The sequence below is a fragment of the Jeotgalibacillus sp. S-D1 genome, from assembly GCF_004358665.1.
Taxonomy (GTDB): Bacteria; Bacillota; Bacilli; order Bacillales; family Jeotgalibacillaceae; genus Jeotgalibacillus.
The window spans coordinates 1,095,761-1,153,431 of record NZ_SMZR01000001.1 but is presented as its reverse complement, the minus strand read 5'-3'; the positions used below and the strand labels follow the sequence as shown (position 1 = coordinate 1,153,431).

The 57,671-nt window shown below is 38.8% G+C and carries 53 protein-coding genes (1 of these 53 cut by a window edge); 38 read left to right on the top strand and 15 right to left on the bottom strand.

Annotation, left to right across the window (positions count from 1 at the left end):
* Positions 1-19 precede the first annotated feature (19 nt).
* The 5 genes from E2R51_RS05845 to E2R51_RS05825 all read left to right on the top strand — a co-directional run bounded on the left by E2R51_RS05845 (position 20) and on the right by E2R51_RS05825 (position 5,821).
* Entirely contained in the window at positions 20-1,111 is a 1,092-nt protein-coding gene (locus E2R51_RS05845) for an SDR family oxidoreductase (RefSeq protein ID WP_133376074.1), read from the top strand.
* Positions 1,112-1,396: 285 nt separating this feature from the next.
* Positions 1,397-2,188: a TerC family protein gene (locus E2R51_RS05840; RefSeq protein ID WP_133376073.1), complete on the top strand. Its 792-nt coding sequence runs from the start codon at positions 1,397-1,399 to the stop codon at positions 2,186-2,188.
* 181 nt (positions 2,189-2,369) lie between these two features.
* Positions 2,370-3,125 carry an RNA polymerase sigma-I factor gene (gene sigI / locus E2R51_RS05835; RefSeq protein ID WP_133376072.1) on the top strand — a complete coding sequence of 252 codons (756 nt, stop codon included), beginning with the start codon at positions 2,370-2,372 and terminating at the stop codon, positions 3,123-3,125.
* On the top strand, positions 3,122-4,330 hold the full coding sequence (locus E2R51_RS05830; RefSeq protein ID WP_133376071.1) for an anti-sigma factor domain-containing protein: 1,209 nt from the start codon (positions 3,122-3,124) through the stop codon (positions 4,328-4,330). Before sigI ends, E2R51_RS05830 begins: the two co-directional genes overlap by 4 nt.
* Before the next feature lie 141 nt (positions 4,331-4,471).
* Positions 4,472-5,821 (top strand): TrkH family potassium uptake protein, encoded by a 1,350-nt coding sequence (locus E2R51_RS05825; protein ID WP_133376070.1) that lies wholly within the window; start codon positions 4,472-4,474, stop codon positions 5,819-5,821.
* A 67-nt stretch (positions 5,822-5,888) separates the two neighbouring features.
* On the opposite strand, the gene E2R51_RS05820 is transcribed toward E2R51_RS05825, so the two are convergent.
* Both E2R51_RS05820 and E2R51_RS05815 read right to left on the bottom strand, forming a co-directional pair.
* On the bottom strand, positions 5,889-7,613 hold the full coding sequence (locus tag E2R51_RS05820; protein ID WP_133376069.1) for a B12-binding domain-containing radical SAM protein: 1,725 nt from the start codon (positions 7,611-7,613) through the stop codon (positions 5,889-5,891).
* Positions 7,614-7,866: 253 nt separating this feature from the next.
* Positions 7,867-8,985 carry an acyltransferase family protein gene (locus E2R51_RS05815; RefSeq protein ID WP_240732964.1) on the bottom strand — a complete coding sequence of 373 codons (1,119 nt, stop codon included), beginning with the start codon at positions 8,983-8,985 and terminating at the stop codon, positions 7,867-7,869.
* Positions 8,986-9,020: 35 nt separating this feature from the next.
* Between E2R51_RS05815 and E2R51_RS05810 the strand changes: the two genes are divergently transcribed.
* The 3 genes from E2R51_RS05810 to E2R51_RS05800 all read left to right on the top strand — a co-directional run bounded on the left by E2R51_RS05810 (position 9,021) and on the right by E2R51_RS05800 (position 11,600).
* Positions 9,021-10,481 (top strand): ATP-binding protein, encoded by a 1,461-nt coding sequence (locus E2R51_RS05810; RefSeq protein ID WP_133376067.1) that lies wholly within the window; start codon positions 9,021-9,023, stop codon positions 10,479-10,481.
* Positions 10,453-10,935, top strand: coding sequence for a methylated-DNA--[protein]-cysteine S-methyltransferase (locus E2R51_RS05805; RefSeq protein ID WP_133376343.1), 483 nt, complete (start codon positions 10,453-10,455; stop codon positions 10,933-10,935). The genes E2R51_RS05810 and E2R51_RS05805 overlap by 29 nt, the downstream gene beginning before the upstream one ends.
* Positions 10,936-11,036: 101 nt before the next feature.
* On the top strand, positions 11,037-11,600 hold the full coding sequence (locus E2R51_RS05800; protein ID WP_133376066.1) for a DUF2087 domain-containing protein: 564 nt from the start codon (positions 11,037-11,039) through the stop codon (positions 11,598-11,600).
* A gap of 356 nt (positions 11,601-11,956) precedes the next feature.
* Here the strand turns inward: E2R51_RS05800 and E2R51_RS05795 are convergent, their stop codons facing one another.
* Complete coding sequence (locus E2R51_RS05795) at positions 11,957-12,736, bottom strand: carbon-nitrogen family hydrolase (RefSeq protein ID WP_133376065.1); 780 nt, start codon at positions 12,734-12,736, stop codon at positions 11,957-11,959.
* A 97-nt stretch (positions 12,737-12,833) separates the two neighbouring features.
* On the opposite strand from E2R51_RS05795, the gene E2R51_RS05790 reads away from it, so the two are divergent.
* Complete coding sequence (locus tag E2R51_RS05790; protein WP_133376064.1) at positions 12,834-14,006, top strand: pyridoxal phosphate-dependent aminotransferase; 1,173 nt, start codon at positions 12,834-12,836, stop codon at positions 14,004-14,006.
* 79 nt (positions 14,007-14,085) lie between these two features.
* On the opposite strand, the gene E2R51_RS05785 is transcribed toward E2R51_RS05790, so the two are convergent.
* Positions 14,086-14,817: a ZIP family metal transporter gene (locus E2R51_RS05785; RefSeq protein WP_133376063.1), complete on the bottom strand. Its 732-nt coding sequence runs from the start codon at positions 14,815-14,817 to the stop codon at positions 14,086-14,088.
* A gap of 263 nt (positions 14,818-15,080) precedes the next feature.
* Here E2R51_RS05785 and E2R51_RS05780 point away from each other — a divergent pair, with 263 nt between their 5' ends.
* The 3 genes from E2R51_RS05780 (at position 15,081) to E2R51_RS05770 (ending at position 18,987) form a co-directional block, all read left to right on the top strand.
* Complete coding sequence (locus E2R51_RS05780; protein ID WP_133376062.1) at positions 15,081-16,661, top strand: bifunctional metallophosphatase/5'-nucleotidase; 1,581 nt, start codon at positions 15,081-15,083, stop codon at positions 16,659-16,661.
* A 66-nt stretch (positions 16,662-16,727) separates the two neighbouring features.
* Positions 16,728-17,177 (top strand): MarR family winged helix-turn-helix transcriptional regulator, encoded by a 450-nt coding sequence (locus tag E2R51_RS05775; protein ID WP_133376061.1) that lies wholly within the window; start codon positions 16,728-16,730, stop codon positions 17,175-17,177.
* A gap of 112 nt (positions 17,178-17,289) precedes the next feature.
* Complete coding sequence (locus E2R51_RS05770; protein WP_133376060.1) at positions 17,290-18,987, top strand: M3 family oligoendopeptidase; 1,698 nt, start codon at positions 17,290-17,292, stop codon at positions 18,985-18,987.
* Positions 18,988-19,032: 45 nt separating this feature from the next.
* Here E2R51_RS05770 and E2R51_RS05765 read toward each other — a convergent pair whose 3' ends face one another.
* Entirely contained in the window at positions 19,033-21,159 is a 2,127-nt protein-coding gene (locus E2R51_RS05765) for an ATP-dependent Clp protease ATP-binding subunit (RefSeq protein ID WP_133376059.1), read from the bottom strand.
* A 397-nt stretch (positions 21,160-21,556) separates the two neighbouring features.
* Complete coding sequence (locus E2R51_RS05760; RefSeq protein WP_133376058.1) at positions 21,557-22,159, bottom strand: CPBP family intramembrane glutamic endopeptidase; 603 nt, start codon at positions 22,157-22,159, stop codon at positions 21,557-21,559.
* Between the two features lie 191 nt (positions 22,160-22,350).
* Here E2R51_RS05760 and E2R51_RS05755 point away from each other — a divergent pair, with 191 nt between their 5' ends.
* The 4 genes from E2R51_RS05755 (at position 22,351) to ptsP (ending at position 25,590) form a co-directional block, all read left to right on the top strand.
* Complete coding sequence (locus E2R51_RS05755; RefSeq protein WP_483299901.1) at positions 22,351-22,554, top strand: hypothetical protein; 204 nt, start codon at positions 22,351-22,353, stop codon at positions 22,552-22,554.
* A gap of 13 nt (positions 22,555-22,567) precedes the next feature.
* Complete coding sequence (locus E2R51_RS05750) at positions 22,568-23,302, top strand: SDR family NAD(P)-dependent oxidoreductase (protein WP_133376056.1); 735 nt, start codon at positions 22,568-22,570, stop codon at positions 23,300-23,302.
* A gap of 302 nt (positions 23,303-23,604) precedes the next feature.
* A complete protein-coding gene (locus E2R51_RS05745; RefSeq protein ID WP_133376055.1) occupies positions 23,605-23,868 on the top strand; it encodes a phosphocarrier protein HPr in 264 nt (87 codons plus the stop codon).
* A 3-nt stretch (positions 23,869-23,871) separates the two neighbouring features.
* Positions 23,872-25,590 (top strand): phosphoenolpyruvate--protein phosphotransferase, encoded by a 1,719-nt coding sequence (ptsP, locus tag E2R51_RS05740; protein ID WP_133376054.1) that lies wholly within the window; start codon positions 23,872-23,874, stop codon positions 25,588-25,590.
* Between the two features lie 146 nt (positions 25,591-25,736).
* Here the strand turns inward: ptsP and E2R51_RS05735 are convergent, their stop codons facing one another.
* Positions 25,737-26,399: a GNAT family N-acetyltransferase gene (locus tag E2R51_RS05735; RefSeq protein WP_133376053.1), complete on the bottom strand. Its 663-nt coding sequence runs from the start codon at positions 26,397-26,399 to the stop codon at positions 25,737-25,739.
* 109 nt (positions 26,400-26,508) lie between these two features.
* Here E2R51_RS05735 and E2R51_RS05730 point away from each other — a divergent pair, with 109 nt between their 5' ends.
* On the top strand, positions 26,509-27,378 hold the full coding sequence (locus tag E2R51_RS05730) for an NAD(P)-dependent oxidoreductase (RefSeq protein ID WP_133376052.1): 870 nt from the start codon (positions 26,509-26,511) through the stop codon (positions 27,376-27,378).
* A gap of 247 nt (positions 27,379-27,625) precedes the next feature.
* Here the strand turns inward: E2R51_RS05730 and E2R51_RS05725 are convergent, their stop codons facing one another.
* On the bottom strand, positions 27,626-28,762 hold the full coding sequence (locus E2R51_RS05725) for an aminotransferase class I/II-fold pyridoxal phosphate-dependent enzyme (protein WP_240732963.1): 1,137 nt from the start codon (positions 28,760-28,762) through the stop codon (positions 27,626-27,628).
* Positions 28,763-28,915: 153 nt separating this feature from the next.
* Between E2R51_RS05725 and corA the strand changes: the two genes are divergently transcribed.
* The 3 genes from corA (at position 28,916) to E2R51_RS05710 (ending at position 32,166) form a co-directional block, all read left to right on the top strand.
* Positions 28,916-29,917: a magnesium/cobalt transporter CorA gene (gene corA, locus E2R51_RS05720; protein ID WP_133376050.1), complete on the top strand. Its 1,002-nt coding sequence runs from the start codon at positions 28,916-28,918 to the stop codon at positions 29,915-29,917.
* A 312-nt stretch (positions 29,918-30,229) separates the two neighbouring features.
* Positions 30,230-31,543 carry an MFS transporter gene (locus E2R51_RS05715; protein ID WP_133376049.1) on the top strand — a complete coding sequence of 438 codons (1,314 nt, stop codon included), beginning with the start codon at positions 30,230-30,232 and terminating at the stop codon, positions 31,541-31,543.
* A 170-nt stretch (positions 31,544-31,713) separates the two neighbouring features.
* Positions 31,714-32,166, top strand: a complete 453-nt coding sequence (locus E2R51_RS05710; RefSeq protein ID WP_133376048.1) for a TlpA family protein disulfide reductase — start codon at positions 31,714-31,716, stop codon at positions 32,164-32,166.
* A 183-nt stretch (positions 32,167-32,349) separates the two neighbouring features.
* Here E2R51_RS05710 and E2R51_RS05705 read toward each other — a convergent pair whose 3' ends face one another.
* Complete coding sequence (locus tag E2R51_RS05705) at positions 32,350-32,793, bottom strand: YkyB family protein (RefSeq protein WP_133376047.1); 444 nt, start codon at positions 32,791-32,793, stop codon at positions 32,350-32,352.
* A gap of 157 nt (positions 32,794-32,950) precedes the next feature.
* Here E2R51_RS05705 and E2R51_RS05700 point away from each other — a divergent pair, with 157 nt between their 5' ends.
* A complete protein-coding gene (locus E2R51_RS05700; RefSeq protein ID WP_133376046.1) occupies positions 32,951-34,513 on the top strand; it encodes a Ppx/GppA family phosphatase in 1,563 nt (520 codons plus the stop codon).
* 43 nt (positions 34,514-34,556) lie between these two features.
* On the top strand, positions 34,557-36,650 hold the full coding sequence (locus tag E2R51_RS05695) for an RNA degradosome polyphosphate kinase (RefSeq protein WP_133376045.1): 2,094 nt from the start codon (positions 34,557-34,559) through the stop codon (positions 36,648-36,650).
* A gap of 32 nt (positions 36,651-36,682) precedes the next feature.
* On the opposite strand, the gene E2R51_RS05690 is transcribed toward E2R51_RS05695, so the two are convergent.
* Complete coding sequence (locus tag E2R51_RS05690; protein WP_133376044.1) at positions 36,683-37,561, bottom strand: metallophosphoesterase; 879 nt, start codon at positions 37,559-37,561, stop codon at positions 36,683-36,685.
* Between the two features lie 226 nt (positions 37,562-37,787).
* Between E2R51_RS05690 and E2R51_RS05685 the strand changes: the two genes are divergently transcribed.
* The 3 genes from E2R51_RS05685 (at position 37,788) to E2R51_RS05675 (ending at position 39,177) form a co-directional block, all read left to right on the top strand.
* A complete protein-coding gene (locus E2R51_RS05685; protein WP_133376043.1) occupies positions 37,788-38,012 on the top strand; it encodes a hypothetical protein in 225 nt (74 codons plus the stop codon).
* Positions 38,013-38,120: 108 nt separating this feature from the next.
* Complete coding sequence (fadH, locus tag E2R51_RS05680; protein ID WP_133376042.1) at positions 38,121-38,885, top strand: 2,4-dienoyl-CoA reductase; 765 nt, start codon at positions 38,121-38,123, stop codon at positions 38,883-38,885.
* Positions 38,886-38,943: 58 nt separating this feature from the next.
* Positions 38,944-39,177: a hypothetical protein gene (locus E2R51_RS05675; RefSeq protein WP_133376041.1), complete on the top strand. Its 234-nt coding sequence runs from the start codon at positions 38,944-38,946 to the stop codon at positions 39,175-39,177.
* A 38-nt stretch (positions 39,178-39,215) separates the two neighbouring features.
* On the opposite strand, the gene E2R51_RS05670 is transcribed toward E2R51_RS05675, so the two are convergent.
* Positions 39,216-39,461, bottom strand: a complete 246-nt coding sequence (locus E2R51_RS05670) for a glutaredoxin family protein (RefSeq protein WP_133376040.1) — start codon at positions 39,459-39,461, stop codon at positions 39,216-39,218.
* A 422-nt stretch (positions 39,462-39,883) separates the two neighbouring features.
* Here E2R51_RS05670 and E2R51_RS05665 point away from each other — a divergent pair, with 422 nt between their 5' ends.
* From E2R51_RS05665 to E2R51_RS05640, 6 genes are all read left to right on the top strand, one after another.
* The gene (locus E2R51_RS05665) at positions 39,884-40,141 is read left to right on the top strand and encodes a YkuJ family protein (protein WP_133376039.1); all 258 of its coding nucleotides are present in this window, start codon (positions 39,884-39,886) and stop codon (positions 40,139-40,141) included.
* A gap of 210 nt (positions 40,142-40,351) precedes the next feature.
* Positions 40,352-40,801, top strand: coding sequence for a cyclic-di-AMP-binding protein CbpB (cbpB, locus tag E2R51_RS05660; protein WP_133376038.1), 450 nt, complete (start codon positions 40,352-40,354; stop codon positions 40,799-40,801).
* A gap of 18 nt (positions 40,802-40,819) precedes the next feature.
* Entirely contained in the window at positions 40,820-42,322 is a 1,503-nt protein-coding gene (locus tag E2R51_RS05655; protein WP_133376037.1) for an MDR family MFS transporter, read from the top strand.
* 16 nt (positions 42,323-42,338) lie between these two features.
* Positions 42,339-43,220 carry a transcriptional regulator CcpC gene (locus E2R51_RS05650; protein ID WP_133376036.1) on the top strand — a complete coding sequence of 294 codons (882 nt, stop codon included), beginning with the start codon at positions 42,339-42,341 and terminating at the stop codon, positions 43,218-43,220.
* A gap of 92 nt (positions 43,221-43,312) precedes the next feature.
* Complete coding sequence (gene dapD, locus E2R51_RS05645; protein WP_133376035.1) at positions 43,313-44,026, top strand: 2,3,4,5-tetrahydropyridine-2,6-dicarboxylate N-acetyltransferase; 714 nt, start codon at positions 43,313-43,315, stop codon at positions 44,024-44,026.
* 55 nt (positions 44,027-44,081) lie between these two features.
* The gene (locus tag E2R51_RS05640; protein WP_133376034.1) at positions 44,082-45,191 is read left to right on the top strand and encodes an N-acetyldiaminopimelate deacetylase; all 1,110 of its coding nucleotides are present in this window, start codon (positions 44,082-44,084) and stop codon (positions 45,189-45,191) included.
* A 33-nt stretch (positions 45,192-45,224) separates the two neighbouring features.
* Here E2R51_RS05640 and E2R51_RS05635 read toward each other — a convergent pair whose 3' ends face one another.
* Positions 45,225-46,082 (bottom strand): mechanosensitive ion channel family protein, encoded by an 858-nt coding sequence (locus E2R51_RS05635; protein ID WP_133376033.1) that lies wholly within the window; start codon positions 46,080-46,082, stop codon positions 45,225-45,227.
* Between the two features lie 257 nt (positions 46,083-46,339).
* Between E2R51_RS05635 and E2R51_RS05630 the strand changes: the two genes are divergently transcribed.
* The 6 genes from E2R51_RS05630 to E2R51_RS05605 all read left to right on the top strand — a co-directional run bounded on the left by E2R51_RS05630 (position 46,340) and on the right by E2R51_RS05605 (position 54,089).
* The gene (locus E2R51_RS05630) at positions 46,340-46,882 is read left to right on the top strand and encodes a peroxiredoxin (protein WP_133376032.1); all 543 of its coding nucleotides are present in this window, start codon (positions 46,340-46,342) and stop codon (positions 46,880-46,882) included.
* A 183-nt stretch (positions 46,883-47,065) separates the two neighbouring features.
* Positions 47,066-48,826: an ABC transporter ATP-binding protein gene (locus E2R51_RS05625; RefSeq protein WP_133376031.1), complete on the top strand. Its 1,761-nt coding sequence runs from the start codon at positions 47,066-47,068 to the stop codon at positions 48,824-48,826.
* 4 nt (positions 48,827-48,830) lie between these two features.
* Positions 48,831-50,651: an ABC transporter ATP-binding protein gene (locus tag E2R51_RS05620; RefSeq protein ID WP_133376030.1), complete on the top strand. Its 1,821-nt coding sequence runs from the start codon at positions 48,831-48,833 to the stop codon at positions 50,649-50,651.
* A gap of 289 nt (positions 50,652-50,940) precedes the next feature.
* A complete protein-coding gene (locus E2R51_RS05615) occupies positions 50,941-52,278 on the top strand; it encodes a cytochrome ubiquinol oxidase subunit I (protein ID WP_133376029.1) in 1,338 nt (445 codons plus the stop codon).
* A gap of 63 nt (positions 52,279-52,341) precedes the next feature.
* Positions 52,342-53,355 carry a cytochrome d ubiquinol oxidase subunit II gene (locus E2R51_RS05610; protein WP_133376028.1) on the top strand — a complete coding sequence of 338 codons (1,014 nt, stop codon included), beginning with the start codon at positions 52,342-52,344 and terminating at the stop codon, positions 53,353-53,355.
* A gap of 68 nt (positions 53,356-53,423) precedes the next feature.
* The gene (locus E2R51_RS05605; protein WP_133376027.1) at positions 53,424-54,089 is read left to right on the top strand and encodes a potassium channel family protein; all 666 of its coding nucleotides are present in this window, start codon (positions 53,424-53,426) and stop codon (positions 54,087-54,089) included.
* Positions 54,090-54,136: 47 nt separating this feature from the next.
* On the opposite strand, the gene rnjA is transcribed toward E2R51_RS05605, so the two are convergent.
* From rnjA to def, 3 genes are all read right to left on the bottom strand, one after another.
* The gene (rnjA, locus tag E2R51_RS05600) at positions 54,137-55,804 is read right to left on the bottom strand and encodes a ribonuclease J1 (protein WP_133376026.1); all 1,668 of its coding nucleotides are present in this window, start codon (positions 55,802-55,804) and stop codon (positions 54,137-54,139) included.
* 3 nt (positions 55,805-55,807) lie between these two features.
* On the bottom strand, positions 55,808-56,017 hold the full coding sequence (locus tag E2R51_RS05595; protein WP_133376025.1) for a DNA-dependent RNA polymerase subunit epsilon: 210 nt from the start codon (positions 56,015-56,017) through the stop codon (positions 55,808-55,810).
* Between the two features lie 415 nt (positions 56,018-56,432).
* Positions 56,433-56,987 (bottom strand): peptide deformylase, encoded by a 555-nt coding sequence (def, locus tag E2R51_RS05590; RefSeq protein WP_133376024.1) that lies wholly within the window; start codon positions 56,985-56,987, stop codon positions 56,433-56,435.
* A 223-nt stretch (positions 56,988-57,210) separates the two neighbouring features.
* On the opposite strand from def, the gene E2R51_RS05585 reads away from it, so the two are divergent.
* Positions 57,211-57,671, top strand: the 5' portion of a protein-coding gene (locus tag E2R51_RS05585) for a YkyA family protein (protein ID WP_165967146.1). Its footprint extends 190 nt past the window's final position; the window shows 461 of its 651 coding nt (coding positions 1-461); its start codon is at positions 57,211-57,213; the stop codon falls past the right edge of the window.

Here is a 57,671-nt window from a genome sequence, read left to right as displayed (position 1 = left end):
AAGAAAGGGGTGAGGGGAAATGAGACCAGGTTATTTTGTGACTGGATTTCCCGGATTTATCAGCGAGCACTTTATTAAGTTATGGCTTTCTGATAAAGAAGCAAAAAATATATATTTACTCGTTCAGCCTTCTATGAGCACCAAAGCAAATGAAAAAGTTGAGCACTTATTAAGAGGAGCATCCAACAGGTCAACAATTCAAATAATTGAGGGTGACATTACGAAAAACCATTTGGGGCTGCCTGACCCCACAAAAGATTATTTGAAGGAGAAAATACAGTATGTTTGGCATTTAGCGGCCATATATGATTTAGCGGTGCCTAAATCTCTCGCTTTTAAAGTAAACGTGACGGGAACTTATCATGTGAATGAGTGGGTACAATCATTGCCTCATATTAAACGATACGTCTACTTTAGTACCGCGTACATTGCAGGAAAACGGGAAGGGTCAATTAAAGCAGGCGAACTGATTCGGCCCGAAGCCTTTCGAAATCATTATGAAGAAACCAAATATGAAGCAGAAGTCCTTGTGGATCGGTTGAAAAATCATATTCCAACAACCATTATCAGACCAGGTATTGTTAAAGGATCAGTGAAAAGCGGTGAGACGACTAAGTTTGACGGTCCTTATTATATGATGAATATTATTGACAGACTGAAAGGCTCTTCTTTTATTCCTTATATAGGACGAAGTGCAACGGTGTTAAATGTTGTTCCTGTTGATTATGTAGTTAAAGCAGCTAACTGGTTAGGCCATTTAGAAGCAGGAGCCGGGAAAACCTATCACCTGACTGATCCCAATCCTTATCCGGCAAGAGAGTTATTCCGGTTCATTATGATTGCCCAAACAGGACGAAAGCCGTCATATTCTGTCCCTCATCAATTTGTTGATCGTCTGTTATCTTTTAAAGCAGCCAGGAAATTGCTGCGCGTCGAAAGGGAATCCGTCGAATATTTCTTTTGGAAGGGTTCATTTGATCAAGGGGATACAGAACAAGACCTGGCGGGCACAGGAATCACCTGTCCTGATTTTTTAGAAGGATTGGAACCGATGATCAGCTTTTATAATTTGCATAAAAGAGATGAACGCTTCCATCCTCCTGTTAATTAGGTATCCTTAAATAGGAAAATTTTCGCTGTACATTTGAGAATAGAGTGCTATAATAAAGTTCAAATTAAATATTTCTTTGACATTCAGTCAAGGGGGAGTAGCTATAGTCATTACTCATATGACTAATTACTGGTCGTCATTACATGGATTACGATCCATCGGCCTTAATGGCATAATATATGCTTAGCAAGACCTTTGCCTTTTATTAGGCAAAGGTCTTTTTTGTATGTTAATGCATAGTCACCCCCTCAGCTTGGGGACAATGAAATAAAGGAGGAAAAAAATATGGATGCAGCTTTATTATTGGAATACGGCTGGGTATTGCTGATCTTAGTCGGTTTAGAAGGGATTCTTGCTGCGGATAATGCAGTGGTAATGGCAGTTATGGTAAAGCATTTACCGCCTGAACAAAGAAAAAAAGCACTATTTTACGGATTGTTTGGAGCCTTTATTTTTCGATTTGCGTCATTATTTTTAATTGCCGTCCTGATCGATGTTTGGCAGGTTCAAGCTTTAGGAGCGTTATACCTCCTTTATATTTCTATCAGCCATATAATTAAACAGGCACGAACTTCAAAAGACGAGTTAACTGATGCCGAAAAAGCAGAGAAGGAAACGAAGGGCTCAGGATTCTGGATGACGGTGTTAAAAGTTGAAATAGCTGATATTGCTTTTGCGATTGATTCTATGCTTGCTGCTGTAGCTTTGGCCATTACATTGCCGGCAGTAGGGGCTTTCGAAATTGGGGGCATTGATGGAGCGCAGTTTATCGTGATCTTCCTTGGAGGATTAGTTGGGTTAATCATCATGCGTTTCGCAGCACACTGGTTTGTTCGTCTTCTTGGCAAATATCCATTACTTGAGACTACAGCATTTTTAATTGTAGGCTGGGTAGGGGTTAAATTAGCCGTCCTGACTCTTGGACATCCGAATTTGCACATTATTGATACACATTTTCCACATTCAACAACCTGGAAGCTTATATTCTGGAGTGTTCTTGTCATCATTGCAGTAGGGGGATATATCCTTGCAAGAAAACGCGGTGGTGGAGAAGAGAGTGGGGAAGCATCATTATAATCAGAAAGCCGCTGAATTTAATTTCAGCGGCTTTTCCTATGACCCCCACATCCCAATGTTTTAATTCCGTATACTCTAAGTAAGTGATGAGGTATTAAATAATGGTTTTTCTTTCATTATTCGATGATTATCGGTACAATTCAACAAGACAAAGATATGTTGAATTGAGGTGTTACCGTAAATGCCATTATTATTATTATTAATGTTAAATAAATTGACAAAAACTCTTACCCTGGAAGAGAAAGTGATAGAGATTCAAAAAGGGAATATCGAATTGCTAAATGAAGTGATAAACGATTATAAACCATTTATAAAAAAATCAGTTTCATCTGTCTGCAAACGGTATATCTACGACCAGGATGATGAATACAGCATTGGATTAATGGCTTTTCACGAAGCAATTATGAAATATGAGCCGAATAAAGGTTCTTCATTGCTTGCATTTTCAGATGTAGTCATCAGTCGGAAAATAATTGATTTTATTCGAAAAAATCAGCGGGAAAAAGCTGTGCCTAATCTTTTTTCTGGAGAGGACTCTGATGAAGGAAACAAAGCATCCCTGTTTGAACTTGAGCATGCAATGAATAATTTTCGTGAACAGGAAGTGGCGCAGGAAAGAAAAGATGAAATCGTAGAATACACCCTGAGCTTAAAAAAATACGGATTAACTTTTCAGGATGTTGTTTCGCAATCTCCAAAGCATGAAGATGCGAGGCAAAACGCGATTTCTACCGCACTTTTAATAGCGGATAATCCCATTTGGATGGATTACCTTAAAAAGAAAAAAAGACTGCCATTGAAGCAGATAGAAAAAGAAGTAAGCTTGAGCCGGAAAACGCTGGAGCGAAATCGAAAATATATTATTGCAATTATCGTTTTAATAGATGGTAATTTTGATTATTTGCAGCAGTACATGAAGGAGCGTTTTGATAAATGAAAAAAGGTGTAGTTATGGAGATAAATAAGCGGCATATCATATTGCTTACACAGGAAGGGGAATTTTTACGTGTTCAAAAACCCTCCTCGTCTGTGGAAATTGGTGAGATGATTTATGCAAAACCTATCGAGCGCAACAACAGCCAACGTTCCAGATGGCCGGCGTATAGTGCACTGACTGCCATTTTACTTTTATCATTTTTCCTTCTCAATCCTTTTACTTCCAATAAGACGTACGCGTATTTAGCAGTAGATATTAATCCAAGCTTTGAGTTTAAAATTGGACCTGATGGACAAGTGCTCGCAATAAATGAGTTAAATGCCGAAGCAGCTAAAATAGTGGATGATATTCTTTGGGAAGAACAAACCCTGAGTGAAACAATTGATCAAATTATTTCTATAAGTGACCAGGAAGGTTATTTAAATGAAGGGGACCCTGCAATCCTAATTTCATCAGTCTTCACTGATAATGCAGATGATGCTTATATTGAAGACCTGAATGAATCAATTGTCATGCTTGCAGGTAAAGCTGAAAATAGTTTTCCTAAGGCAAATATAGTCCTGCAGGAAGGATCAATGGAGGACTATAATAATGCAGAAGAACAAGGGGTATCTTTTGGGCGCTTGATTCAGGAAAAGACTTCTAAAAAAATAGAGCAAAAAACAAATATAAAAAAAGACTCAAATCAGCAAAATCAAAAGGTACCGGTAAATGAAGAAAAATCATCTAACGAAGCAGAACAGCCAAATGAAAAAACAAAGGAACGGTCCACAAAAAAAGAACCTGAAGAAGAGCCAGAAGAGTCAGAAAAACCTGATGAGGAGTTAACGCCAAAAAAAGAAAACAGCAGATCCATTCCGGAAAAGCATCTGCGTGAAAATCCTGAAAAACCTGCACCTGAAAAAAATCCAATAGAACATAACACTCCGACTAAAGAAAATACAATACCAAAAAACCTTCCCAAACCATCTCAAGAAGAAAATAAAAGCCAGGTGAAAAAACAGGAAAAAAAAGCAAGTGAAATGAAAGAAAAGAAAAATGAAAGTCAAAATAAAAATGATCATAAGCAAAAACACCAACATAAAGAAAATGAAAAAAACAATAAAAAAGAAGATAAGGAAAAAGGAGAAAAAGCTAATAAAGAGGAGCACCGAAAGAATGAACCGCGTAATAACGGAGAAAATAAAGGTAAAAACGGAGAATAAAGATTTTATTATTGAATTGAAAACCTTCTGTTGAAAGATGATTACGGAAGATAATAGCAGTGAATAGTGAAAATCTGATTCCTTTTATGGTAAAAATCAGCTAAGCTTAGATAGACTATTGAACGTGAAAGGATTAGGATTATGTGGGTAAAATTTAAAGATAGAATACGGATGCTAAAACCCGCACAGTTAATTGTAATTTACTATTTCCTGGCCATCAGTCTTTCATTTATTTTACTTAGACTTCCGGGAGTTCATCAAAATGGTGAATATATTGGGTTAATTGATTCATTATTCACAGCAGTAAGTGCAGTTAGTGTGACCGGTTTAACCGTAGTTAATATTTCAGAAACGTATACAACCTTTGGAATCCTGATGATCATGCTGATCCTCCAATTAGGCGGAATCGGTATCATGTCATTGGGTACTTTTGTTTGGCTTCTGGTTGGCAAACGTATTGGACTAAGAGAAAGACAGCTGATTATGATTGATCATAATCAATATAATTTATCTGGAGTCGTAAAACTTATTATAGAAATAATAAAAATATTACTATTGATTGAAGCAGTTGGAGCTTTGCTGCTCGCTGTATATTTCACTCAATTTTACGATACGATTGGGGAGGCGTTTTTACATGGGGTTTTCGCCTCAGTGTCAGCCACAACAAATGGCGGTTTTGACATCACAGGCCAGTCACTGCTTCCATATGCGAACGACTATTTCGTTCAAATTGTTAATATCCTTTTAATTATACTCGGTGCAATCGGGTTTCCAGTACTTATTGAACTGAAGCAGTTTTTATCGAATAAGAACGGTGCGTTTAGATTTTCTCTATTTACTAAAATTACAACAATAACCTTTGGCATCCTTCTTGCTGTCGGAACTTTTTTAATTTTTATTATGGAATTTAATAAACGATTCCAGGATGTGAGCTGGCATCAGGCATTTTTCTATTCATTATTCCAGTCAACCTCCACCAGATCAGGTGGTTTAGTTACACTTGATGTCAGTAGTTTTTCCGAACCTACACAGCTCGTTCTGAGTTTATTAATGTTTATAGGGGCCTCTCCAAGCTCTGTTGGCGGTGGTATTAGAACAACAACCCTTGCCATTGCTGTGTTATTTTTAATTCATTTTTCAAGAGGAAACAATCAAATTCAAGTGTTCGGGAGAGAAATTCATTTAATTGATGTGTATCGATCTTACGCAGTTATTATACTTGCCGGATTTATGTCTATGCTCTCCGTCATATTAATTATGCTGTTTGATTCACATGATTTAATTTCAGTTGTTTTTGAAGTAACTTCAGCATTTGGAACATCTGGCATGTCCATGGGAATTACTCCTGAACTTTCAACTCCAAGCAAATTCATCATCATGCTCCTCATGTTTATCGGAAGGGTTGGACTCATCTCCTTCCTATTTATGATCGGAGGAAACAATAAAAAAGCAAAATATCATTATCCGAAGGAAAGAGTAATTATTGGATAAAAAATTTCAGTGAAAAGTTTTATGTTTACTCCAATAAAAAACGATGGCAATTTTGCCATCGTTTTTTTTACGCAGTAAATTCAAATAGTTGAGGTAATCCGTTTTTTGGATCGTAATAAGCAATAAAATAAGCTTTATGAAAATCACCATTATTTCCTTGGATCATTCCTTCTTCAAGAATTGTATGTTTAAATAGCTCTTTCTGCTTTAAATCCAGTTTTGCAAAATCTTTACCGGCAAGAGCCGGATCTGTAAGTAATTTCTGATAGATTTCTTTTTTTGCGGTGTCTGTTTCCAGAGGTTTCCACCATGGCTTTCGCGGCTTAAACTTTTGATTTAGCAGATAATCCTTTTTCATGAGAGCTTCAATTATATCTCTATCTGGAATGGCATATGCTTCTAAAAATTGATGCAGCCGTTTAAACAGATCCTCAAGCTGATGCCCGATTCTGGACCAGCCCTGTTCATCCCAGTAGGAACCGAATGACTGAAAGAAATCAAACGGAGTAGGGAATACGTGTTCAACTAAATAGGTGATTGTCTGATCCATACGATGATCATTCCAGTATTTCTCCAATACATCCTCCACATGTTTAATTCTGATAATATCATCAAAAGATAATACATTGTTGCTTAGAATTTCATAAGGAGCATGGTCCATATAAACATAATGATGGTTTTTTGAGTTGATTCTTAATCCGGTACCGCGCAGCATTTTTAAAAACCCAAGCTGTAATTCCTCAGGTCTCATTTCAAAGACGTCATTGAAAGTTTGTTTGAAGGATTGGTAATCCTCCTCGGGAAGACCTGCGATCAGGTCAAGATGCTGATCAATTTTCCGGCCATCTTTGACCATTGTGACAGTTCGTTTCAATTTTTCGTAATTCTGTTTTCTCATGACCAGCTCATTTGTTTCATCGTTCGTTGACTGAACACCTATTTCAAAACGGAACAAGCCTTCAGGAGCGTTTTCATTCAGATATTGAATGACTTCTGGACGCATAATATCAGCAGTGATTTCAAATTGAAAAACCGTACCCGGTTTATGTTCATCAATTAAAAATCCAAACATATCCATTGCGTAGCTTCTGCTGATGTTAAATGTACGATCCACAAATTTTATGATTTTAGCGCCGTGGTTCATCAGAAAACGAATTTCCTCTTTAATGGTCTCCCTGTCAAAGTATCGAACGCCTACTTCTATTGAAGATAAACAAAATTGACATCGAAATGGACAGCCTCTGCTTGTTTCGATATAAACGATCCGTTTAGATAAATCTTTGCGATCTTCTTCGAAACGAAAAGGAGAAGGCAGCGTTTTTAAGTCCATTTTATTCGTTTGTGGATGGATGACAGGTTTTTGTTCAGTCTGATAAGCAATTCCATTAACATCCTGAATCGAAATATCACCGGAAAGTGCACGTAACAGCTGTTTAAATGACTCTTCACCTTCCCCCACAACAATAAAATCTACATTGTCCAGCCGTTCCAGCCAGTAGGGTACATCGTAGGAGACTTCGGGTCCTCCGATCACGATTTTAGTATGAGGTGAGATTTTTTTAAACAGATTAATGACATTAATTGTCTCTTCTATATTCCAAATATAACAGCTGAAACCTAAGACATCAGGTTTTTTTGTATAGAGATCAGCAACAATATTCATCTCCGGATCTTTGATGGTGTATTCACTGATTTCAATTTGAAATTCATCTTGTGCATACGCTTTTAAACATCTGATTGCTAAATTGGTATGGATAAATTTCGCGTTTAACGTTGACAGTACAATGTTCACTTTATTAGCTCCTTCAATTCGGTGTTTACATAGAATTTATTTTACAGGAGGGATTGTAAAGAAACAACATTACAGGTATTATCGAAATATTTGATTATTAGCAGCAGAATTATATTATTACTCTGGTAAAATGATTTTTTATATGTTCTATATAAGAATTTGGATGTAAAAAGAGTTTCTTTCCTCATGATTAAATGTTAAAATTGGGAAAAAGAAAAACAGCCCAAAGTTGGACTGTTTTATACGAGAGGGATTATTTTTCCTTAGGAGAAAGTTTTTTTAATCTGCTTGCTTTTAATTCAATAATTGGCTGAGTAACAGCTGTAATCCAATTGGTTGAGAGAAGAATGGTCAGCAATAATGATGAGATCATGATTAATAGCAAAGATACGTACGGATTAACAAATACATCTATATTGCTCTCTCTGAATAATTGAATGATAAAACCGTGGAGAAGATAAACATAAAGTGTATTTTTTCCCCAGTTTGTATAAAAGTATTTTTTTTCTGGAGTAATGGAAAAGAATGACGCTACTAACCATAAACTCAGAGAATAAATTAACATGCGGATAAACGGGCTTAATTCACGCGGCTGTCCTAATTCGGAATAGGAATAAGTTCCCAGTAGCCATTTGTTGCTCCATTCGGGAAATACAAGCATGAATAACAGGACTACTGCAATAGAAAAAACACCAGCTAGTTGAAAAGGCCTTTTCTTCAGCCAGGTAAATTGTTCCCTGTTGATGTAATACCCTATAAGGAAGAATGGAAAGAACACAAACGTTCTTGAAATACTTAACGTACTTGTCAGATCATCAACAAAACCTATCATGATGCCCAATCCAAAACTTATAGGAACAGCCGTTTTCCACGAGAGCCTAAGCACACCAATAAATAGCAGCAGCAATAAACTCCAAAAAAACATGCTGACGAGAAACCATAAAGACCATTGTGGGTTAAAAGGATCAATTGTCAGTGTTTGTTCATTCCTAAGGAAATAATAGTATATAGTGTAAATTAACTGGAATATTAGGTATGGTATTAGCAACTTTTTTACTAACTTTCGTATTAAACCTTTTTGATGAATTCCTTTTGCGAAATATCCAGCTACTAAAATGAAAGCCGGCATATGAAAAAAGTAAATCGTTTTATACACTGATAGTAATAAAGGGTCGGTCTCAATGTACGTCTGAATGGCATGGCCGAACACTACTAAAAAAATCAAGATAAACTTTGCATTATCAAAAAAATAATCTCGTTTTGTCACTAGAGCACCAACTTTTCTAATAGTTCTTATCTTTCTAATTACCCGTTTTATTGAGGAGTGAACCTGGTGAATCAGCGTTAATCTTCCTGGTTTATTCAAAAACATGTTTTACATACGGAAGTTGAGGGGTGACTTTGCACATGTTCGGTAAGTTAGAAGAGAAATGGTCAATTAAAGACAAACCGCAACCGTTAGTTATGGAAGAATTAGCACTCCAGGTTCTTATGAATATGAGTGAAGGCGTCATTTTATTTAACGATAAAGGTAAAATATTACTATACAATTCAACCGCAAACAACTTTCTTCAAATAGATACTTCCGATAATATTATCGAAGTTATTACTGATATCATACCGGCAGAAGAACATGCTGATTTTAATGGCAAACTTTTATCGCTGATCAAAGTCAAAAAAATTACCGGGCAATTTACTTTCCAAACACCCGATGATGCCAGGCACAGTTGTGAATGCGATCTTATATTAATGGAACAGGATTCAACCATTCTTCTTATTATCCGTAAAACACAGCAGATTCAAACAGATCACCTTAATTTAAACAGTATTTTTCAGGCATCTTTTGATAATGCTCTTCATGGCTTGCTGCTTACCGGCAAAGATGGAAGAATTATTCATTCAAACGGCCAGGCAAATAAATCATTGTCGCTTAATAGCAATGAAGCTATTATAAGATTTAATTTAGATGAATTTCAAGAAAAAAAGATTTCTGGGATCATTGATGAAGAAAGTCATAAAAAACTTGCTCCTTATTTATACATCGGTGATATTAAAACAATGATCGTACAGCTTTCAAAGCGTTACTTTGAAGTAGTAACAATTAACGATATAGCCAATGATGTCGACCTGACTGTTTTAAGGGATGTAACGGAAATGGTTGAAATGATGGAGCAGCTGAATAAGCATGATACATTAAAAATCGTCGGACAGCTTGCTGCTGGTATTGCCCATGAAATCCGCAACCCTATGACTGCACTAAAAGGTTTTATTCAGTTATTAGAATCCAGTGTTAAAGAAGATCACAGTATGTATTTTGGCGTGATCATGTCTGAACTGCAGCGAATAGAAACGATCATGACAGAATTTCTTATGCTGGCCAAACCAAAATCCAGTGCCTATGAAAACGTAAGTCTGCCCTGTATATTAAAAGAAACAGCAGATCTTATGCAAGCCCAGGCGACACTCTATGATATTGAGTTAAATGTTAACTGCAAAAATAAGGGTCAGACACTGTATGGTGATGGCAACCGTTTAAAGCAGGTACTAATTAACCTGGTCAAAAATGCAATAGAAGCCATTTCAGGAGGAGGGATTATTGCGCTTCAGTATTTCGCAGATGATCTTGGTCAGCATATCCTGGTAAAAGATTCGGGCTGTGGAATATCAGACGAGCATTTAACTAAATTGAATGAACCTTTTTATACGACAAAGGAAAACGGAACAGGCCTTGGCCTGGTGGTCAGTTTTAAAATTGTTGAAGAACATGGCGGTAAAATAGAAGTGACTAGTGAGATGGGAAAAGGGTCCATCTTTCATTTATTATTTCCAACAACAGGGGATGAAGATCGTGCATCAACGCATCATTAACAGCCCAATGGGGCTATTGCGGGTAGAAATCATTGAAGACAGATTAACCCGGCTTGACTTAATGGCAGATCCAGAAGAAAATTATAGGGATGAACATCCGCTACTTGACGAAACAGAAAGACAGATATGTGAGTATTTTGATGGAAAAAGGCAGGAGTTCAATCTCCCTATACACTATGAAGGGACAATGTTCCAAAAAGAAGTGTGGGCGGCTTTGGGCTCTATTCCTTATGGGGCCACTTGCTCGTATAAGGATATAGCAAGTAAAATTAAACGGGAAAAGGCAGTTCGCGCTGTTGGACAGGCAAATAAGCGGAATCCTCTTCCCATTGTCATTCCCTGTCATCGTGTGGTGGGGAAAAATGGATCCATGACCGGTTATGCAGGTACACATATTAATAAAAAAGAGCTCCTTTTAAATTTAGAGAGTCGATTTTCCAATAGAAATTCCTGAAAAATGGAGACTATTTGTCTCATTTTTCAGGAATTTTTTCTTGACTGAAATAAACTAATTTGATATAAATCTAATTAGATGAATATCTAAGGAGGTAGATTATGCAATTAGAAAAACAAGTAGCCTTCTTAAAAGGCATCGCCGATCCTGCAAGAATGAAGATCATTCATCTGCTTGCAAGGGGACCTCTTCATGGTCAGGCGATAGCTGGGAAATTAGGACTTACACCGCCCACTATTTCACATCATTTAACTAAATTAAGAGAGAGCGGGGTGATCATTTCAAGACGTGACAAAAATACGATTTATTTTGAATTAAACAAAAAAATGATGCAGCAGCATCTCCTGGCCATTTTAGATGTACTGGAGAATGATAAGGAGGAAAACCAAGTGGGGGAAAAACAAGCAATCATCCAGAATTTTTTGGATAAGGAAGGCAAACTTAAAACAATACCAGCCCAAAGAAAGAAAAAACTGGTTGTTCTTGAATACATGATTGAGAAGCTTGAAATGGGAAAAAAATATCCTGAAAAAGAGATCAATACATTTATTCAGCAATATCATGAAGATTACGCTACTATTCGAAGAGAATTTATTAATCATCAATTTATGTATCGTGAAAATAATATCTATGAGGTTAATCCAAAAGAAATGTGGCTGATTTAATATTGAAACAAAACTCCATAAATCATTTAAATGGAGTCTGTTTTCATTGTAACGATGAGGTGAACGGAGCGGAAGGTGGCGACTCCAGCAGGATGTGACGGCAAGCTGAGACCCCGCAAGGCGAAGCCTGAGGAGGGCTCAGCGCCGTCCCTGCGGAAAGCGTCCGCCTGAAGCGCAGTGAACCGGTTAGAATAGAATAAGACAAATTTGTCCCAGTCCCGTTCTTTTAATCAAGATTAATTATCAATTTTTGGTTAGGCAGGTGTATTAAAGCACGTATACCGGGACTAATTGGAGCTAACCGTACACCCTTTGAAGCACCGGTCTTTGGCTATTTTATTTCCCGATCTGCCTTTTCATGAATATTCATTTGGTCTCCGGTCATCAAAAACAGGGATTCTTGATCGAATAGCTTTTACATTACTAATGTCGATTGTAGCAGTAACAATTTCCTCATTTATGCCCCCCTGAGCCAATGTTTCCCCCCACGGATCAATAATGATCGAGTTTCCCGCAAACTGGTTATTTGGATCACTTCCCATTCGATTACAGGCAAGTACATAGCTTTGGTTTTCAATGGCCCTTGCCTTTAAAAGCGTCAGCCAGTGGTCTGTTCTTGGTTCAGGCCACTCAGCTACTACCACAATCACTTGAGCGCCTTCAAGCACGGGTTTTCTAATCCATTCCGGAAAACGAATATCATAGCAGATAAAGCCGCCAAAATGAATATCAGCTAGAGTAAAGGAAGGTGAGTCCTTTCCGGCAGAAAGGTAGTGATGTTCATCCATCAATTTAAACAAGTGAAGTTTACTGTACTCATGCACTAATTCACCCTGTTTATCTACTACAAGCATGGTATTGTACACTTTATCATCTTTTTTGTTGGCAACAGAGCCGCCGATAATATGGACATTATAGGTTTGTGCAAGTTTTTTAAGAAATAATATAGATTCCTCAGCATTTTTATCGGCTATATCATCAAGTCTTGTTAAGTCATATCCAGTACTCCAAAGCTCCGGTAATACGATTAAGTCATAGTTTTCATTTTGTATCTTTTTAAATTGACTTTCAACATACACTCGATTTTTAGCGGGCTGTCCGAATTGAATATCCATTTGCAATAAACCAATTTTCATTTTATTTTCCTCCAATTATCAAAAGATTCTTTACATCCAATTTTATTCGTTATACCATGTGTTACAACAATTTGAAAGTGAAAGAGCGGGTGACTTCATGAAAAAGTTTGAAAAATCAGATCGATTGAATAGATTACCAGAACAATTTTTTGCTTCCTTAGCCAAAAAAGTTTCAGACAGAGTGAACGCTGGCCACGATGTAATTAATTTTGGCCAGGGAAATCCAGATTTGCCTACTCCGCAGCATATAGTCGATCGGCTTAAAAAAGCAGCTGATAATCCGGTCAATCATAAGTATTCACCTTTCAGAGGCATGGACTATATAAAAAAAGCGGTAGCAGAGTTTTATCAACGGGAGTATGGTGTCCGCATTGACCCTGAAAAAGAGGTCTCCGTCCTATTTGGAGGGAAAGCGGGATTGGTGGAGCTGCCTCAATGCCTGGCAAACCCCGGGGATACTGTGCTGGTTCCTGATCCTGGTTATCCCGATTACTGGTCAGGAATTTCTCTTGCGGAAGCAGCCATGCATACAATGCCGCTTCTGGAGGAAAATAGCTTTCTGCCGGACTATTCAATTATACCAAAGGAAACCGCGGACAAATCAAAGCTAATGTTTATAAATTATCCTAATAACCCCACAGGCGGAGTGGCAGATCAATCTTTTTTTGATGAAACCGTCCAGTTTGCCAATCAGCACGATATTTGTGTCGTGCATGACTTTGCCTATGGATCGATTGGTTTTGATGGCGTGAAGCCGCCAAGTTTTTTACAATCTGATGGAGCGAAAGAAACCGGAATTGAAATTTATACTCTGTCCAAGACATTTAATATGGCCGGTTGGCGTGTGGGATTTGCAGTAGGCAATGCATCGGTTATTGAAGCGTTAGACGTTCTGCAGGACCACTTGCATGTCAGTTTATTTGGCGGTATTCAAGAAGCGGCAGAAGAAGCGCTTCTAAGCTCCTACGATGCAGCTGAGCAATTAAAAGATACATATGAAAAAAGAAGAAATGTGCTGGTACAGGAGCTTCAATCCATTGGCTGGGAAGTTCGAGCGCCAAAGGGATCTTTTTTTGCATGGTTTAAAGTCCCTGAAGGATTTACCTCAGTTTCATTCTCTGACTATCTTGTGGAACATGCGAATGTCGTCATGGCGCCGGGAATTGGATTTGGAGATTATGGCGAAGGCTATGTGAGAGTTGGTCTTTTAACATCCGAAGACCGAATGAGGGAAGCAGTTCAAAGAATTAAAAAGCTTAATCTCTTCTAAAAGGTTCATTAAAAATCATTAGTCGTTAGAGGATCGATAAGTATCAAATAAAAAAGCATTTCCATTTCGGAAATGCTTTTTAAATTATTTCAATTAGGGCGATCATAAACAGAATTCCTATTATAAAAGAATAAGTGGAGGGCCTTTCATAACCATCCCCGTGGCTTTCGGGAATAAGTTCTTTATAAATGATAAACAGCATGGCACCTGCGGCAAAGGCGAGCCCGTAAGGCACTAAAAATTCTACATAAGATGTTAAGTAATAACCGAGCAGGCCTGATACGATTTCAATTGCTCCAGTTGCAGTTGCTATGATGAACGCTTTAAATTTGTTCATTTTCTGGTTCATCAGAAATAATGCGACCAAAAAACCTTCAGGGGCATTTTGCAATCCAATGGCAAATGCAATTAAATTACCTGTGTCAGTATTTTGATCCAGTGCATAGCTGACACCCACCGATAAACCTTCAGGAATATTGTGCAATGTGATCGCTGCAACGACAAGCATTGCCTTAGGGTCTATTTCCAGTTTGCTGTTATGGTGCAAATCCATATGAGGGATGGCTTTTTCCATTGTTGTTAAGACCAGAACCCCTATTAGTAAACCCACAGCGACAGGAATTAATCCTCCTGTAGAGATGGCTTCTGGAATCAGACTCAGCATAGCTGCCGCCATCATAATTCCCGCTGTAAATGCAAGCAACATATCTTTCCACTTATGTGTTAGGCTGCCCTGCAAGAAAAGAACGAGCAATGCTCCAAGGCCGGTTGACATTGCAGAAAGCGTACTACCCACAAATACATTATCCATGCTAAACCTACTTTCTTCTCAAACTTTAAATGCGAACTTCTACTACTTTACCATATTTTTAAAAATGTCAGGTTAGTATATGCTTTTGTCCCGATCAATGTGCCAACTGCTTTACTTTTTCATGTGAACACCATACATGAATGAGAGTTGCTAAAGCAGGAAGCTATTGGAATATTTGCGGTGATATGAAACAATAAGAATGTCGAAAAATTCCGTATAGATATGCTTAACTTAATTTTACTTGCGAAGAAAGGATGAATACTATGCCGCATGATCGGGTTTCCATTACCATTCTTGAAACAAGTGATGTTCATGGTCACATCGTTCCAATTCAATATGCAGACAACACAGAAGCGCCAGTTGGAATGGCCAGAGCAGCAACATACATAAAGAAAATGAGAGAAAAAGACCCGGAGCTGCTGCTAATCGATAATGGAGATATGATTCAGGGTACTCCGCTTACGTATTATTATTCAAAATACCGTAATCATCTCCCTAATCCTATGATAACGATCATGAATCATCTGCAATATGATTGCGCCACGATTGGAAATCATGAATTTAATTTTGGCATGGGTGTTGTCAGCAAGGCAGTCAGCCAATCATTTTTTCCATGGCTGTCTGCAAACATATTACATGAAGTGACCAAAGAATCCTATTTCGGCTATCCTTATACCGTCAAAGAAGTAAATGGCGTAAAAGTTGTGATTTTAGGAATTACAACCCACTATATCCCAAACTGGGAAAACCCTGCGCATATTGAAAATCTGGGCTTTGAGGATGCACTTTTGTCTGCTAAGAGGTGGGTCCAATTTATACATGAAACGGAAGAACCGGGCCTGCTAATCGTCAGCTATCATGGCGGGTTGGAACGCGATCCGGCCTCAGGGGAGCCAACCGAACCGCTTACCGGGGAAAATCAGGGTTATCAAATATGTCAGGAAATCGATGGAATTGATTTGTTATTAACCGGCCACCAGCATCGGAGTATTGCAGCTTATATTAATCAAACATATGTCATGCAGCCAGGCTGCAACGGACAAAGCATTGGCAGAGCAACCGTGAAATTAAAAAGAAGCGGTAATTCTTGGATGGTTGAGGAAATTGAAGGAGAGGTTATCTCCCTGGAAAACGAATCAGCCGACGAGGAAGTGATGGATATTATACATTTTCAGGAAATTGAAACACAAAAATGGTTAGACCGCCCCCTGGGGGAAATTAAAGGGGATATGATGATCAGCAACCCAATGGAGGCAAGAGTAAAGGAACATCCCATGATTGAATGGATTAACAGAGTGCAGATGAAAGCTGCGAATGTTTCAATATCGAATACTGCATTATTTAACAATTTCTCAAAAGGTTTTCCTCAAAACGTGACCATGAGAGATATTGTATCTAATTATATTTATCCAAATACCCTGACCGTACTTGAACTCACTAAAGAGGATATAAAAAAAGCACTGGAACAATCAGCTGCTTATTTCAGTCTAGATGAAAATAATAATATTGCCGTAAACACAAGATATGAAGAACCAAAACCCAAACATTATAACTATGATATGTGGGAAGGAATCAATTACACAATTGATGTAGCAAAGCCAGTAGGGGAACGCATTATTGACCTGCAGTTTAAAGATGGCTGTGAGGAGCCTTATCATGTCGTAATGAATCATTACAGAGCAGGAGGGGGAGGGGACTACTCGATGTTTAAGGGGAAACCCGTAGTCCGGGAAATCCTGACTGATATGGCGGAGTTATTAGCAGAGGATCTGGAACAAAAAAAGCAGATAACAGCAGAGGTTAATAATAACTTTACCGTAATCAACTCGGGACAAATGATATGATTGACTTCTTTTAACAGCAGTCGCTATACTAATATACAGAGTGAATCTTACAAAGGACTGACGTGGATGACTGAATCAACAGATTACAAACAATCATTAAAATTATTTATAGTACTTTCCCGGGCTTATAAGTCTATGAACGAAATGAGCAATCGGTTTATTCAGGAACAAGGACTGAATCCAACGGAATTTGCTGTACTTGAATTGCTGTATCATAAAGGGAAGCAGCCGCTTCAGAAAATTGGCGGCAAAATTTTGTTAGCGAGCGGAAGCATCACTTATGTTGTCGATAAACTTGAAAAAAAAGGTTACATAAAACGAATTGCTTCACCGGATGACCGCAGAGTAACATATGCCGAGACGACAGAAGAAGGGAATGCTTTTATGGCTGGTATCTTCCCTAACCACGAAAAAAACCTCCATGAAGTAATGGCTGTGTTAAGTTCAGAGGAACAGCAGCAGGCGATTGATATACTGAAAAAACTGGGCTTATCCATAAAAGACCTTTCATATTAATAAGACTTTATATAAAAAACTGCTGCAAAATCATGCAGCAGTTTTTTATATGAAAAAAGAAGGGAAATAAGCGTATAGATCGAATTAGTAATAAAAAGGGGAGGGGAATTCCATGAAAACATTTGATCAGTATACATACAAACGGCCCGTATTTGATGAAGAAAAACAACAATTTAATATACGCTTAACTCATTTTAAGGAAGCAAAGTCTGTTGAAGAACAGACAAAGGCGATCAAGGAAATGAATAAATTTCGCAACAGGTTATCAACACAATTCAATATTGCCTACATAAGAGCTTCGATCGATACAAATGATGAATTTTACCAAAAAGAGAGAGATTATTTTGATGAAGTAGAACCTCAATTAAAAGAACTTGAGACAGAATATTATCGTGCACTTGTTAATTCCAAATGGCGAACAGAGCTTGAAAACAGGTGGGGAAGCCAGTTATTTAATTTAGCGGACTTTTCTATAAAGGCATTTTCACCCGAGGTAATTTCGCTTTTACAAAAAGAGAATAAACTAACGTCTGCTTATTCCAAATTAGTTGCTTCTGCAGAAGTGGAATTTAATGGAGAAAAGTTGACGCTCGCTCAATTGTATCCTTATTCAGAATCCACCAGCAGAGATACACGAAAAGCTGCGACATTTGCTAACTATGATTTCTATAAAGAGCATGAAGAAAAGTTTGATTCCCTATATGATGATCTTGTTAAAGTTCGCCATGAGATTGCTACCAGCCTTGGATACAAAAATTTTGTAGAGCTTGGTTATGTCCGTATGCTTCGCATTGATTACGATGCTGAAATGGTAAAAAAATTTCGTGATCAGGTCAGAGATTACATTGTGCCGCTCGTCACTAAACTGAGAGAACGCCAGCAAAAAAGAATTGGTGTTGAAAAGCTGATGTTCTGGGATGAGCCATTATCTTTTCTTACAGGAAATGCCACTCCGCAGGGGTCCCCCGAATGGATTGTAGAAAATGGCAAGAAGATGTATGAAGAGCTATCTCCTGAAACAAACGAATTTTTTACGTTTATGACAGAGCATAAGTTAATGGATTTGGAAGCTAAAAAAGGCAAAGAAGCAGGTGGGTATTGTACTTTTATTGAGGATTATCAATCCCCATTTATTTTCTCGAATTTTAACGGCACTTCGGGTGACATTGATGTATTAACGCATGAGGCTGGGCACGCGTTCCAGGTCTATTCCAGCAGGCATATTGACATACCTGAGTACATCTGGCCGACCCATGAGGCAGCTGAGATCCATTCCATGAGTATGGAGTTTTTTACATGGCCGTGGATGGAATCATTTTTTGGTGATCAAACTGAAAAATATAAGTTTGCCCACTTAAGCGGTGGACTGGAATTTTTGCCGTATGGTGTCGCGGTGGATGAATTCCAGCATGTCATATACGAAAATCCTCAAATGACGCCAGCAGAGCGAAAAGCTGCCTGGCGAAAGATCGAACAGGTGTATCTTCCGCATCGTGATTATGGAGGCCATCCGTATTTAGAAGAAGGAGGGGTATGGCAGCGTCAGGGTCATATTTATGAAGTGCCTTTTTATTATATTGATTATACTTTGGCTCAGATTTGTGCATTTCAATTCTGGAAGCGTTCAAGAGAAAATTATCAGGATGCCTGGAAAGATTATTTGCATCTGTGTTCATTGGGTGGATCAAAATCTTTTACAGCGCTCTTAAATGAAGCGAAGCTATTATCGCCATTTGAGGAAGGGAGCATTAAATCTGTAGTTGATTCCATTGAACAGTGGCTGAATTCTGTGGATGACCAAAAGCTCTAAAATAAAAGAGGTACCAGCCAAATTTGGCTGATACCTCTTTTTCTATTAAGCTTCTTTGATAACGATTTGATTTTCTTCTACAGCAGCCTGCAGTGATTTAACTTCAGGGTGGTCAAACATATAATCAGTAATTCCATCTTCAATATGCTCTTGAAGGGCGCGTCTTAGCGGACGTGCACCGAAGGATGGATGGTAGCCGAGCTCGGCCAGTTTTTCTTTTGCCTCAGGAGTAATTTGGATTTTCATATCCTGCTCTGCAATGGTTACATCCAGCTCTTCAATCATAATATCAATGATCTGCAGAAGATCATCTTTTTGTAATGATGAGAATTCAATAATACTGTCAAAACGGTTCAGGAATTCAGGCTTAAAGAAATCACTTAACGAATCAAGAAGATTTGCTTCATTAAGAGCTTCATTTGAACCAAATCCTACAGCTTGCTTTTTCATGCCTACGCCAGCGTTGCTGGTCATAATAATAACAGTGTCTTTAAAGTTTACGGTGCGGCCCTGACTGTCAGTCAAACGGCCGTCTTCCATAATTTGCAGGAACATATGCAAAACATCCGGATGCGCTTTTTCAATCTCGTCCAGCAGGATAATGCTGTAAGGTGACCGGCGAACTTTCTCTGTCAGCTGACCGGCTTCGTCATGGCCTACATATCCTGGAGGTGAACCAATTAGTTTGGCTACACTGTGTTTTTCCATATACTCACTCATATCTAAACGGATCATATGGTCTTTAGAGCCGAATAATTCAGCAGCCAAAGTTTTGGAAAGTTCCGTTTTACCTACACCTGTAGGTCCGACAAAAAGGAATGATCCGGTTGGACGATTTTTGGATTTTAATCCGGCACGGCTTCTGCGTACAGCTTTGGCTACTTTTTTTACAGCTTCCTGCTGTCCGATCACTTTTTCATTTAAGCTGCTTTCCAAACGCTGCATTTTTGTCTGTTCATCATCTTCCAGTTTCCCAACAGGAATTCCTGTTTTTTGCTCAATAAGATGCTGGATAACCTGTTTGGTTACAGTTGGTCTTTCAGAGGATTCATCCTGTTTAAGACGCTCTTCAAGCTGTTCCTCCTCGTCGCGGAGTTTAGCAGCTGTTTCGTAATCCTCATCTTTTAACACTCTTTGCTTTTCAATGTGAATTTCCTTTAAACGGGCATTAATAGCAACATGATCGCTGCTGTCAATCGTCAGATTAAGTTTTGAACCCGATTCATCCAGAAGGTCAATGGCCTTATCCGGCAGGAATCGGTCCTGAATATAACGGTGAGACAGACTTACTGCTGCCTCCAGCGCTTCCTTGCTGTAACTCACCTCATGAAAGTCTTCATAGCGTGGTGCCAGACCCTCTAAAATCGAAAGTGCTTCTACAGTAGAAGGTTCATTAACTTGAATTGGCTGGAACCGGCGCTCTAACGCAGCATCTTTTTCAATTTTACGATATTCCTTCAAAGTGGTAGCACCCACCAGCTGCAGTTCACCTCTAGCCAGTGCAGGTTTGAGAATATTACCTGCATCCATTGATCCTTCTGCAGAGCCCGCTCCTACAATCTGGTGAATCTCATCGATAAATAGAATAACGTTTTTTCTGGACTGCAATTCTGAAACTAAATTCTTCATTCGTTCTTCAAACTGCCCTCTGATTCCGGTATTGGATACAAGGGAGGCAACGTCCAGCAGGATAACTTCTTTCGATTTAAGTTTAGCCGGAACAGTGCCATCGGAAATACGTGTAGCTAAACCTTCTGCTACCGCTGTTTTACCGACACCGGGTTCACCGATTAATACAGGGTTATTTTTATTGCGGCGGTTTAATACTTCAATCATGCGATCAATTTCTTTATCACGGCCGATCACAGGATCAATTAATCCAGCTTTGGCTAGATGCGAAATATTACGTCCGTATTCTTCTAATAAACCTTGTTTTTTATGGGCAGATGCGGAACTGTTTTTTGATTCACTGTTTCCTTGGTTAAATGATGATAAAAAGTCATCAATCGGTGATTCATTAGATGGCTTGCTTTGACCATTCATAGCAGAATGTAATTTTGCTTTTTCTTCTCTATAACAATTGGAGCACAAATTGAAATCCTGCTGCTGACTATTAACTTGAAGACGTAGCTGAACATTCGCTTGATTTGATTGACATTTTTCACAAATCATTGTGACTCCTCCTTTTAGTTGTGCATTATTTTAAATGTTTCGTCATTGTATCTGACCATTATGCTGCTGTCTATTTATCTGCTTATTTGACTATTATTGACCTTCTACAAATAGTATAATTTGACCTTTACTGACTTTCAAGTATTTTGCTTAAAAAAATTTAAGAAGCCACATAGGCCTTGGCGGGAAGGGTTGTTGCTCCAGCGGGAGGAATTCAACTGAGCTGTTATCTTATGTTTTCACTTATGTTTTCACCATTTTTGAGGGTAATTAAAAAGGAAAATGCCTCTCCACGAAAGCAGAGGCATTTTCCAGTTCAAGTTTAATAATAAGGAGTGAATTGTGTTGATCCAAAAGAAACATTGTTTATTCCATTGGCAGCAAGCTGAAGTGCAAATTAAAAGAAAATTAAATAGAAGAATAACAGGTCAAAGGTTAAGTGGGATAAAATAAGCATTGGAATACTGCGTTTCCATGCATATAAGATGCCCCAATATATTGCTCCTGCAAATGCTGCAGCCATCCAAATCCATTCTCCTGAAAAATAGAAAACCGATCCTGAGAGTACAGCTGTTATCAATATACTGATTGGAGAAGAAAAGTATTGATGCAGGTTTCGCTGGATGAATCCTCTCCAGAATATTTCTTCTGCAGGAATAATAATTAAAATCAATACGGCCAGCTGCCAAGCGTTTTGGGGTTTAAGCTGGTAGAAAAGATTTGAAATGGTTTGATCAACTTCTCCCGGAAGCCAGGTGAATAAGGTGTAGCCAATAAAAAAGAGTCCATACATAAGAACTCCAGAAGCGATTCCTTTGATCAAATGCGGCTGCATGGGCATTTGTTCATCCAGCTCCGATGATGTAATGCTTAGGGCAATCATCACTAAAGCTGTGCCGGAATACAGATACCAAAAAATATTATTATCAATAAATGTAATATACATTAGCAGGTGAATGACCAGCATACTGCCTATCAGCCACCAGGTTTGTTTAGTCATAAGTTGTGCCTCCTATAATTATCATATCATTGTTTAAGGATGGATTGCGAAAACATAAAGATCATTCTATCAAAAAAGAAGCTATGTTTATAGAGTAAATAGTATCGTTCCTATTTACAATCGTCTAAAACATGTTTACTTGTCCTAATCTGGACATTTCATTATAGTAAAAACCAATAAGGTCAATAGGAGTGATTAAGTTGAATGAGGAAGAGGTACATCATTTATTAAATCAGTTAAGAGAAAACTCAATAAATGAACTTCGCATTTCAAAAGAGGATTTTTCTGTATTTAGAGACGTGCTGGTTAAAGAAGATGATTTTAAACGCTTTAAGGGAACAGCAAGAAGGAACGGCCATGTTATTTTTGAATATTTAGAGGAACCAAGAAGCTAAAAGGAGGGATGACATGATTGGGCAAAGAACAGTGGTTGTAACCGGGGCAGCGAGCGGGATCGGTTTAGAAGTGGCTAAAATGTATGGTTCTCTGGGAGAACATGTTCACTTAGTTGATATTAATGAAGAGAAGTTAATACAGGAAGTGAATACGCTAAAAGGAAAAGGTATAAAAGCATCTGCCCATACTTGTGATGTGGGCAGGCTGAGCGAAGTTGAAACGCTGTTTAAGACCATTTCTGCTGAGATGGGGAAAATTGATGTATTAATTAATAATGCCGGGAAATCTGAATTTAAATCCATATGGGAAGTATCAGAAATGGACTGGCTGTCAGTAATAAACAGCAACTTATCAAGTGTTTTTTATTGTTCACGTGAGGCTGCAAGGTATATGGAAAATGGCTCTATTGTAAATATGTGTTCTTCCAGAGCCTTTATGTCTGAGGATAATACAGAGGCCTATTCTGCATCAAAGGGTGGCATTCATGCTTTAACCCACTCTTTATCTGTCACGTTTAGCGTAAAAAACATTACAGTAAACGCGATCAGTCCGGGTTGGATCGAAACGGAAAATTACCAGGAGCTTAGAGAAGTTGATCATAGCCAGCATTTATCAAATCGCGTAGGCAAGCCGGCCGATATTGCTAGGGCATGTGTATTTTTAACAGATCCTCAAAATAATTTTATTACTGGAGAGAATTTAATCATTGATGGCGGCATGACCCGCAAAATGATCTATGAACATTAATGGCGCATAATAAGTTTCAGATAAGAAAGAAAATACGGATATGTTTTAACTCTAATATTGAAAGAAAAATTAGCTTAAACATGAACAATTTGTCATTTTATTAAATAAACACTTACGAGTCAGTGTTAACAATAGCAAATTCGTTGTGATTCAGGGGCTTACATGCTATTCTTATTTCTTAAGAGAGAAAATAACAAACTCATCATGTTAATAAATATAAATTCTTATATTGACGTCAAGTGTTGAATTCGTTAATTTAATATGGTGATGTTGTAAATACAAGTTAAAAGGAGAAGATTAATATGGCTCAAAAGCAATTTACAGTTAAGGCAGAAACAGGAATTCACGCACGTCCGGCAACACTATTGGTTCAAACTGCAAGCAAGTTTGATTCTGATGTTCAACTTGAATATAAAGGTAAAAAAGTTAACTTAAAATCAATCATGGGTGTAATGTCTTTAGGTGTCGGCAAAGATGCAGATATCATTATCCATGCTGATGGAAGCGATGAGCAGGAAGCCTTAACAAGCCTTGAAGAAACACTTCACAGCGAAGGTTTGGCGTAAAAAATGTCTTCTATACTAAAAGGAACTGCAGCTTCAAGCGGCATAGCAATTGCAAAGGCCTACCGTCTAGTAGAGCCTGATTTGTCATTTGAGCAAACTGTAGTGGACAACCCTGGACAGGAAATTGAGCGCTTTCAACAAGCGATGTCTGTTTCACGTTCAGAACTTGAAGCAATTCGGGATCGTGCCAAGGTTGAACTTGGCGAAGACAAGGCTGCGATCTTTGAAGCTCACCTTCTTGTTTTGAGTGATCCGGAGTTAGTAAGTCCGATTGAAGATAAAATTAAACAGGACTCTGTTAATGCTGAAGCTGCTTTGAAAGAAACAGCAGATATGTTTGTTATGATGTTTGAACAAATGGATAACGAATATATGAAAGAAAGAGCTGCAGATATCCGTGACGTAACAAAACGCGTACTGGCTCACCTTTTAGGTGTGAAAGTATTAAACCCGAGCATGATCTCTGAGGAAGTTATTGTTATTGCGGATGATTTAACACCTTCTGATACAGCACAGCTTAACAGAGAATTTGTTAAAGGGTTTACTACTAATATTGGTGGACGTACTTCCCATTCTGCAATAATGGCCCGTTCTATGGAAATTCCAGCAGTTGTTGGTACGAAAGAAGCAACTGTTGAAATTCAAAATGGAGATCTTGTCATCGTTGATGGATTAAATGGGGAAGTGCATATTAACCCTACGGAAGAAATTGTTGAACGTTATAACCACGAATCAAGCAAGTTTGCTGATCAAAAAGCAGAGTGGGCCAAGCTGGTTGATGAAGAATCTGTTTCTAAAGACGGACATCACGTGGAGCTAGCTGCCAATATCGGTACTCCTGCAGATCTTGAAGGAGTTCGTAACAATGGCGGAGAAGGCATTGGTCTTTACCGCACTGAATTTCTTTATATGGGACGAAATGAGCTTCCGACAGAGGAGGAGCAGTTTGAGTCATACAAAGCGGTGCTTGAAGGCATGAGCGGCAAACCTGTGGTTGTAAGAACACTGGATATCGGCGGAGATAAAGAGCTGCCGTACCTTAACCTTCCACATGAAATGAATCCTTTTCTTGGTTTTAGAGCAATTCGTCTATGCTTAGAAGAACAAGACTTGTTCAAGGTTCAGCTTCGTGCGTTATTAAGAGCAAGTGTTTATGGAAATCTTAAAATTATGTTCCCAATGATTTCAAACCTTACCGAATTCCGAAATGCAAAAGCGATTCTTTTAGAAGTTAAAGAGGAGCTGCTGCAAGAAGGAATTAAGGTATCGGAAAATATTGAAATTGGAATCATGGTAGAGATTCCTTCGACTGCGGTGCTTGCAGATCAGTTCGCTAAAGAAGTAGATTTCTTCAGTATTGGAACAAATGATTTAATTCAATACACGATGGCGGCTGACCGCATGAATGAACGCGTGTCATACCTGTATCAGCCATATAACCCATCTATTCTGCGTTTAATTAAGATGGTAATTGATGCATCCCATAAAGAAGGCAAGTGGACGGGTATGTGCGGAGAAATGGCCGGAGACGAAATTGCCATTCCGATCCTTTTGGGATTAGGTCTTGATGAATTTTCGATGAGTGCCACTTCGATTCTGCCTGCACGCGCCCAGCTGAAAAATCTGTCTAAACAGGATATGGAAGCATTAGCAGAAGAAGTCCTTAATCTTTCAACTAATGAAGAAGTTATTTCAGTTGTAAAAAACACTATTAAAATGTAATCAAACTGTAATATAAAGAATGAATAAACTTGTGCAAAAGGGGAACGATATAGATAGTACAAGCATACTTTTTCATTCTGATTTCCCTTTTTAGAACCAGATAACCCCCATTATCTGGTTCCTTTTTTATGTAAAAAATCTGTTTATTAAAGATGTTTAAATGGATTTTTCCACTCCATCAACACTGCCCAATTTAATGATTCCTCATCCTCAATATAATTCGGTAACAGCTCTACAGGAACTCTTCCACATTTTAATAAGAAAGTAATAACTGGATCATGGCAATCCCCGTACTTAATTTTTTGGAAATAATCTTCTGCAGTCATTTGATGAGCCACTTTAGAGTATCCGGGCATTCTGCCTCCTCCCGCAAGACGGTCAAGGTCAAGGTGAACGACAGTTTCGTATGCTGCTCTTAAGAGTTCTTTTCCAATGCCAAAGCCACGGAATGCTGGCGAGACACATAAATCAACTACATAAAGGGTATTCCCGCCAGGCTGATGATTTCTTATATATCCTGAATCTGTTATTTCTTTCCAGGTGTGTTTTTGCCCATACTTAAGATTGACGACAAGGCATGTAAGAGAACCTGCTAATTGATGATCAACCTCAACGCAAAGTGCGCCTTGTGGGAAGCGCTCGATGTGCTGCAAAATGTGATCGGGCTGAAACAGCAGCTCTTTCGGAAAAGGGGGAGGGAATGCTTCCCTTTGAATTCGGATTAGATCTTCAATGTCATCATGTGAATAGTTGCGAATCGATATGGAATGCCGACTTCTTTCATTAATGATAAAAAAATCCTTTCTCACATAAACCCACCCTTCGACTTATTTCACTTATTCTCTATTATGCCATTGTTTGCAATTTTTAAAAAGAAGAGTCAGAATAAAGTAGATACAAAGTATAGGAGGGATAGTCTTGACTAAATGGAAAATAGGGTTTATTGGAACCGGTGTTATGGGATCTGGCGTAATAAGTCATTTACTCAATGCACAGCAAGATGTATTAATCTACAGTCGTACAAAATCTAAAGCAGAACCTCTGATCGAAAAAGGAGCAGTATGGAAGGACTCTCCTGCTGAAATAGCAAAATCCTGTAATTTGATTTTTACGATGGCAGGCTATCCAAAAGATGTGGAAGAACTGTATTTGAATGAAGATGGGCTCATTACGAACGCAAAAGAGGGAGCTGTTTTAGTAGATTTAACCACGTCTACGCCGAGTCTTGCTAATAGAATCGCACTCATTGCATCAAATCATGGCCTGTCCACGATCGATGCCCCGGTTTCTGGAGGGGACGTTGGAGCAAGAAATGCAACACTCTCTATCATGGCAGGAGGGGAGCAGTCGACATTTGAAGAAATTTTGCCGATTTTAGAGTTGTTTGGCAGTAATATCATTTATCACGGGCCAGCAGGGTTTGGGCAGCATGTTAAAATGAGCAACCAAATTGTCATTGCCTCCACTATGATAGGAGTATGTGAATCGCTTGCTTATGCTAAAAAGGCTGGTTTAAATTTAGATCATGTATTAAAAAGCATAGCAAATGGAGCGGCAGGCAGCTGGTCTTTGTCCAACTTAGCTCCAAGAATGCTTAAGGAAGATTATGAACCGGGCTTTTATGTGCGCCATTTCATTAAAGATTTAAATATAGCAATTGAAGAAGCAAAACGAATGGATCTGAATTTGCCTGGGCTTGATCTTGCCTGCTCTCTTTACAATGAGATTTCTTCAGAAGGGTACAGTGATAACGGAACTCAGGTTCTAATAAAACATTATATTAATTAACAATGGACTGGGACAAATGTGTCTCAGCCTCCTCTAACCGGTTCACTGCGCTTCAGGCGGACGCTTTCCGCAGGGACGGCGCTGAGCCTCCTCAGGCTTCGCCTTGCGGGGTCTCAGCTTGCCGTCAAATCCTGCAGGAGTCGCCACCTTCCGCTCCGTTCACCTCATCTTTGCAATTAAAATAAGCTGCGGCATAACTTTTGGAGTTATGTCGCAGCTTATTCAGTTTGTATAGCCAATTAAAAAATTAATTATTATTTAGAAACCTCTTAATTCTTTTAAAAGCCTCTATAATGTTATCTTCTGAACAAGCGTAGGAAACTCTTACATATCCCTCCCCATTGGGATCAAAGGCTGTTCCGGGAATAACACCTACTTTTGCTTCTTCGGCAAGCTTAACCGCGAAATCGAACGAATTCAAATCAGAGGGGATACCTGCTAAATAATAAAACGCTCCATCAGGTTCGATTGTTGTAAATCCATTTTCTCTCAATAAATCTCCTGTTAACCTGCGTCTCTTCTCATACTCCCCGCGCATTGGCAAAGCATCATCAATACCGTTTGTAAAGGCTTCAACAGCCGCTTTTTGGGAGACTGAGGATGCACAGGAAACGTTGTACTGGTGTACCTTGATGCATTCTTTTGAAAGCCATTCAGGGGCAAGGAGCACTCCGATTCGCCAGCCGGTCATAGCATGTGATTTGGACAGACCGTTGATAATAATTGTTCTTTCTTTGGCCATGATGCCAATGGATACATGCGGACGGTCATAAACGAGTTCACTGTAGATTTCGTCTGCAATAATTAAAAGATCATGTTTAATGGCCACTTGGGCAATTTCTTCTAATTCTTCTTTTGTAAGGCTGACGCCAGTCGGATTTGAAGGGTAAGGTAAAATAATGCATTTGGTGTTTGCTGTGACCGCTGTGTCAATCTGGGCAGCAGTTATTTTGAACCCGCTGCTGGTCGTATCGATAAAAACAGGTGTGGCATTACACTGCTTGATAATCGGGGTATAGCCGGGATAAACAGGACTGGGCAGAATTACTTCGTCACCGGCGGATAAGATGGTTCTAAGAGATGTATCAATCGCCTGTGAGGCTCCGTTTGTAACGATAATTTCTGTTTCCGGATTATAATTCAGCCCATATTTGACTTCCATAAATTTACTAATTGCCTGGCGCAGCTCAATAAACCCGGCATTATGTGTATAGGAAGTATAATTCTCATTAATTGCTTTTATTGCTGCGTTTTTTATGTGCTGTGGGGTATCAAAGTCCGGCTGTCCGATTGTTAATGAAATCATACCCTCTATGTGCTGAATTCGATTGAAAAATTGTCTTATACCAGATAGTTGTAATTCTTTTACATTATCATTAATCATGGGTCTATTTAATCTTCCCTTCATAACTTGTTCTAGGATAGTTTATCACTTTCGGGAAATAAAGGCATGTCGGTGAAAGAAAATAGATTAAAAGGATTAAATAGATTAAAAACAGGATAAAGCATAGGTAACGGGTAAGAAAGGAAGAAAGCGATGATTAGAACATTTGCAATGCAGCATGATGGCAGTATAATTTATGACTTTCCGCTATCAAAGATACATGATCAAGCGATTAAGTGGTTTTGGGTGGATTTTAATCGTCCCACTGTAAAAGAAGAGGAAGAGCTTTCAAATGCATTTAATTTTCATCCGCTTGCCATTGAGGATTGTATTGAAAAAGGGCATCAGCGGCCAAAAATGGACAAATACAATGGCTACCTGTTTTTATTGCTTCACAGTCTTTCAAAAAGTACATATGATGCACTGGAACTGGATATATTTGTGAGTGATAAACTTGTCGTTACGTTCCATAGAGATGAGCTGGAAGCTGTAGATAATATGTGGGAAAAACTGAAACGAGGCGAAAAGCTGGATGATCATGAGGACCCTGTCGATCTTGTTCACACAATGGTTGACACGATCACAGATGAATATTTTCCGTATGTTTACGGAATTGAAGACCACCTAAATCAGATAGAAGAACTGACGGATGAGAATTCATCACATGATGTAATGGACCGTTTATTTGATGTAAGACACGATATGCAAAAATTGCGGCGTTCACTCATTCCAACAAGAGATTTACTTTACCGATTATTAAATACACCCAATACTTCTCTTGATAAAGAGCAGCAGCTTTATTTTCAGGATGTATATGATCATGTATTAAAACTTGTTGAAATGCTTGAATCGTATCGAGAATTTTCTTCTGATATCCGTGACAATTACATCTCAGTCAGTTCAGATAAAATGAATAATATCATGATGACGTTAACTGTCATTACCACAATTTTTATGCCGCTGACATTTATCGCAGGCTTATACGGTATGAATTTTATAAACATACCCGAACTGGAATTTGAGAATGGATACTTTATTGTATTAGGTGTCATGGGTTTTATCGCCATTGCTATGTTTTTTGTTTTCCGCAAAATCGGGTGGCTTCGTTTCTCCAGGTCGCAAAAAAAGAAACGAAGACGTATTTTTATAAAATGATTAGATCTGTTGAACTAGGTTATTGATATTTGCGCACCGTGAACTGAAGAGAGCTCGTCGTTAACCACGCTTGAAGCGGAACGTCTTAAGTGTATATTCAACAGCTGCGTTTAACAAACTAAATTGCTTAAATGGGAATGGTATTGGAAACCGAAAAAAGAGAACAGAGTAAAAGCTGTTCTCTTTTTTTTTGCTATAAATATAAAATCCTTTGAGATAGAATATACATAAAGAAAAAAATGTTAAAAGTTCATTTTTAAGGAGGATTTAACGTAAAATTCATAACAATTGTATAACAAATGGGGGAGTATCATGCAAAAGGGAAATCACACGAATCAGCAGGTGCCCAGGAGCGGATGGAAGTTGTACTTAACGCTGCCTATACTTTCGTGGGCTTTATATGATTTTGCAAATACCATTTTTTCATCAAACATAAACACTGTCTTTTTTCCCTTTTATCTGGACTCAACAATCGGCACCAGTGAGGAAATGAATCAGGTTGCGAGTACATTTATATCCTATGCCAATGCACTGGCAAGTTTTTTTCTTGTTGTTTTTTCTCCTCTTTATGGGGTTTGGATTGATCAGAAGGGACAGAAAAAGAAGTACATTGTCTGGTTTGCATCGATTTCGATTATTGGAACTTTTCTAATGGGGATATTTGCAACGCTCAATACCAGTACAGAATGGTTTGGTTTGCCTGCATCGCTATTTTTAGTTGTCATTATGTTTGTGATTGCTAAGTTTTTCTTTAACAGTTCCCTGGTGTTTTATGACACAATGATGAGCGATCTGGGCACAAAAGAAGAAATGCCGCTTATCTCCGGTTTCGGGGTGGCAGTCGGTTATTTGGGAACCATAGTAGGATTATCCGTATATTTATTTGTACAGGAAGGAAGCCCAGAGCAAGCATTTATTCCTACAGCAGTTTTATATTTATTGTTCTCCCTGCCGCTATTTATTTTCCTTAAAGATCCTCCAAAAAAACAGGGAAGCAGGAAAAAAAGCACGTTTATTTCAGGATACAAGGAGATCTATGCAACCTTTAAAGAAGTGAAGCGGTTTAAAAATATTTTTACTTTTATGATCGCGTATTTTTTTCTTAACGATGCAATTGCTACAACTATTGCCATTATGGCAATATATGCAACTGCGGTAGTAGGGTTCAACAGCGGTCAATTTATCATTCTTTATTTTGTATCGACTATTGCAGCGGTTCTGGGTTCATTTTTGTTCGGTTTTATAACAAAAAAAATCGGTTCAAAAAATGCCATTATTATCGTAGCGATTATTATGATAACCGCATTAACGATCGCTGCTTTAGCTGCAGCGCAATGGATGTTTTGGGCGGCAGGATGCTTAATCGGCATCGCGCTGGGTTCAATGTGGGTTACATCAAGAACATTGATTGTGGAGTTAACGCCTGAGGAAAAAAGAGGGCAGTTTTTCGGTTTATTTGCATTTTCAGGAAAGGTTTCATCCATTATTGGACCGCTCATTTACGGTACAATAACGCTCAACTTGCGTGAATATGGTGATCTGGCGAGCAGAGCGGCCATGTCTTCTTTAATTGTGATGTCCGTTGCCGGTTTGCTTATTCTTTTAAGAGTTAAACAGCCGGATTAAAAAACTCCTGCATTTGCGTATTGCTTGACTATTATAGTAGTCATTTCTATAATAGAAAATGTGTTTTTTAAGAATCATTTTAAAGTAAGTGCCAGGCAGGCACTTATATCCTGCTAATGAATAAGTTAATAAAAAATTGAATACGCTATTGCTTAAGGAGGATACAATACATGAAATTAAGAGAACAATTGCCAGAATTAGACGGTGCAACAAAGTGGCTAAACGGTAAAGTATCAAAAAGTGATCTTGTTGGAAAAAAACCTACTTTGATTCATTTTTGGTCAGTGAGCTGCCACTTGTGTAAAGAAGCAATGCCCGATATTAATGAATTGCGTGATGAATATAAAAATGAACTAAATGTTGTGGCGGTCCATATGCCGCGTTCAGAAGATGACCTTGATGTTCATGTCATTGAAAAAACGGCGAAGGAACATGATATTTCACAGCCGGTTTTTGTAGATGGCGATCATAAACTTACAGATGCTTTCGATAATCAGTATGTACCAGCATATTATGTGTTTGACAGTGAAGGACAGCTTCGCCACTTCCAGGCGGGCGGGAGCGGCATGAAAATGCTCAGAAAACGCCTTAACCGTGTACTTGGTGTAGACGACAAAAAATAACGCATAAATCTTGATTTAACCCAGTGAAAAGCCCTTACGAACAAGAGATTCGTAAGGGCTTTTTTTGCTGAATAGGCAACAATGATCGGTCGTTTTATTGTGCATGTAAGGTTACCGGCTTGTCCCATGTTCTTTGGACTTTTGAAGGCTTTGGACTACAGCAGAGCAAATTCCTTTTTACAGCTATTCACCAAGACGTTTAAAAACGGGTTTTTGGTATGTCCGGTTTTTAGGAGGGGAAGAAGAAACGTCTTTTAAGCCGGTATAGGATTCCAGGATTGTTTTAGCTTCGCGCAATCCCATTCTCGTCTTCGGATTTCTAAATGATTCTGTCAATTTACCTAAGTGGGGAAGTGAGTTGAAGTCTTCTTTCCTTGGAGGGATATGAAACATATAGTCTCCGCATTCTACAAGTACATCAGACCGCTGCTGACTAAGGCCTGGGTTATTTGAAAATTGAAGGCCTATTTTTTTTGCTTTATTTTCTTTAATTAATTTGGTAAGGGCTTCTTTTTTTAAATGATATAGATACTTTGGATTTGAAGCTGTTTTTGCGTGCTTGTTTACTGTGAAAATCGCTTGAGAGATTGAAGAGCTCAACTTATTGGATGGTTCCTGTTCACTCATATCATCATTCCTTTAGAAAGTTAGTTGGTTTGTTAAAGTATAGCCTGTTACCATTCTTTTGAAAAGAGCGGACCCTTGGACAGGAAGAAAGTAGCGTCAATTGATACGGTCAATTATAATTATAATACACTATTTACTGACTTTGGAGATGGTATAAATGAGATTGAAGACAGCTGTGATTGATATTGGATCAAACACGATACGGCTTGTTATTTATGACTACGAAGTAAATAAAGGAATGAAAGAAGTCGAAAATATAAAAACAGTTGCAAGACTAAGAGGCTATTTAACCCCGACTAATGAAATGAGGGAAGAGGGAATTCAATTATTAATCACTACACTTGAGGGATTTAAGGAAATCATTGAACATCATAAAATTACTGACCTTCGAATAGCGGCAACTGCAGCTATCAGACAAGCGGCCAACAGTCATGAGATTATCCAAAGAGTCAGGATAAAGACAAATTTTGAAATATCGATTTTGACAGAAGAAGAAGAAGCCTACTACGGTTTTTTAGCGGTTGTCCACAGCACACCTGTATTGTCGGGCATTACAATTGATATGGGCGGAGGCAGTACCGAAATAACCTATTTTGAACAAAAGCAGCTAAAATATTCTCATAGTTTTCCATTTGGTGTTGTATCATTAAAAAAAGAATTTATGAAAAATGAAGTGTTAACTGCATTGGAGCGCGCGGAATTAACTGAATTTTTAAACGATCAGTTTCGCAGTTTACCCTGGCTGGAAAATAAAAAAGTTCCAATTGTCGCAATTGGGGGAAGTGCCAGAAATATAGCTCAAATTGACCAGCAGCTCAAGGCGTATCCTATTGCCGGCGTTCATCAGTATTGGATGTCAAAGGAGTCATTGTTTTCTCTGCGCAATCAGATTATTGATATGGATTACAATGATCTCGAAAAGCTGGAAGGCTTGTCAAATGACAGAATCGACATTATTGCCCCGGCGTCTCAGGTTTTTTGTCAGCTTTTTGACACGGTTCAGGCAACTGGGTTTTTGTTCAGCAGAAAAGGACTGCGGGATGGTTTAGTACTTAAGGAACTGATGAACCAGCTGGATGCACCGCTAAATAAAGAACATGTATTTCAAAATAGCTTAAAAGAACTTTTCTTTGACTATTCAATTACGAAACAAAACGCTGAGCAGATAAAGTTTATTGCAGAACAACTGTATTATAAGTTAACTGAAAATGGTGTGCTGGCCTATAGTCACGAGGATTTGGAATTACTAAAAAAAGCTTCCTGCTTATATTATCTCGGTGAATATATTGATTCAGACTCAAGCAGCGAGCATACCTTTTATATATTAGCCAACCGATCGATTGACGGTGTACTTCACGAGGATCGCGTAAAGATAGCTGCAATTGCATCATTTAAAAGCAAATCTGCTATGCAGCAATATCTTAGACCTTTCGATAAGTGGTTTACGAAAGAAGAAATTCAAAGTTTGAGGGAACTTGGAGCTCTTTTAAAATTCGCCTACAGCTTAAATGGTTCCAAGCGAAATATTATTAAGAAAATCGAGATAAATAATCATCTTCAAGAGCTTGAAATAATTCTTTATGCAGCAGGTAATACACTGGCGGAAGAAAATCAGGCAGAAAAACAAAAGAAACATTTAGCTAAAGCTGTTAAACAGCCGATCTCCCTGACATTTATTCAGCTAAGAAAAGACCTTCACACGATCAAAACGTTATCTTGAGGAGAAACTGAAAGACAGATAAAAGGCAAGGGGCTGAAAATGTTTGGATCCAAAAATAGAGAATTTAGATAAACCAGAGCATTTTAACAACCGGGAATTAAGCTGGCTTGGATTCAATGAGCGGGTTCTTATGGAAGCAGTTGATCATACGAATCCATTATTGGAGCAATTAAAGTACCTTGCTATTTTCAGTTCGAATCTGGATGAGTTTTTTATGGTCAGGGTTGCCGGCCTGAAGGACCAGGTAAAGGTTAATTTTAGAAGACCTGAAAATAAAGCAGGGTTGACCCCGAAAGAGCAGTTAAATGAAATTTCACTCTATAGCCATCGATTGGTGCGATTCCAAAATAAGACCTTTGTAAAGGATCTGCTTCCTAAGTTAAAAAAAGAGAACATTATTTTTTATGGCATGGATCAATTAACAAAAGAGCAAATGGACTATATTGAAACCTTTTTTGATGAACAAGTTTTTCCTGTTTTGACCCCCATGGCTGTAGATGCATACCGCCCGTTTCCAATGCTGCTAAACAAAAGCATAAATCTTATTGTGTGTTTAGAAAAACAAAAAAGTGAAGAGAGAATCGAGAATGTAGCGATCGTCCAGGTTCCAAGTGTATTAAAAAGAGCAATACAAATTCCTGCATCTAATGAAAAAGCATTCATCTTGCTGGAAGAAGTAATTAAGTTTTTTATAAATAAGTTATTTATCGGCTACCAGGTTTCTTCAATTGGCACCTTCCGGATCACACGTAATGCGGATTTGACTATTCACGAAGAAGGGGCAAGAGATTTATTGGTGCAGATCGAAAAAGAGCTGAAAAAAAGAAAATGGGGAGCTGCAGTCCGTTTAGAAGTTCACAAAGGGACTATGGATAAAAATATCCTTCACTATTTAATGGAAGAACTTGAGGTTGAAGAAGATGATGTGTATGAAAATGAAGGACCGATAGACCTTACCTATTTGTTTGACTTTGTAAAACAAGCAAAAAAACAAAACGAACATTTATTATTTCCTTCCTTTATTCCGCAGCCGCCTGAGGATCTGGCTTCGAATGAGAATTTATTTGAGCGTTCTCTCAGCAGGGACCTGATGTTTCATCATCCGTTCGAATCGTTTAACCCAATAGTGGATCTGGTCAATGATGCGGCGGATGATCCGCAGGTGCTGGCGATAAAGCAGACTTTGTATCGCGTCAGTGGAGATTCACCGGTAATAGAAGCACTTAAAAGAGCTGCAGAAAATGGCAAACAGGTAACCGTGCTGGTGGAATTAAAAGCAAGATTTGACGAAGAAAATAATGTGCAATGGGCAAAAGAATTAGAAAAAGCCGGATGTCATGTGATTTATGGGATGAATTTCTTAAAGACACACAGCAAAATTACGCTGGTTGTGCGCCAGAAAAATGGGGTTGTCGAGCGGTTTGTTCATTTAGGAACGGGAAATTATAATGACCAAACAGCCAAATTGTATACGGATATTGGCATCATAACCACTAATCAAAAGTATGGAACGGATGCAACAAACTTTTTTAATTACTTAAGCGGCTATACGGAAACCCCAGCCTATCATCATCTTGTCGTTGCGCCTTTTTCAATTCGCGATAAAATCAGCAAATTGATTGATCAGGAAATAGAATATCAAAAGCTTCACGGCAATGGACATATTATTGCCAAAATGAATTCTTTGACGGACAAAAAATTAATTTTAAAATTATATGAAGCCTCCAGTTATGGAGTAAAAATTGATTTGATTGTCAGAGGGATATGCTGCCTCCGTCCGGGTTTACCTGGGGTGAGCGAAAACATTCGGGTGATAAGCATCGTAGGGCGTTTTTTGGAGCACAGCAGAATTTATTATTTTCACCATAATGGAAAGAATAGCACTTATCTTTCGTCAGCAGATCTTATGACAAGAAATATGGAAAAACGGGTAGAACTGCTATTTCCTATATTTGACAGGAAGCATAAAAAGCGGATGAGAGCAATTTTGGATTTATACCTGCAGGATAATGTAAAAGCACGCTATCAGACGAGTGATGGCCATTATATATATGTAGAACGGCAAGAGAATCAAGCGTTCAATGCTCAACAGGAATTATTAGTAAAAGCCTATCGTATTCAAGAAGAGCAAGAATAAATCCTCACTACAATGTAAAAGCTGACATGCATTTAGTCAGCTTTTTTTGTATATAATGTAAACATCGTTATTTCAGGGACAGACATGAACCTTAGAGGGACTCTGGTGGTTCCGAGTCCACGGTTCACATAGATGATGGCTGATTGATCCCCATCATCCTTTTCATATTGACCTGAATTAAAATTTTCAGCATATGGCGGTACCACCAGTGGACCAATGAGGGGAAGACGAATTTGGCCGCCATGACTGTGTCCGCTCAACAAAAGATCATAATCCTGAATCTGAGCCGCTAAATCAGGAGCATGAGTTAAAAAAATGTGAAAGGCGTCCGCTTTTACCGTTTGTTCAATTTTCGTTAAAGATGGGTTTCCGAGCATTGGTTCGTCAATGCCAGATAAATAGATATGTTCTTCTTCCAGTGAAATAACAGCTGATTCATTCCTCAGTATAGTAAAACCGGATTCCTCCATAATAGCTGAATAAATAGTAGTCCCAAAGCCCCCGTGATCATGATTTCCATAAACAGCGAATTTCCCCAACGGCGCTTCCAGTGAAGCTAACAGGCTTATAACCTCTGATTTATCCTGGTATTGATTCGGCTGATGAAGAAGGTCTCCCGTGAAAATAATTAAATCAGGAGAATAGGACTGGATAATTTTAAGATGTTTTTTAAATTGGGTCAAAGAATAATTGAAGCCGATATGAGTATCGTTAAATTGGGCAATTTTAATCCCATTAAATGCAGAAGGGAGTTTATTCGAATAGAAAGGAATTTCTGTTATACTTAAACGGACAGGTTCAATATATCGGGCGTAGGAATACCCCGACAGACTTGCCAATCCAATACTTAGAAGGGTGTAAACCATTTTTTTGAAGAATGATGTTCTTCTTCCTTCTTTTTCTTCTGTCATTTGGATCTCATTCCTTTAATTTTTATTATGCATCCAGGTGCAGGAAGAAAAGATAAGCCATTCCGCATCCTAATAAATTGATCTGTTTAATTATAAAGATTCCCTGCCATACGTATGCCAATTAAATTTCGTTTCCTAAACTTCTTTATATTGACAATAGTCAAACAGTGATATACGGTAACATTATCGCGAAAAAAGCAGTCCAAATAAAAGGAGTTTTATACCCATGAAAACTGGAATTAAGTTAGATATTTTGCGTATCCCTACAGACCATGGAACGATTGTTGTTTATATAGAAGGTTTTAAAAATTCCGACTCAAAAGGTAAAGTCTTTGCTGAAATGAATGGCCAGTCTGCCTCAGCAGCGGGACATCACAGAAAACGTACAATTATTCGTGCGATTGCCCAGCTTCACCAAAAGCTATCTCTTCATCAGGACTTTTCTCAATAAAGTACTAAAACCTATGGTCAATCGATCATAGGTTTTTTTGTATGTTTCAGCTGAATGAGCTATAATTATGAGTGAATCATCATTCAGTTTGCACAAGGGGGATTGTAAATGAATAAAAAAGTTTATATTGTCACAGGCGGTTCAAATGGCATGGGGAAATATATGGCCAAACGCTTTGTACAGGACGGACATTCTGTACTGATAACAGGCAGAGATATTGAGAAACTGCAATTAGCAAAAGAAGAACTATCTTCAGAACCGGGCAAAGTGGAATTATTTCAAATGGACGTCCGGGAAGCAGATATGGCAAAAGCAATGGTACAGGAAGCAGTCAATAAATTCGGTACAATTGATGGTCTGGTTAATAATGCAGCAGGAAATTTTATCTGCCCGGTAGAAAAGATGTCACCTAATGGGTGGAAATCAGTTATTGATATCGTATTAAATGGCACGTTTAACTGCACAAAAGCAGTCGGGGATTATTGGATTGAAAATAATGTGAAAGGATCTATTATCAATATGGTGGCTACTTATGCATGGGATGCTGGAGCAGGAGTAGCTCATTCAGCAGCAGCAAAGGCTGGGGTATTGTCTTTGACTAGGACCATTGCTGTAGAGTGGGGGCATAAATATGGCATCCGTTCAAATGCTATTGCACCTGGACCGATTGAGCGGACAGGTGGTGCTGATAAACTTTGGGAATCAGAAGAAGCAGCAAAAAGAACGCTGGCGTCGGTGCCGTTAAAACGATTGGGCACTCCAGAGGAAATAGCCGGCCTCGCTGCTTACCTGTTTTCAGATGAAGCGTCATACATAAACGGTGAATGTATTACAATGGATGGCGGTCAGTGGCTTAATTCATTTCCATTTTAAAAAGGATGAATAAATCAGCTTGATGTGAACATCCTAGATGTAAAGGATGTGACCGTTAATGGAGTATTTCAATATTTATTATGTAATCATCGGCATAATTATATCTGTTATTGGCCTAATTGTTACGATGAAGATTGCGAAGGATCAAACCAATGCAAAAAATGAGCGGGATGAATCCGTACCTAATGAAGGCCGTCAGCATTCAATTGTACTTAACCCGGTATTTATTACGTATATCGCAGCTAGTGTTGTAGTACTTGGCTATGTTGTTTACTGGATGTTAAAAACGTAAAGCCAGTTGAAAAGGAGAAATCCTCTCAACTGGCTTTTTTATTCACAGGAAATATTGAGTTTTTGTGCTAATTCTTCTAGATTAAAGCCTCTAATAATATGCTCATCATCGATCACGACTGTTGGTGTGGAGTAACATTCCAATTGATTCATCATATATTGTCTGGATTTATCGTCATCTTTAATGTTAATTTCCTGATATTGAACCTCATTAGCGCATAAAAACCGCTTAACGAGTTCACAGGGCGGGCATTGCGGCTGCGTATATAAAACAACCTTATGCATTTGTCTCACTTCCTGACCATCTTTTTATTTAATATGCTAACTCTTAGTTTGTCGCAAGAGAACTCAAGTGTCAAAGCATATGCTGACCAGATGCCTGTTTATCCAACGGAAAAAGAGCGAAAGAGCTAACTGCCCGCTATACTTATTTTGTTTTTGCGTGTAAGCTATAAGTAAACTGTGTTCACATGATAAAAGTTGTGTTATAGTAATCATTGTTTTGTAATGAGCAGTTAAGGGAATTATGAAAATGATGACTTTTAGCCTTTCTGCAATTTTTATATTGCTGAAAAGAGAAAACTGCCATTCAATCGTCTTTTTTACGCTGACTAGACGTTTTTTCACCTCATTTATATAGAGAGGCAGGCGTAGATGAAAGATGGTGAAGCTTGCCATTTAATTTATATTGGAAGGGAGAATGCCATATGTCACAATCTCAGTTAATGGGCATTATTCAACGATTAAAAACACTGCAAGAACAAGACGATTCTGGGGATGTTCAATCAAGATTTTTTGAGGTGAACGGTAAAAGAGTTTGTCAGGTTAAATATTTCTCTGCTAATGACACATTCGAGCTAGAAGTATACGATAAAGACAACAAGGCACAAAAATATCCATTTGATAACATCGATATGACTGCTATCGAAATCTATGACCTGCTTCAAGAAGAAAACGAATTATAAAAACAATGTACGTGAACTGCCCCGTAAATGCTAGGTGCCAACCTATCACTCACGGGGTATTTTTATGGATAAATGTCCAGAGAGCGGGCTAAAAAACAACATTGATCTCCAATAATTCAGCCTGCCATCCGGGGACATTCTGATGGTTCATTCCAATTTAATTGTGCTATGATAAGAGTGGAATGTTTTAAGTAAAAGGGGTTAATTAAAATGATTTCTATTGAACACAAAGATTTTTTAGAAACATCAATCGAAAATTTCATCATTCCTTCAGAAAAAATTGCTCATGTACAAACAACCAATACGATTGAACATGCTTTATTACTGCTTACTAAGAGCGGCTATTCAGCAATACCTGTATTAGACACGGACTATCACTTAAAAGGGCTCATAAGCTCTCAAATGATTACTGATTCTATACTGGGCTTAGAAAAAATTGAGTTTGGAAGGCTGGACGAAAAAAAGGTAGAGGATGTAATGGACAAAGATATCCCGCACCTCAAAATGACGGATCAATTTCAATATGCCTTGAATTTGCTTGTGGATCATCCATTTTTATGTGTAATGAGCAGAGAAGGCTACTTCCAGGGTTTAATGACAAGAAGAGTAATGCTTAAGCAGCTGCAAAGACATATTCATATGCAGGTTCAGCGGTCGTAAAGCTTAAGGAGATAAACTATGAATTCAACAGAAGCGCCTCAGCCAAATAAAAACAAGTACCGCCCGTATATACTGGCTTCAGTTATGCTGGCAATGTTTGTCGGAGCGATTGAAGCTACAATCGTTTCAACAGCCATGCCGGCCATTGCCGCAGATCTTGGCGGCTTCCAGCTGTATAGCTGGGTTTTTTCATCTTATCTTTTAATGAGTACTGTAACCGTATTAATTTACGGAAAGCTGTCCGATTTATTTGGAAGAAGACCGGTTATGACATTTGGGATGGTTTTATTTTTAACCGGATCAATTTTATGCGGCTTTGCAACTTCCATGGAGTGGCTGATTGCATTCCGTTTTATACAAGGCTTGGGGGCAGGTGCAGTGCTGCCCATTGCTACCACAATTGTTGGGGATATTTATACGAAGGAAGAGCGTGCTAAAATTCAGGGCTACCTTTCAAGCGTGTGGGGTATATCGGCAGTGATGGGACCTGCCATAGGCGGATTGCTGGTGGAGACTGTAGGGTGGCAGTATGTCTTCTGGGTTAACCTGCCATTAGGAATTCTTTCCTTAATCGGTCTATGGGCATTTCTTAAGGAAAGTGTAGAAAAGGAAAAGCATCATGTTGATTATAAAGGAGCAGTTCTTCTCACAGCAGCGCTGACCATTCTGCTTTATTTGCTTGTTGAAGGCGGTGTTTCTGTTTCCTGGACCTCGTCCCTTGCAGCAGGACTTGCTGCTGCGGGAGCAGTCTTTTTAGTTTGGTTTATCAGGCACGAATTGAGAGCGGCAGATCCAATGATGCCTTTTTCAATTTGGAAGAACAGATCTATCTTTATTGCCAATATTGTATCATTTGCCACAGGTGTATTGCTCATTGGTATTTCCAGTTATTTGCCTGCATTTGTAACCGGTGTAATGGAGCAGAGTGCAAGGGTGGCTGGCTTTACTTTGACAGCGATGTCGATTGGCTGGCCGATCTCTGCTGTTGTGGCTGGAAGACTGCTGATTCGCTTTGGATATTATCGAACCTCTTTGTTAGGCGGCTGTTCTCTTTTGATCGGAGCTTTATTTTTCGTGCTGATGGACCCTTCTTACGGTCCATTATGGGCGGCGATGTCATCGTTTTTTGTTGGAGTGGGTATGGGGTTAACATCGACCTCTTTTATTGTCTCAATCCAAAGCTCGGTTGCCTGGAATGAAAGAGGAGCTGCAACAGCTGCCAATCTTTTTATGAGAAACCTGGGTAGCACGGTTGGAGTAGCCTTGCTCGGCGGCATATTAAATGCCCAATTGCGCCAATCCTTTCATGCAAGCAGTCAAGAGGATGTGCAGAAACTGGATGTGGATGCCGTTAATGAATTGCTTACCGCCAAAGGCAGGAATTCAATGGAGCCCGGGGTTTTAAAATCACTTCAGGATGCAATGACATCAGGTCTTAACACAGTGTACTTAGTTGTGTTTTTATTTGCAGCAATTAGTTTAATCTTAATTTTATTTTTACCGAAAAACGACAAGTCATAAGGTGGAGGTGCGTCCAATGAATCGTTCTGATTATCGCTTACTGGTTGTATTAGCTCAGGAAATGAACATGAGAAAAGCGGCTGAACGATTATTTGTATCACAGCCTGCGCTTTCTCAGCGGCTGCAAACCATTGAAAAAGAATGGCAGCAGCTTCTTTTTTTGCGATCCCAAAAAGGGTTGACCCTGACACCTGCTGGCGAAATGGTTGTGCAGCTGGCAAAAGACATACTAGCAAAAGAAGAAGCAGTCAGTGATCAATTGCAGTCAATGGATACTAAAATATATGGAACACTTAAAATCGCCTGTGCATCCATCGTCGGCCAAAATTGGCTTCCCAAGGTGCTAAAGCGCTTTGTGGAAGCAAATCCTCATGCGAGAATTTCCCTTATCACGGGTTGGAGCAGTGAAATACTGCAGGCGGTTTATGATGGCGAGGTTCATATCGGAATTATCCGAGGGACGCCGGACTGGAAAGGGCCGAAAATGCATTTGTTTCAGGATCAATTGTTTTTAGTAGACAAAGAAATAAAAAAAATAGAAGATCTTCAAAAAACGTCAAGACCGTTCATTCAATTTAAAAGCGATTCAACTTATTATCAGGAGATACAGGACTGGTGGAACCAGCAGTTCAAAATCATGCCCCGTCAAAATATTTTAGTGGATCAAATTGAAACCTGTAAGCAAATGGCTCTGAATGGGATCGGATACGCGATATTGCCTTCTATTACACTAACAGGAACGGAAAAGAACATTAATAAAATACCATTGCATTCAGAAGCAGAGTCAGTATTAAAAAGGGATACGTGGCTTCTTGGCTACCAGTCTTCCTTTGAACTTCCCCAGGTGGAGGCCTTTTCTGAAATAGTAAAAGAGTATCTTAAAGAAATGGTGAATTAACTGCGAATTACTTGTTTTCCTTCACTTTGATCTGTTAAAGTAAAAGAGCGTGATTGCATGATTATTCAATTAATTGAAGGGAGAATTCAGCTATGAAACAAATGGATGCAAACGAAATTATTTCATACATACAAAATGCAAAAAAATCCACACCCGTAAAGGTATATCTAAAGGGTGAAAACCTTGATAATATTTCTTTCGGTGAGAGTGCACAAACCTTTATTACTGGAAATACAGGGGTTGTATTTGGAGAATGGTCAGAACTTTCTGCTGTTATAGAAGAAAACAAAACCAATATTATTGATTATGTTGTTGAAAATGATAGAAGAAATTCAGCTATTCCATTACTGGATCTTAAACACATAAAAGCGAGAATTGAGCCCGGTGCTATTATTCGAGACCAGGTAGAGATCGGAGATAATGCAGTCATTATGATGGGTGCCTCCATTAATATTGGCTCAGTAGTTGGAGAAGGTACTATGATCGATATGAATGTTGTATTAGGCGGAAGAGCCACTGTTGGTAAGAATTGCCATATTGGTGCAGGTTCTGTCTTGGCTGGGGTTATTGAGCCGCCTTCAGCACAGCCGGTTATCGTGGAAGACGATGTTGTAATTGGAGCAAATGCAGTCGTATTAGAAGGTGTAACGGTTGGAAAAGGTGCAGTGGTAGCAGCCGGCGCCATTGTGATTGAAAACGTTCCTCCATATACTGTAGTAGCTGGAACACCTGCAAGAGTGATAAAAGAAATCGATGAGAAAACAAAATCAAAAACGGAAATTAAACAGGAACTCCGTCAGCTCTAATACTCAAGAGACGCAGAATTCGTTCTGCGTCTTTTCTATAATAGGAGTGGAAAAGATGAATGAATTTATAGCCATTCGAAGAGATTTGCACAAGATACCGGAAACTGGATACAGGGAGTTTAAAACTCAGGCGTATCTATTGGATTATATAAACAGTTTACCTCAGGAACGAATGACGATTGAAACATGGGAAACAGGAATATTTGTGTTCATAGAAGGGACAGCACCTTCTCAAACCATAGGTTATCGTGCAGACATAGACGGCTTGCCAATCACGGAAAAAAGCGGAGTGGAATTTCCTTCAGAGCATCCCGGCTTTATGCATGCCTGCGGTCACGATTTTCATATGTCCATTGCGCTTGGGATATTGACTGATGTGGTTACAGACCCGGTAAAGGATAATATTTTATTTCTTTTTCAGCCTGCAGAAGAAGGTCCAGGGGGTGCCCAGAGGATGCTCCAATCGGATATCATGAAAAAGTGGATGCCGGATAAAATAATTGGCCTCCATATAGCACCGGAATATAAAGTTGGAGACATTGCAACAAAACCGGGTTTGCTGTTTGCCAATACTTCAGAACTTCATATTGAACTTACGGGTAAAGGAGGGCATGCAGCTTATCCACATAAAACCAAAGATATGATTGTTGCCGGTGCGCATTTAATCACTCAGCTTCAATCCGTCGTTTCACGAAGTATTGATCCTTTGGACAGCGGTGTTATAACGGTCGGAAAATTACAAGCTGGCACCATTGGCAATATTATTGCTGAAACAGCCGTTCTGAGCGGTACAATGCGCACGTTGAATCCTGATACGATGGATCGTTTAAAGTCGAGAGTGAAGGCGATCGTACAGGGGATTGAGCTATCCTTTGACTGTAAAGCCACTGTAGAATTCAATCAGCCCTATTACCAGGTTTATAATGACGAAGAGCTTGTGCTGGATTTTATGAACTATTCTTCCACACTTCCAAATGTAAACATTATTCATTGCAAAGAGGCGATGACTGGAGAGGATTTTGGCTATTTTCTTAAAGAAATACCAGGATTTATGTTCTGGCTCGGAGTTGAATCGGATTATGGTTTACACCATTCAAAGCTAAATCCTAAGGAAGAAGCAATTGAAGTTGCGATCCGTGTGATGACTGACTATGTTAGAAAATAGATGAAACCCCCGGCTGCCAGCCGGGGGTTTCATTTATCTTTCGATGTTAACCTGATGGGGGAATGGAATTTCGATGCCATTCATATCAAATGCTTCTTTAATGGATTTTCTTAATTGTCTTTCCACGGCCCATTGCTCCATATTAACGGTTTTTGCAATTACCCTTAAAACAACATCCGAGTCACCCAGGTTTTGAACACCTAATACGCTGGGTCCTTCAATAATGGCGGGGTTGGATTCTGCCAAATCGTCACAAACCGACTGCAGGATAACGATCGCTTTATCCACTTCGTCATTATATGAAATACCGATATCTACTAAAGCTCTCATATTTCCTCTGGAATGGTTGCTCATGCCATTAATCTCACGGTTAGGCACATAATGAAGTGTTCCGTCAAAGCCGCGTATTTTGGTCTGTCTAAGTCCAACCTCTTCACAAATACCTGTAAACTCACCAGTGGTAATGTAATCTCCAATATCAATCTGTTTTTCTAAGAGAATGAAAAAGCCAGTAACCACGTCACTTACAAGACCCTGAGCTCCAAAACCAATTGCCAGGCCGATTATTCCTGCTCCTGCAATTAAGGCGGTGACGTCATAATTAAATACCTGCAATATGGTGACAATTAAAATAAACAGCAGCGCATATCCATATACGTTTTTAGTTAAGCTTTCCAGCGTTTGTGCCCGACCTTCGGAAACATTTTTACGCTTTTGGTAGCTTTCAAATGTTCCGGAAAGAATTTTGTTTCCGATTCCTCTAACGATAAAATAAGCGATGAGGATGGCAATAATTTTAATAACACCAAAACCGATTCCTATAAACAGAGATCCCCAAGGGTATTCTGCCAGTCTTTCGTTTAATACGGCGAACTGTAATAACTGATTCAAAAAATCATCCTTTCTTTTACTCTAAGCTCGTTTTTCTTTTCCCCATTTAATAAGAAGAAAACGGAGAATTGAATAGAAAATTACATTGGGGAAAAAATAAGAGAGACACTGATTTCACAGATCTCATGATCAATAGGCATATGCAAAGCCTTTAAATTGACTCTGCAACATGAATATATTATCATTTAACTCGTGAGATTTCTTACTGATTGAGCTTTATTAGCTCAATAGGATTTAACTATTTGGAGGGATTTTTAATGGCAGAACGCATGGTTGGTAAACAAGCGCCACGTTTTGAAATGGACGCTGTGCTCGCAAACAAAGAATTTGGTAAAGTAAGCTTAGAGCAAAATATGAAAGATGATAAATGGACGGTGCTTTTCTTCTATCCAATGGACTTCACTTTTGTATGTCCGACGGAAATTACTGCAATGTCAGACCGTTATGATGAATTTGAAGACTTGGATGCTGAAGTAATTGCAGTATCGACTGACACAATTCACACGCATTTAGCCTGGATTAATACAGAACGCAAGGACAATGGACTTGGCGATCTTAACTATCCAATGGCTGCAGATACAAACCACCAAATTTCACGTGATTATGGCGTGTTAATCGAAGAAGAAGGAGTTGCACTTCGCGGTCTGTTTATCATCAGCCCTGAAGGAGAACTTCAATATCAAACTGTCTTCCACAACAATATTGGGCGCGATGTAGATGAAACACTTCGTGTACTTCAAGCGTTGCAAACTGGCGGACTTTGCCCGGCAAACTGGAAACCAGGACAAAAAACACTGTAATACTCATAGAGGGAAAAGGATCAGTCTTATGACTGATCCTTTTTTTATTTAGAAATAGTATTCTAAACGGGACTATAAAGTTAGAATTATTTGTATTGATAAAAAATTCAAAATAAATATGGAATTTTATTTCGAAAACCGATATATTTAATAGTATGCCTGAAATGCAAAAGGAGGAGAGAAATGAACGTTTTTTCAAAACTTAAAGGCTTTTATTGGCCACATAAAAAGCATTTTATTGTATCCATTGTTTTCCTCTTTGTCATGACAGCTATCACCGTCGTGTATCCAGTCATTTTACAATTAACGATTGATGAGGTGATTATTCGAGAACGATACAGCTTAGTTCCTTATTTAGCCCTCGGTTTTATCGTTATTATGGCAGTTAAAGGGATAGCCACCTATATCTCTCAATATCATGGTGATTTATTTGGCATTATTTCCGTTTATGATCTGCGAAATAAACTGTATACCAAACTGCAGAGGCTGCCATTTCAATATTATGATAATGCAAAGACAGGTGATCTCATGTCACGATTGACAGCTGACGTTGAGATGTTTCGATTCTTCCTGTCATTTGGTTTTGCTGAATTAATTCGTCTTGTTCTTCTATTAATCGTTACAACAAGCATAATGCTCTATTATTCTGTTCCATTAACAATCGTGACAATGTTATCCATCCCTTTTTTAGCTGTTGCAGCTTATAAATTTGATAAGAAAGTGCACCCCGCTTTTCGTCAGGTTAGAAAATCTTTTGGACAATTAAATACGAATGTCCAGGAAAACATAAGCGGTATCAATACTGTTAAATCTTTATCAAGAGAGGAACATCAAATAGGTAAATTCAATCATTCAAATGAAGATTACAAGGACAAATATATTTTTACTTCGGATATATGGGCAAAATATTTTCCGCTTATGGAGTTTTTGGGCAATACCAGCGTTGTACTTCTTTTAGGTTATGGCGGTTTTTTGGTAGTAGGAGGCAATTTAACCCCGGGAGAGCTGACAGCCTTCTACAGTCTTGTTGGTTTCATTATTTGGCCGATAATGAATCTTGGATTTACCATTAATCAGTTTTCCCAATCAAAAGCATCTGGTGAAAGACTGCTGGAAATCCTGGAGGCAAATGAACCAATTAAGGATAATAAGAATGCGGTTGTACTGGAAAACAGCAAAGGGAATATTGAATTTAAAAATGTTAACCTCCAATATACAGAAGAAGATGAAAAAGCACTGGACAATATTTCGTTTAAAGTTGACAGTGGTAAAACGATTGGTTTAATTGGTGCAACCGGCTCCGGAAAAACAAGTGTCACACAATTAATGACGCGTTTTTATGAACCGACCAGCGGGGAAGTTCTCATTGATGGAAAAGATGTAAGAAATTATTCCCTTGATTCTTTAAGGAAGAATATTGGTTTTGTATTACAGGAATCGTTTTTGTTTTCTTCCACTATCAGGGCAAACATCGCTTATGGCAGACCGGATGTACCCATGGAGGATATTATCAGTGCCGCTAAACGGGCACAGGCACATGATTTTATTATGGAACTTCCAGAGGGGTACGATACGATGCTGGGTGAAAGAGGTCTCGGGTTATCCGGCGGCCAGAAACAGCGGATCGCTATTGCAAGAGCCATCTGTCTTGACCCAACAGTACTAATCCTTGACGATGCTACCAGCGCAGTGGATATGCAAACAGAATTTAAAATTCAAGAGGCATTGAGGGAAGTAAAGAAAGGAAGAACAACCTTTATTATCGCTCACAGGATTTCATCCTTAAAACATGCTGATGAAATTTTGGTTCTTGAGAATGGGTGTATTTCCAATAGAGGCACGCATGATGAGCTCATTCAAGAAAATGGACAATACCAGCGGATATATGAAATTCAATACAAAGACCAAAAGCAGAAAATGAAAGTTCAACCGGAGATGAGGTGACGGAATGCAAAAAAAAGCTCCAAGCAACCAGGTTATGAACCGCTTTCGCTACTCAAGCGATCAGGTGATAGAGAAACCCTTTAACTGGACGCAGTTATGGCGTTTATTGCGTTATTTAAAACCATATTCTAAAAAACTGCTTCCATTATCCATTTTCACAGTGCTGATAACGACGGTAATACGACTTGTCATTCCAATCATCATTGGGATTTATGTAATTGGCAATGCAATTGAAAATAAAAATGGAAATTTGTTAATGATTTTGGTGGGTGTAATTACAGCGCTGTATTTAGTGAATTACATTGCGAATATTTTTCGCATTCGCTGGATGAATGTTCTGGGGCAAAGCGTTATTTATGATTTGCGAAAACATTTATTTACTCATGTGCAATGGCTGAGTAATCGGTTTTTTGACCAGCGATCAGCCGGTTCAATCCTTGTCAGAATCATGAATGACATAAATTCTTTGCAGGAGCTTTTCACAAATGGAGTAATTAATTTATTAATGGATGCTCTAATGCTTATTGGCATTTTCGTCATTCTTTTTACTATTTCTCCCCAGCTTGCCTTGGCGGTTATGATCATATTGCCGATTATGTTTTTTATCTCAACGAAGCTTAGAAGGCAGATAAGGCGTTCCTGGCAGATGGTCCGTTTAAAACAGTCTAAATTAAATTCACATTTAAATGAAAGTTTGCAGGGAATCCGGGTAACACAATCATTTACACAGGAAAATGAAAATGCACAATTTTTCAACGGAATTAATCATGAAAACTTTGAAAGCTGGAGAGAAGCTACCAGAAAGAATGCGGTTTTTAGACCTTTGGTTGAAATGACTAATGCGGTTGGTTCAGCTATTTTGATTTGGCATGGAGCCTCGTTAATTCAATCAGGACAGCTGGAGTTGGGGGAACTCGTGACCTTTGCTTTTTTGCTTGGCATGTTCTGGGAGCCGATTTCCCGCCTGGGTATGGTATACAATCAACTGCTTATGGGGATGGCTTCTTCAGAAAGGATATTTGAATTTTTGGATGAAAAGCCAAATGTCTCCGAGAAAAAGAACGCTTTAAATATTAAACAACTAAAGGGAGATATACAATTCGAAAAAGTGAATTTTGCTTATTCCAGTGATCGAAAAGCACTGGATGACGTCTCATTGCATATCAAATCAGGTGAAACAATCGCCCTGGTTGGGCATACAGGTTCAGGCAAAACAACAATCGCCAATTTAATTACCCGCTTTTACGATCCTACTGCAGGGAAAATTAAAATGGATGGTCACGATCTTCGGGACATTTCTTTAAGAAACTTACGATCCCAAATATCCATTGTTCTGCAGGATACCTTCATCTTTTCGGGAACAATTAAAGATAATATCCGATTTGGGCATCCTCATGCTTCAGATGAACAAATTGTCTCCGCTGCAAAAGCGATTGGCGCAAATGACTTTATAGAGAAGCTTCCTAAGGGCTATGACACTGAGGTAGAGGAAAGAGGCAATATCTTATCGGTAGGAGAGAGACAGCTCATATCGTTTGCCAGAGCTTTGCTTGCAGATCCGAGAATTATTATACTCGATGAAGCCACTGCTTCTATTGACACTGAAACAGAAGTGCAAATACAAAAAGCACTAAAAACATTACTGAGGGGAAGGACAGCAATTATTATTGCCCATCGCCTGTCAACAATTAGAGACGCTGATTGTATCTACGTTTTGGATCATGGAAAGTTAATGGAATACGGCAGTCACCAAAAACTAATGATGCAGAGTGGAATTTATCATGATTTAGTTAAATCTCAATTCAATATGCTTGAAGCTCTATAGAAGCATCAGTTTGAAAACTCATTCTTATTAACAGCAAACGTTCTGACGGTATTAACGGATTTTCCTCATAGAAAAATATCAGTCAAAACCTCCTTTTAATAAGGGCAGGTTTTGACTTTTTTATTTTGGTAAATGATTAAGAAAGAGAAATATGAAGAAAGTTTGTGAAATTCGTCACAAAAAGTTCATGTTCAAAACATCACAAACTACCTTAATATTTTATAATAGCCTTAGCGAAGTGATATAGTAATGTTAACAGGCAAGTAAGTAGTTTGAGGAGGGAAAACAATTGGAATTTGATAGCGTCATGCTAAGTCGTATATTAACTGCAAGCACCTTACTTTTCCACGTCATCTTTGCGACGATCGGTGTTGGAGTTCCAATAATGATTATGATAGCCGAGTTTCTGGGAATTAAGAAAAATGATCCGCATTACTTAGTTCTTGCCAGACGATGGGCTCGGGGCTACACAATTACGGTAGCAGTTGGAGTTGTAACAGGAACAGCGATTGGACTGCAGCTGTCATTGCTGTGGCCAAGCTTTATGCAATTCGCAGGGCAAGTCATCGCGCTGCCGCTATTTATGGAGACATTTGCCTTCTTCTTTGAAGCTATATTCTTAGGGATTTATTTGTATACGTGGGATCGTTTTAAAAACCGCTGGGCACACTGGTTACTGACCATTCCTGTAGTTATAGGGTCTACATTATCCGCATTTTTCATTACATCTGTTAACTCATTCATGAATACACCGCAGGGATTCGATATCGTAAACGGTGAAGCGGTAAATATTGATCCGTTAGCTGCTATGTTTAATCCAGCAACGCCGGCAAAAGTTTTTCACGTAGTGATGTCCAGCTATATGACGGCAGCGTTTATATTGGCCGCTATTGCCGCATTTGCGCTTGTCCGTAAAAAAGGAAAGGACTATCATAAAAAAGCATTGCGCTTAACAATGATTACCGGACTAATATTTGCTGCAGGAACTGCGCTTGCAGGGGATTTATCTGCCAAGTTTTTAGCTGAGCACCAGCCTGAAAAGCTTGCAGCAGCTGAATGGCACTTTGAAACGGAGTCTAATGCAGACTTATTGGTTTTTGGAACAATTAATGAGGAAGGCGAGGTAAGTAATGCTCTCAGGATACCAGGAATGCTTAGCTTTTTGTCTGGAAACTCTTTTGATACAGAAGTAATTGGACTAAATGAATTTCCTGAGGATGAAAGACCGCCATTGGGCATTCATTACGCTTTTGATATAATGGTAATGATTGGGATGTATTCACTTTTCATCTCCGGATTGTTTATCGTTCTAATGCTCTTTAAACGGTTTAATGAATGGAATAAACCACTATTATGGGGAATTGTAGCAAGCGGTCCTTTAGCTATGATTGCGATTGAATGCGGTTGGATCCTGGCGGAGATTGGACGTCAGCCATGGATTTTAAGAGGCATTATGAAAGTTGATGAGGCAGCTACAACCTCTGGTGACGTTGGAATAGCACTTGCAATGTTCCTGCTGCTGTACGGCGTACTTGGAACATTTTGTGTAACGGTCTTAATCAAAATGTTTAAAAACAGACCGCCTGAGGCTGAACTTGAAAAACGCTATCCAAACGGCAAAATATAGGAGTTTAAATAAGGTGAGGGTTTTCCTTCCTCACCTTTTTATTTAGCAGAAGGAGGTTGTCTCATGAGCTTAGAAGTTTTAGGTATTTCGGTGCTTTGGATATTTTTATATGGATATTTAATTGTTGCAGCTATTGACTTTGGTGCAGGATTCTTTGCTTATTACGCGAGAATTACCAAAAGAGAACATATCATGAGTAAATTGATCAGCAGGTATCTTTCACCTGTATGGGAAGTGACAAATGTCTTTTTTGTTTTCTTTTTTGTTGGATTAGTTGGTTTTTTCCCGGACACCGCGTATTACCTGGGTACTGCGCTGTTAATACCGGGAAGTATCGCAATTATCCTGCTGTCTATTCGGGGTTCTTTTTATGCCTTTGGCAATTACGGACCCAGCAATAACACTTTTTTCTTATTTTTATATGGAGCAACCGGACTTTTGATTCCGGCATCCCTGTCAACTGCTCTTACAATATCAGAAGGCGGGTTTCTCGAAGTTACAGACGATGGGGTTGTGTTTTTGGCTAAAGAGCTCTTTACAAGCCCGTATTCATGGAGTGTTGTAACGCTTGCAATCGTTTCAGTACTGTATATAAGCGCAAGTTTCCTTACCTATTATGCACACCGTGCTGAAGATATTGAATCGAGAGTCATATTGAGAAAGTTTTCTTTATTCTGGAGTGCGCCTACGATCTTAGCCAGTTTAATGGTCTTTGTTGCTTTGAGAGAACATAACCCTGAGCATTTTCAGAATGCAATTGGAATCTGGTGGATGTTTGGACTTTCCCTGCTTTTCTTTATGATTGCCACTTTTCTTATGTATAAGAAAAAAATGTATGGTTTCTCATTTATAAGTGTAATGCTTCAATTTTTCTTTGCCTTCTTCGGCTACGGGGCATCTCATTTACCTTATATTATCTACCCATATGTGACAATTACCGGAAGTGTTGTGAATGAAACAATGGGAACGGCGCTGGTCATTGTATTTATTGCAGGTTTGCTGCTGCTGATCCCATCCCTGATTTTGCTTATGCGTTTATTTCTATTCGATGCCGATTATGTTAAAGGAAAGAAATAAACGTAATGCATTGATTGGAATATGGTAAGATTATAAATATCATATGAACAATTTATGGGGGAATTAGCGTGAAAAAGGAGTTTGTTGTAATTGGTTTGGGCCGATTTGGCGGTAGCATCGTCCGGGAACTAATCGAACAGGGCATGGAAGTAATGGCTATTGACAAATTTGAAGATAAAATTGACGAGTTCGCCAATATTGCAACCCATGCGGTAATGGCTGATACGACAGATGAATCGGTTTTAAGAAGTTTAGGCATTCGCAATTTTGACCATGTTATTGTGGCGATTGGCGATGATATTCAAGCCAGTATTTTAACAACGCTGATGTTAAAAGAAATTGGGGTTAAAAAAATTACAGTAAAAGCACAAAATGATTATCATGAAAAAGTATTAAGACGCATTGGAGCAGATAAAGTCGTTCATCCTGAAAGGGACATGGGTAAAAGAATTGCCCATAATATTGTATCGAATAACGTTCTCGATTATCTTGAGCTCTCAGATGAACATTCCATTGTTGAAATTGTAGCAAACGATCTGCTAATAGGAAACACAATTATCGGACTTGATATTCGGGCGCAATATGGAATAAACATCGTGGCCATTAAACGAAAAGATGATATTATCGTGTCTCCTCAAGCCACTGATGAAATACAGGCTGGTGACATTCTGATCGTAATCGGAGCGGACACTGATATTAATCGATTTGAAAAAAGGGTAATGCAAAGCTCGTAATTAAAAGAGAAAAACCTTTGATCTTAAAAAGATCAAAGGTTTTTTTATCATACTTCCATGATGATTGGTAAAATCATTGGACGGCGTTTTGTTTTTTCATAAAGAAATGGTTCCAGTGTCTGTGTAATTTCATTTTTAATTTCTGACCACTGATTTGTTTTGCGGTTAAGCACTTTATTCAGGTGTTTATGAATTAATGATTGCGCCTGGTGAATCAGCTCTCCGGATTCTCTCATATACACAAATCCTCTTGAAATCAGATCGGGTCCTGAAGCTACACGGTGATCTTTCATATTAATGCTTACTACTACAACCACCAGACCTTCTTCAGATAATATTCTGCGGTCACGCAATACGATGTTGCCAATATCGCCAATACCGCTGCCATCGATATAAACAGAACCAGAAGGGATCTTGCCTGCCACACTTGCCTGATCGCTGCTTAAAGCCAGCACGTCTCCATTATCCATCACGAAGCAGTTCTCTTCAGGAACATCACAATCAACTGCTAATGTTACATGAGTTTTTTGCATTCTGTATTCACCGTGAATGGGAACAAAAAACTTAGGTTGAATTAATCGCAGCATTAATTTTTGTTCTTCCTGAGAACCATGTCCAGAAGTATGGATGTCATTTAGCGGTCCATGAATGACGTCTGCACCTGCTCTGTAAAGCAGATTAATTGTACGGTTAACGCTGATCGTATTGCCAGGGATAGGGGAAGAAGAGAAAACAACGGTGTCCCCAGGGATTATTTGAATTTGACGATGCGTACTGTTGGCAATGCGAGACAGCGCAGCCATCGGCTCACCTTGGCTTCCCGTACACAGAATGACAACTTTATCAGCAGGCAGCCGGTTTAATGTATGAGTATCAATGAATGTATCTTTTGGGGCACTGATGTAGCCCAATTCGTGTCCAATTGAAATGGCATTATCCATACTGCGGCCAAATACAGCCACTTTCCGGCCATACTTTACAGCCGCTTCTGTTACCTGCTGCAGCCGGTAGATATTCGAAGCAAATGTAGCGAATATTATTCTTCCGTTTACTTTGCGGAAAATATCTTCAATGCTCTCCCCAACTTTACGTTCAGACAATGTAAAGTTAGGCACTTCACTGTTGGTGCTGTCAGAAAGAAGAGCAAGAACACCTTCTTTTCCTATTTCGGCCATTTTTGCAAGGTTTGCAGGTTCACCTACAGGCGTGAAATCAAATTTAAAATCACCAGTATGAACGATATTGCCCGGCGGGGTTTTAACAACTATCCCATAGGAATCAGGTATGCTGTGAGTTGTTCTGAAAAAGCTTACAGCTGTTTTTCTGAACTTAATTACATCATCTTCACCAATCGGATGCAGCGTGGTGTTACGTAATAATCCGTGTTCTTCAAGTTTGTTTTTTAACAGACCGAGGGCTAACTTTCCGCCATAAACAGGAATATTAACTTTTCTAAGAAGATAGGGAATACCTCCAATATGGTCTTCGTGGCCGTGGGTGATAAAAAGGCCTTTAATCTTATCAACATTTTTTTCAAGGTATGTGTAATCGGGTATTACATAGTCAATCCCCAGCAGGTCGTCTTCAGGAAATTTTATTCCTGCATCAATTAAAATAATTTCATCTTGGAATTGAACACCATATGTATTCTTTCCAATTTCACCCATTCCGCCGAGGGCAAACACAGCGGTTTGGTCGTTTTTCACGAACTTCATTAATTATAGCGACTCCAAACGGTAATTTTCATGGTTTTGTTCATACTCAAGATATTTGCCCTCTAGCTTTTGAACTAATTCAATGTTGTAGTTCCGGTCTTTTAACTTTAAGCGAACATCCATCTCTGAATCTGCTTCCAAATAAAGTGTTTTTGTTTTTTCTCTTACTGGCACTTCAGTTGCACTTTCTTGAAAATAAACTTTAAAAATCATTACAATCTCTCCTTCAACTTATGAAAACTTATTTAATGCGGATAACATTACTGTTTGCCGCTATTATTTAAAGGTTAACTTTCTTTTTATTATTAACAGCAGCCCATTAATTTAGACTCCAAAATAAAGAACAGCCCTCCTGAATATGAAGGGCTTTACAGGGTCCTTAGGCAATTGTCTTTTTACGTAGCATGTCTCTCCACTGTCGTGCAAGCTTCTTTCTAAGCTTCTTCAACATTGCGGATCACTCCTTACCTATATAATACCTTGAATTCAGCAGTATGTAAAGACAAGCCTCTTGACATTAACAAGGAATGGATAGAGGGGTGGTCCGTTGATAAAACTGATTAAGCCGGGCAATTATTTGCCATTTCCGAAGCTTTGAAATTCATAGAAGATGCTCCTGATTATAGAATTATCTATCCAGGGGCACTGCATTGGGAGGTTCAAAATACGGATCTTTTTGATTGATGTAATCATAAAACATGACACCATTAAGATGATCAATTTCGTGCTGGACAGCAATAGCAGCAAGTCCTTTTAGTCTGAGCTTTACAGGTTTGCCATCTATATCAAACGCTTTAATGGTGACCCTTGAATAGCGCGGTACATAACCAGGTATGTTCCGGTCGACCGACAGACATCCTTCTCCTGAAGTAAGATACGCCTTCTCAACCGAGTGACTGACTATTTTAGGATTGACTAACGCATAACTGTGCAGCTGGTCAGCATCATCTTCTAAATGAACAGCAAACATTCTTTTGGGAATATTTATTTGAGGTGCGGCGAGTCCAATCCCCGGCCGAAGACCATACTTTTGAGCAGTCTCCGTATCCTGGCTGTTTTTAATATACTGCATCATGCTCTTTAGGATTTTTTTGTCTTCCTCCGACGGGGGAAGGGTGATTTCTTTTGCAACCTGGCGCAGGGCAGGATGCCCGTCGCGAACAATATCTTCCATAGTAATCATATCAATGGTCCTCCTGATCAGTAACTAATCACACTGATAGTTCAAATATAGCGTGATCGAAAGCAATTAGCATTATCATACCAAAGAATAGCAGAGAAAAAAATATGCTGTTGCTGCAAACTAAATTCATCCTAATTTCCTTAAGTATGGTAAAAATGATTGCTTCTTGAATTAATCATCGATATTATAATAATTGTCATCATCTCAAGGGGGTACATAGATCGTGAAGAAATCTATTTTAGCAGGAACGTTTTTATCTTCCATATTATTGGCTGGATGTGTATTTGGAAGCTCGCCGGAAGAAGATATTAGTGGAATTCTAGACTCAACTGTAGAAAAAGAACAAGGTTTTGTTGATTCCCAGGAACCAATAAAAAAATTAGAGCAGGAAGAACAAGAGCTTTTTGATAAAATCATGTCTTTAAACATGGAAGAATTCAAGGAAGTTGAAAAGCAAGCCGATCAGGCGCTTAACAACCTGGAAAAGCGTGAAGAACAATTAACAACAGAAAAAGAATCAATTGAAGAAGCAAAAGAAGAATTTAAAGGAATTAATGATCGTGCAGAGGATATAGAGGATGAAAAGCTGCGAGCTCACGTTGAGAACATGATTGAAGTCATGGACAAACGCTATAAGCTTCACGGCGAATTAGCTGCACAATATACAGAAGCCCTTGAATATGA

Excerpts from the sequence above, each read along its gene's own strand:
- E2R51_RS05625 (WP_133376031.1), top strand. The coding sequence starts at position 47,066 with ATGAACGTTTTTTCAAAACTTAAAGGCTTTTATTGGCCACATAAAAAG.
- E2R51_RS05685 (WP_133376043.1), top strand. The coding sequence starts at position 37,788 with ATGAAAACTGGAATTAAGTTAGATATTTTGCGTATCCCTACAGACCAT.
- E2R51_RS05845 (WP_133376074.1), top strand. The coding sequence starts at position 20 with ATGAGACCAGGTTATTTTGTGACTGGATTTCCCGGATTTATCAGCGAG.
- dapD (WP_133376035.1), top strand. The coding sequence starts at position 43,313 with ATGAAACAAATGGATGCAAACGAAATTATTTCATACATACAAAATGCA.
- E2R51_RS05775 (WP_133376061.1), top strand. The coding sequence starts at position 16,728 with ATGACTGAATCAACAGATTACAAACAATCATTAAAATTATTTATAGTA.
- ptsP (WP_133376054.1), top strand. The coding sequence starts at position 23,872 with ATGTCTTCTATACTAAAAGGAACTGCAGCTTCAAGCGGCATAGCAATT.
- sigI (WP_133376072.1), top strand. The coding sequence starts at position 2,370 with ATGCCATTATTATTATTATTAATGTTAAATAAATTGACAAAAACTCTT.
- E2R51_RS05665 (WP_133376039.1), top strand. The coding sequence starts at position 39,884 with ATGTCACAATCTCAGTTAATGGGCATTATTCAACGATTAAAAACACTG.
- E2R51_RS05640 (WP_133376034.1), top strand. The coding sequence starts at position 44,082 with ATGAATGAATTTATAGCCATTCGAAGAGATTTGCACAAGATACCGGAA.
- E2R51_RS05650 (WP_133376036.1), top strand. The coding sequence starts at position 42,339 with ATGAATCGTTCTGATTATCGCTTACTGGTTGTATTAGCTCAGGAAATG.
- E2R51_RS05610 (WP_133376028.1), top strand. The coding sequence starts at position 52,342 with ATGAGCTTAGAAGTTTTAGGTATTTCGGTGCTTTGGATATTTTTATAT.
- E2R51_RS05830 (WP_133376071.1), top strand. The coding sequence starts at position 3,122 with ATGAAAAAAGGTGTAGTTATGGAGATAAATAAGCGGCATATCATATTG.
- E2R51_RS05815 (WP_240732964.1), bottom strand. The coding sequence starts at position 8,985 with ATGTTTTTGAATAAACCAGGAAGATTAACGCTGATTCACCAGGTTCAC.
- E2R51_RS05800 (WP_133376066.1), top strand. The coding sequence starts at position 11,037 with ATGCAATTAGAAAAACAAGTAGCCTTCTTAAAAGGCATCGCCGATCCT.
- E2R51_RS05790 (WP_133376064.1), top strand. The coding sequence starts at position 12,834 with ATGAAAAAGTTTGAAAAATCAGATCGATTGAATAGATTACCAGAACAA.
- E2R51_RS05725 (WP_240732963.1), bottom strand. The coding sequence starts at position 28,762 with ATGATTAATGATAATGTAAAAGAATTACAACTATCTGGTATAAGACAA.
- E2R51_RS05795 (WP_133376065.1), bottom strand. The coding sequence starts at position 12,736 with ATGAAAATTGGTTTATTGCAAATGGATATTCAATTCGGACAGCCCGCT.
- E2R51_RS05675 (WP_133376041.1), top strand. The coding sequence starts at position 38,944 with ATGGAGTATTTCAATATTTATTATGTAATCATCGGCATAATTATATCT.
- E2R51_RS05780 (WP_133376062.1), top strand. The coding sequence starts at position 15,081 with ATGCCGCATGATCGGGTTTCCATTACCATTCTTGAAACAAGTGATGTT.
- E2R51_RS05745 (WP_133376055.1), top strand. The coding sequence starts at position 23,605 with ATGGCTCAAAAGCAATTTACAGTTAAGGCAGAAACAGGAATTCACGCA.
- E2R51_RS05810 (WP_133376067.1), top strand. The coding sequence starts at position 9,021 with ATGTTCGGTAAGTTAGAAGAGAAATGGTCAATTAAAGACAAACCGCAA.
- E2R51_RS05655 (WP_133376037.1), top strand. The coding sequence starts at position 40,820 with ATGAATTCAACAGAAGCGCCTCAGCCAAATAAAAACAAGTACCGCCCG.
- E2R51_RS05670 (WP_133376040.1), bottom strand. The coding sequence starts at position 39,461 with ATGCATAAGGTTGTTTTATATACGCAGCCGCAATGCCCGCCCTGTGAA.
- E2R51_RS05805 (WP_133376343.1), top strand. The coding sequence starts at position 10,453 with ATGAAGATCGTGCATCAACGCATCATTAACAGCCCAATGGGGCTATTG.
- E2R51_RS05825 (WP_133376070.1), top strand. The coding sequence starts at position 4,472 with ATGTGGGTAAAATTTAAAGATAGAATACGGATGCTAAAACCCGCACAG.
- rnjA (WP_133376026.1), bottom strand. The coding sequence starts at position 55,804 with ATGAAGTTCGTGAAAAACGACCAAACCGCTGTGTTTGCCCTCGGCGGA.
- E2R51_RS05715 (WP_133376049.1), top strand. The coding sequence starts at position 30,230 with ATGCAAAAGGGAAATCACACGAATCAGCAGGTGCCCAGGAGCGGATGG.
- E2R51_RS05760 (WP_133376058.1), bottom strand. The coding sequence starts at position 22,159 with ATGACTAAACAAACCTGGTGGCTGATAGGCAGTATGCTGGTCATTCAC.
- E2R51_RS05770 (WP_133376060.1), top strand. The coding sequence starts at position 17,290 with ATGAAAACATTTGATCAGTATACATACAAACGGCCCGTATTTGATGAA.
- E2R51_RS05840 (WP_133376073.1), top strand. The coding sequence starts at position 1,397 with ATGGATGCAGCTTTATTATTGGAATACGGCTGGGTATTGCTGATCTTA.
- def (WP_133376024.1), bottom strand. The coding sequence starts at position 56,987 with ATGATTACTATGGAAGATATTGTTCGCGACGGGCATCCTGCCCTGCGC.
- E2R51_RS05750 (WP_133376056.1), top strand. The coding sequence starts at position 22,568 with ATGATTGGGCAAAGAACAGTGGTTGTAACCGGGGCAGCGAGCGGGATC.
- E2R51_RS05785 (WP_133376063.1), bottom strand. The coding sequence starts at position 14,817 with ATGGATAATGTATTTGTGGGTAGTACGCTTTCTGCAATGTCAACCGGC.
- E2R51_RS05765 (WP_133376059.1), bottom strand. The coding sequence starts at position 21,159 with ATGATTTGTGAAAAATGTCAATCAAATCAAGCGAATGTTCAGCTACGT.
- E2R51_RS05705 (WP_133376047.1), bottom strand. The coding sequence starts at position 32,793 with ATGAGTGAACAGGAACCATCCAATAAGTTGAGCTCTTCAATCTCTCAA.
- E2R51_RS05630 (WP_133376032.1), top strand. The coding sequence starts at position 46,340 with ATGGCAGAACGCATGGTTGGTAAACAAGCGCCACGTTTTGAAATGGAC.
- E2R51_RS05700 (WP_133376046.1), top strand. The coding sequence starts at position 32,951 with ATGAGATTGAAGACAGCTGTGATTGATATTGGATCAAACACGATACGG.
- cbpB (WP_133376038.1), top strand. The coding sequence starts at position 40,352 with ATGATTTCTATTGAACACAAAGATTTTTTAGAAACATCAATCGAAAAT.
- corA (WP_133376050.1), top strand. The coding sequence starts at position 28,916 with ATGATTAGAACATTTGCAATGCAGCATGATGGCAGTATAATTTATGAC.
- E2R51_RS05690 (WP_133376044.1), bottom strand. The coding sequence starts at position 37,561 with ATGACAGAAGAAAAAGAAGGAAGAAGAACATCATTCTTCAAAAAAATG.
- fadH (WP_133376042.1), top strand. The coding sequence starts at position 38,121 with ATGAATAAAAAAGTTTATATTGTCACAGGCGGTTCAAATGGCATGGGG.
- E2R51_RS05620 (WP_133376030.1), top strand. The coding sequence starts at position 48,831 with ATGCAAAAAAAAGCTCCAAGCAACCAGGTTATGAACCGCTTTCGCTAC.
- E2R51_RS05710 (WP_133376048.1), top strand. The coding sequence starts at position 31,714 with ATGAAATTAAGAGAACAATTGCCAGAATTAGACGGTGCAACAAAGTGG.
- E2R51_RS05595 (WP_133376025.1), bottom strand. The coding sequence starts at position 56,017 with ATGATTTTTAAAGTTTATTTTCAAGAAAGTGCAACTGAAGTGCCAGTA.